The sequence below is a fragment of the Pseudomonas sp. Yb2C2 genome, assembly GCF_052112325.1.
Lineage (GTDB): Bacteria > Pseudomonadota > Gammaproteobacteria > Pseudomonadales > Pseudomonadaceae > Aquipseudomonas > Aquipseudomonas marginalis.
The window spans coordinates 57,672-115,342 of the sequence record NZ_JAVAJK010000007.1 but is presented as its reverse complement, the minus strand read 5'-3'; the positions used below and the strand labels follow the sequence as shown (position 1 = coordinate 115,342).

Annotated in this window: 49 protein-coding genes and 2 tRNA genes (2 of these 51 cut by a window edge); 24 read left to right on the top strand and 27 right to left on the bottom strand. The window is 61.4% G+C overall.

Going from position 1 to position 57,671, the window contains the following annotated elements; all coding sequences use genetic code 11:
* Together Q8X51_RS11910 and colR are read right to left on the bottom strand one after the other, a co-directional pair.
* Positions 1-1,280: the 5' portion of a sensor histidine kinase gene (locus Q8X51_RS11910; RefSeq protein WP_065925018.1), read on the bottom strand. It extends 1 nt beyond the left edge of the window; 1,280 of the gene's 1,281 nt are visible here — the first part of the coding sequence; its start codon is at positions 1,278-1,280; its stop codon straddles the left edge of the window (only 2 of its three bases are visible, at positions 1-2).
* The gene (gene colR / locus Q8X51_RS11905) at positions 1,270-1,953 is read right to left on the bottom strand and encodes a two-component system response regulator ColR (RefSeq protein ID WP_027605482.1); all 684 of its coding nucleotides are present in this window, start codon (positions 1,951-1,953) and stop codon (positions 1,270-1,272) included. The genes Q8X51_RS11910 and colR overlap by 11 nt, the downstream gene beginning before the upstream one ends.
* 201 nt (positions 1,954-2,154) lie before the next feature.
* Between colR and Q8X51_RS11900 the strand changes: the two genes are divergently transcribed.
* Both Q8X51_RS11900 and Q8X51_RS11895 read left to right on the top strand, forming a co-directional pair.
* Positions 2,155-4,104, top strand: a complete 1,950-nt coding sequence (locus tag Q8X51_RS11900) for an LTA synthase family protein (RefSeq protein ID WP_407693885.1) — start codon at positions 2,155-2,157, stop codon at positions 4,102-4,104.
* A gap of 51 nt (positions 4,105-4,155) precedes the next feature.
* Entirely contained in the window at positions 4,156-4,875 is a 720-nt protein-coding gene (locus tag Q8X51_RS11895) for a phosphatase PAP2 family protein (protein WP_407693884.1), read from the top strand.
* Between the two features lie 78 nt (positions 4,876-4,953).
* On the opposite strand, the gene groL is transcribed toward Q8X51_RS11895, so the two are convergent.
* From groL to Q8X51_RS11870, 5 genes are all read right to left on the bottom strand, one after another.
* Complete coding sequence (groL, locus tag Q8X51_RS11890; RefSeq protein WP_065925015.1) at positions 4,954-6,600, bottom strand: chaperonin GroEL; 1,647 nt, start codon at positions 6,598-6,600, stop codon at positions 4,954-4,956.
* A 50-nt stretch (positions 6,601-6,650) separates the two neighbouring features.
* Positions 6,651-6,947 carry a co-chaperone GroES gene (locus Q8X51_RS11885; RefSeq protein WP_003175874.1) on the bottom strand — a complete coding sequence of 99 codons (297 nt, stop codon included), beginning with the start codon at positions 6,945-6,947 and terminating at the stop codon, positions 6,651-6,653.
* Between the two features lie 247 nt (positions 6,948-7,194).
* Positions 7,195-7,671, bottom strand: coding sequence for an FxsA family protein (locus tag Q8X51_RS11880; RefSeq protein WP_024077215.1), 477 nt, complete (start codon positions 7,669-7,671; stop codon positions 7,195-7,197).
* 66 nt (positions 7,672-7,737) lie between these two features.
* Positions 7,738-8,469 (bottom strand): HugZ family pyridoxamine 5'-phosphate oxidase, encoded by a 732-nt coding sequence (locus tag Q8X51_RS11875; RefSeq protein WP_407693883.1) that lies wholly within the window; start codon positions 8,467-8,469, stop codon positions 7,738-7,740.
* A 94-nt stretch (positions 8,470-8,563) separates the two neighbouring features.
* Positions 8,564-9,571 carry a DUF481 domain-containing protein gene (locus Q8X51_RS11870; protein WP_027605476.1) on the bottom strand — a complete coding sequence of 336 codons (1,008 nt, stop codon included), beginning with the start codon at positions 9,569-9,571 and terminating at the stop codon, positions 8,564-8,566.
* 144 nt (positions 9,572-9,715) lie between these two features.
* On the opposite strand from Q8X51_RS11870, the gene Q8X51_RS11865 reads away from it, so the two are divergent.
* The 4 genes from Q8X51_RS11865 (at position 9,716) to Q8X51_RS11850 (ending at position 14,499) form a co-directional block, all read left to right on the top strand.
* Complete coding sequence (locus Q8X51_RS11865) at positions 9,716-10,078, top strand: MGMT family protein (RefSeq protein WP_043293512.1); 363 nt, start codon at positions 9,716-9,718, stop codon at positions 10,076-10,078.
* A 43-nt stretch (positions 10,079-10,121) separates the two neighbouring features.
* Positions 10,122-11,654: an AmpG family muropeptide MFS transporter gene (locus tag Q8X51_RS11860; RefSeq protein ID WP_065925013.1), complete on the top strand. Its 1,533-nt coding sequence runs from the start codon at positions 10,122-10,124 to the stop codon at positions 11,652-11,654.
* Positions 11,655-11,809: 155 nt separating this feature from the next.
* Positions 11,810-13,525 (top strand): proline--tRNA ligase, encoded by a 1,716-nt coding sequence (locus Q8X51_RS11855; RefSeq protein WP_407693882.1) that lies wholly within the window; start codon positions 11,810-11,812, stop codon positions 13,523-13,525.
* A gap of 20 nt (positions 13,526-13,545) precedes the next feature.
* Entirely contained in the window at positions 13,546-14,499 is a 954-nt protein-coding gene (locus Q8X51_RS11850; protein WP_065947903.1) for a hypothetical protein, read from the top strand.
* Positions 14,500-14,563: 64 nt separating this feature from the next.
* Here the strand turns inward: Q8X51_RS11850 and dinB are convergent, their stop codons facing one another.
* The gene (gene dinB, locus Q8X51_RS11845; protein ID WP_330215765.1) at positions 14,564-15,622 is read right to left on the bottom strand and encodes a DNA polymerase IV; all 1,059 of its coding nucleotides are present in this window, start codon (positions 15,620-15,622) and stop codon (positions 14,564-14,566) included.
* A gap of 283 nt (positions 15,623-15,905) precedes the next feature.
* On the opposite strand from dinB, the gene Q8X51_RS11840 reads away from it, so the two are divergent.
* The 4 genes from Q8X51_RS11840 to Q8X51_RS11825 all read left to right on the top strand — a co-directional run bounded on the left by Q8X51_RS11840 (position 15,906) and on the right by Q8X51_RS11825 (position 20,514).
* Positions 15,906-15,982, top strand: a tRNA-Met gene (locus tag Q8X51_RS11840).
* A gap of 260 nt (positions 15,983-16,242) precedes the next feature.
* Positions 16,243-16,319: transfer RNA gene (locus tag Q8X51_RS11835), tRNA-Met, on the top strand.
* Between the two features lie 266 nt (positions 16,320-16,585).
* A complete protein-coding gene (gene mprF, locus Q8X51_RS11830) occupies positions 16,586-19,228 on the top strand; it encodes a bifunctional lysylphosphatidylglycerol flippase/synthetase MprF (protein WP_065925010.1) in 2,643 nt (880 codons plus the stop codon).
* Entirely contained in the window at positions 19,228-20,514 is a 1,287-nt protein-coding gene (locus Q8X51_RS11825; protein WP_065925009.1) for a virulence factor family protein, read from the top strand. The genes mprF and Q8X51_RS11825 overlap by 1 nt, the downstream gene beginning before the upstream one ends.
* A gap of 135 nt (positions 20,515-20,649) precedes the next feature.
* Here Q8X51_RS11825 and recJ read toward each other — a convergent pair whose 3' ends face one another.
* Together recJ and Q8X51_RS11815 are read right to left on the bottom strand one after the other, a co-directional pair.
* A complete protein-coding gene (gene recJ / locus Q8X51_RS11820) occupies positions 20,650-22,359 on the bottom strand; it encodes a single-stranded-DNA-specific exonuclease RecJ (RefSeq protein WP_065924825.1) in 1,710 nt (569 codons plus the stop codon).
* A 77-nt stretch (positions 22,360-22,436) separates the two neighbouring features.
* A complete protein-coding gene (locus tag Q8X51_RS11815) occupies positions 22,437-22,979 on the bottom strand; it encodes a YaeQ family protein (protein WP_027605467.1) in 543 nt (180 codons plus the stop codon).
* Between the two features lie 148 nt (positions 22,980-23,127).
* Here Q8X51_RS11815 and Q8X51_RS11810 point away from each other — a divergent pair, with 148 nt between their 5' ends.
* Positions 23,128-24,327, top strand: coding sequence for a CaiB/BaiF CoA transferase family protein (locus Q8X51_RS11810; RefSeq protein WP_027605466.1), 1,200 nt, complete (start codon positions 23,128-23,130; stop codon positions 24,325-24,327).
* Complete coding sequence (locus tag Q8X51_RS11805) at positions 24,327-25,211, top strand: TIGR02285 family protein (RefSeq protein ID WP_065924826.1); 885 nt, start codon at positions 24,327-24,329, stop codon at positions 25,209-25,211. The genes Q8X51_RS11810 and Q8X51_RS11805 overlap by 1 nt, the downstream gene beginning before the upstream one ends.
* Before the next feature lie 170 nt (positions 25,212-25,381).
* On the opposite strand, the gene Q8X51_RS11800 is transcribed toward Q8X51_RS11805, so the two are convergent.
* Entirely contained in the window at positions 25,382-25,666 is a 285-nt protein-coding gene (locus Q8X51_RS11800; RefSeq protein ID WP_065924827.1) for a DUF3509 domain-containing protein, read from the bottom strand.
* A 311-nt stretch (positions 25,667-25,977) separates the two neighbouring features.
* Between Q8X51_RS11800 and Q8X51_RS11795 the strand changes: the two genes are divergently transcribed.
* Positions 25,978-26,199: a hypothetical protein gene (locus Q8X51_RS11795; RefSeq protein ID WP_027605463.1), complete on the top strand. Its 222-nt coding sequence runs from the start codon at positions 25,978-25,980 to the stop codon at positions 26,197-26,199.
* Between the two features lie 85 nt (positions 26,200-26,284).
* Here the strand turns inward: Q8X51_RS11795 and thrC are convergent, their stop codons facing one another.
* From thrC to ffh, 9 genes are all read right to left on the bottom strand, one after another.
* Positions 26,285-27,694, bottom strand: a complete 1,410-nt coding sequence (thrC, locus tag Q8X51_RS11790) for a threonine synthase (protein WP_407693881.1) — start codon at positions 27,692-27,694, stop codon at positions 26,285-26,287.
* Positions 27,695-27,797: 103 nt separating this feature from the next.
* Positions 27,798-29,102, bottom strand: a complete 1,305-nt coding sequence (locus Q8X51_RS11785) for a homoserine dehydrogenase (RefSeq protein WP_074847565.1) — start codon at positions 29,100-29,102, stop codon at positions 27,798-27,800.
* A 129-nt stretch (positions 29,103-29,231) separates the two neighbouring features.
* Entirely contained in the window at positions 29,232-29,963 is a 732-nt protein-coding gene (locus Q8X51_RS11780; protein ID WP_003175893.1) for a thioredoxin fold domain-containing protein, read from the bottom strand.
* A gap of 142 nt (positions 29,964-30,105) precedes the next feature.
* Complete coding sequence (xerD, locus tag Q8X51_RS11775; protein WP_065924830.1) at positions 30,106-31,002, bottom strand: site-specific tyrosine recombinase XerD; 897 nt, start codon at positions 31,000-31,002, stop codon at positions 30,106-30,108.
* Positions 31,003-31,114: 112 nt separating this feature from the next.
* Positions 31,115-31,465, bottom strand: coding sequence for a 50S ribosomal protein L19 (gene rplS, locus Q8X51_RS11770; RefSeq protein ID WP_003175895.1), 351 nt, complete (start codon positions 31,463-31,465; stop codon positions 31,115-31,117).
* A gap of 45 nt (positions 31,466-31,510) precedes the next feature.
* Complete coding sequence (trmD, locus tag Q8X51_RS11765) at positions 31,511-32,284, bottom strand: tRNA (guanosine(37)-N1)-methyltransferase TrmD (protein ID WP_173390389.1); 774 nt, start codon at positions 32,282-32,284, stop codon at positions 31,511-31,513.
* Positions 32,266-32,802 (bottom strand): ribosome maturation factor RimM, encoded by a 537-nt coding sequence (rimM, locus tag Q8X51_RS11760; RefSeq protein ID WP_053135622.1) that lies wholly within the window; start codon positions 32,800-32,802, stop codon positions 32,266-32,268. Before rimM ends, trmD begins: the two co-directional genes overlap by 19 nt.
* A 5-nt stretch (positions 32,803-32,807) precedes the next feature.
* Positions 32,808-33,059, bottom strand: a complete 252-nt coding sequence (gene rpsP, locus Q8X51_RS11755; protein ID WP_003238923.1) for a 30S ribosomal protein S16 — start codon at positions 33,057-33,059, stop codon at positions 32,808-32,810.
* Positions 33,060-33,309: 250 nt separating this feature from the next.
* Positions 33,310-34,686: a signal recognition particle protein gene (gene ffh, locus Q8X51_RS11750; RefSeq protein WP_065924831.1), complete on the bottom strand. Its 1,377-nt coding sequence runs from the start codon at positions 34,684-34,686 to the stop codon at positions 33,310-33,312.
* A 234-nt stretch (positions 34,687-34,920) separates the two neighbouring features.
* On the opposite strand from ffh, the gene Q8X51_RS11745 reads away from it, so the two are divergent.
* The 3 genes from Q8X51_RS11745 to Q8X51_RS11735 all read left to right on the top strand — a co-directional run bounded on the left by Q8X51_RS11745 (position 34,921) and on the right by Q8X51_RS11735 (position 38,652).
* On the top strand, positions 34,921-35,733 hold the full coding sequence (locus Q8X51_RS11745; protein ID WP_065924832.1) for a cytochrome C assembly family protein: 813 nt from the start codon (positions 34,921-34,923) through the stop codon (positions 35,731-35,733).
* A 12-nt stretch (positions 35,734-35,745) separates the two neighbouring features.
* Positions 35,746-36,984 (top strand): transporter associated domain-containing protein, encoded by a 1,239-nt coding sequence (locus tag Q8X51_RS11740; protein ID WP_065924833.1) that lies wholly within the window; start codon positions 35,746-35,748, stop codon positions 36,982-36,984.
* Positions 36,985-37,341: 357 nt separating this feature from the next.
* Positions 37,342-38,652 (top strand): MFS transporter, encoded by a 1,311-nt coding sequence (locus Q8X51_RS11735; RefSeq protein ID WP_065924834.1) that lies wholly within the window; start codon positions 37,342-37,344, stop codon positions 38,650-38,652.
* A 97-nt stretch (positions 38,653-38,749) separates the two neighbouring features.
* Here Q8X51_RS11735 and purT read toward each other — a convergent pair whose 3' ends face one another.
* From purT to Q8X51_RS11710, 5 genes are all read right to left on the bottom strand, one after another.
* The gene (gene purT / locus Q8X51_RS11730; protein WP_065924835.1) at positions 38,750-39,931 is read right to left on the bottom strand and encodes a formate-dependent phosphoribosylglycinamide formyltransferase; all 1,182 of its coding nucleotides are present in this window, start codon (positions 39,929-39,931) and stop codon (positions 38,750-38,752) included.
* Positions 39,932-40,000: 69 nt separating this feature from the next.
* Complete coding sequence (locus Q8X51_RS11725; protein WP_065924836.1) at positions 40,001-40,468, bottom strand: VUT family protein; 468 nt, start codon at positions 40,466-40,468, stop codon at positions 40,001-40,003.
* Between the two features lie 163 nt (positions 40,469-40,631).
* A complete protein-coding gene (locus Q8X51_RS11720; protein ID WP_065924837.1) occupies positions 40,632-40,847 on the bottom strand; it encodes a DUF1289 domain-containing protein in 216 nt (71 codons plus the stop codon).
* Entirely contained in the window at positions 40,844-41,368 is a 525-nt protein-coding gene (locus Q8X51_RS11715; RefSeq protein ID WP_065924838.1) for a gamma carbonic anhydrase family protein, read from the bottom strand. Before Q8X51_RS11715 ends, Q8X51_RS11720 begins: the two co-directional genes overlap by 4 nt.
* 35 nt (positions 41,369-41,403) lie before the next feature.
* A complete protein-coding gene (locus Q8X51_RS11710; protein ID WP_407693880.1) occupies positions 41,404-42,006 on the bottom strand; it encodes a CoA pyrophosphatase in 603 nt (200 codons plus the stop codon).
* Positions 42,007-42,152: 146 nt separating this feature from the next.
* Between Q8X51_RS11710 and Q8X51_RS11705 the strand changes: the two genes are divergently transcribed.
* The 8 genes from Q8X51_RS11705 (at position 42,153) to Q8X51_RS11670 (ending at position 56,479) form a co-directional block, all read left to right on the top strand.
* Entirely contained in the window at positions 42,153-42,704 is a 552-nt protein-coding gene (locus Q8X51_RS11705) for an NUDIX hydrolase (RefSeq protein WP_065924840.1), read from the top strand.
* 37 nt (positions 42,705-42,741) lie between these two features.
* Complete coding sequence (locus tag Q8X51_RS11700; RefSeq protein ID WP_027605448.1) at positions 42,742-43,245, top strand: L,D-transpeptidase family protein; 504 nt, start codon at positions 42,742-42,744, stop codon at positions 43,243-43,245.
* Between the two features lie 262 nt (positions 43,246-43,507).
* The gene (locus Q8X51_RS11695) at positions 43,508-44,266 is read left to right on the top strand and encodes a GntR family transcriptional regulator (protein ID WP_065947911.1); all 759 of its coding nucleotides are present in this window, start codon (positions 43,508-43,510) and stop codon (positions 44,264-44,266) included.
* Positions 44,267-44,276: 10 nt separating this feature from the next.
* Positions 44,277-45,383, top strand: a complete 1,107-nt coding sequence (nagA, locus tag Q8X51_RS11690; protein WP_407693879.1) for an N-acetylglucosamine-6-phosphate deacetylase — start codon at positions 44,277-44,279, stop codon at positions 45,381-45,383.
* Entirely contained in the window at positions 45,364-46,386 is a 1,023-nt protein-coding gene (locus Q8X51_RS11685) for an SIS domain-containing protein (RefSeq protein WP_407693878.1), read from the top strand. Before nagA ends, Q8X51_RS11685 begins: the two co-directional genes overlap by 20 nt.
* Before the next feature lie 29 nt (positions 46,387-46,415).
* Positions 46,416-48,926: a phosphoenolpyruvate--protein phosphotransferase gene (gene ptsP, locus Q8X51_RS11680; RefSeq protein WP_407693877.1), complete on the top strand. Its 2,511-nt coding sequence runs from the start codon at positions 46,416-46,418 to the stop codon at positions 48,924-48,926.
* A 27-nt stretch (positions 48,927-48,953) separates the two neighbouring features.
* The gene (gene nagE, locus Q8X51_RS11675; protein ID WP_407693876.1) at positions 48,954-50,660 is read left to right on the top strand and encodes an N-acetylglucosamine-specific PTS transporter subunit IIBC; all 1,707 of its coding nucleotides are present in this window, start codon (positions 48,954-48,956) and stop codon (positions 50,658-50,660) included.
* A gap of 80 nt (positions 50,661-50,740) precedes the next feature.
* Positions 50,741-56,479, top strand: a complete 5,739-nt coding sequence (locus tag Q8X51_RS11670; RefSeq protein ID WP_407693875.1) for a membrane-targeted effector domain-containing toxin — start codon at positions 50,741-50,743, stop codon at positions 56,477-56,479.
* A gap of 94 nt (positions 56,480-56,573) precedes the next feature.
* Here Q8X51_RS11670 and Q8X51_RS11665 read toward each other — a convergent pair whose 3' ends face one another.
* Both Q8X51_RS11665 and purL read right to left on the bottom strand, forming a co-directional pair.
* Positions 56,574-56,885, bottom strand: coding sequence for an NGG1p interacting factor NIF3 (locus Q8X51_RS11665; protein WP_065924847.1), 312 nt, complete (start codon positions 56,883-56,885; stop codon positions 56,574-56,576).
* A gap of 4 nt (positions 56,886-56,889) precedes the next feature.
* Positions 56,890-57,671 carry the 3' portion of a phosphoribosylformylglycinamidine synthase gene (purL, locus tag Q8X51_RS11660; RefSeq protein WP_407693874.1) on the bottom strand. The gene runs 3,115 nt beyond the window's last position, so the window shows 782 of its 3,897 coding nt (coding positions 3,116-3,897); the start codon falls outside the window, past its right edge; the stop codon is at positions 56,890-56,892.

The window sequence follows — 57,671 nt, the reverse complement described above, 5'->3', positions numbered from 1 at the left end:
CAGGCGTTGACCTGACTCAACTGGACATGAAAGCGACAGCCATTGGGCTCCACGGTGCTGAGGGTAACGCTCCAGCCCTGGTTCTCGCAGATGCGCTGGACCAGTGACAAACCCAACCCCAGACCCTCGCCGCGCTTCTCACTGCCGCGGACGAACGGCTCGAACATCGCTTCGCGCTTGTCTTCGGGAATGCCGACGCCGCTGTCTTCCACCACAAACCCGGTCGGCTCCAGGGTCAGCCGGATGAAGCCGCTTTCGGTGTAATGCAGGGCATTGCGCAACAGGTTGCCCATCACGGCATGCAGGAAGGTCGCGTTGTAGCGCGTATCCAGCGGGTCGCCCGGCTGGTAGATCAACTCCAGGCCCTTGTGTTCGATGGGCTCGCGCCAGATGCCGAGCAGATCATCAGCGACCTGGGACAGATTGGCCCTAGGCGACATGCTCCCGTCATCATGCTGAGCCCGGGCCAGCATCAGGAAGGTTTGCACCAGTTCGCGCATTTCTTCGCAGGCCCGGGCGATTCGCTCGACCTGGTTACGCCCACGCTGATCGATAGCCGGGTTTTCCAGCAACAGTTCGCAGGAACTGGCCAGCACCATCAAAGGCGTGCGCAGTTCGTGGCTGACATCGCTGGTGAACAACTGCTCGCGGGACAACGCCTGGCGCAGGCGCCCCAGCGTGGCGTCGAAGGCCACCGCCAGCTCACCCACTTCGTCGGCCGCGTAGTCCGGTGCCAGGGGCGGCGCCAGGCCCAGCAACTGGTCGCGGTGCCGCACCTGGCGAGCCAGGCGCACCACCGGCGCCATCACTTTACGGGCCAGCACCCAGCCGAGGAATACCGCCAGCGCCAGGCTGAGCACGAAGCCCACCAGCACCACGGCAAACAGCACGCGCTCGCGCTCTTCGAAATCGCTTTGATCCTGCAGCAGCACATAGCGCCGACCGTCGACCACTTCTACCATGGCGTGGTACGACAACGCCTCACGAAACACCTCATGAAACCCTGGTTCCAGATGCCGCAGGTCCTTGGGCAATTCAAAATCCCCGGGGCCACCGCTGAAGTAAAATAGCTGGTCGGGCTCGGGCCGGTGCCGCCAGTCCTCGACGGTGTCCATCAGCAGCAGGCGCTGCAGGTCACCGCCCAAGCCTGCCGAGATCAACTTCTCTTCCACCAGGTGCACGGTGGCGACGATGCCCATGGCGAAGGCCCCCGCCACCAACGCACTCATCAAGGCAAAGGCGATGATGATCCGCTGGGCAAGGCTTTGCTTAAACTCCATCACGGCCCTCGGCCAAGCGGTAACCCACACCATGCACGGTTTGCAGCAACGGCTTGGCGAACGGCTTATCGATCACCTGGCGCAACTGGTGGACATGGCTGCGCAGGCTGTCGCTGTCCGGGCAGTCATCGCCCCACAGCGCCTCTTCCAGCACTTCCCGACGCAATACGTGGGGGCTTTTCTGCATCAAGACCGCGAGCAGCTTCAGGCCGACCGGGTTGAGCTTGAGCAGGCGCCCTTCGCGGGTCACTTCCAGGGTATCGAGGTCGTAATTCAGATCGGCCACTTGCAGGGCGCGGCGACCGCCACCTTGGGCACGGCGCAGCACCGCTTCGATGCGTGCGGCCAGTTCCGACAGGGCAAACGGTTTGAGCAAGTAATCGTCGGCACCGGACTTGAAGCCCTGCAGCCGGTCATCCAACTGGTCGCGGGCGGTGAGCATGATCACCGGCGTGTCGCGGCGGGCGTCTTCACGCAGGCGTTTGCACAGGGTGTAGCCATCGATGCCAGGCAGCATGATGTCGAGCACGATCAAGTCGTAATGCTCGGTGGCGGCCAGGTGCAGGCCCGACAAACCGTCCTGCGCACAGTCCACGGTGTAGCCTTTTAGCCCCAGGTAGTCGGCTAGGTTGGCCAGAATATCGCGGTTGTCTTCAACCAATAGAATTCGCATGGGCAGTGTCTCCGTACGCGGTAACGGCCGTGTTGGCTCGCGCAGCTTAAGGCCAAGTGTGGCTCAGGGATAGAGCGGAAAGGCGTGCCAATATAGGTTTTCAACCGATTCAGCCTACCAACGAGTTTTTCACTATAGCTTCACAAACTGACTACAGTGTCAGGCAGAAGATCGCCCCCCATTGATATAAGGAACATGGACATGGGGTTGCTCAAGACGGCGCCAATGCGCTATTTGCTGTTGGTAACCAGTGCCTGGCTGGTTATTTTCCTGCTCACTCGTGGCGTGCTGCTCATCACCCATTTGGATGAAGTCGGCGGCAACCTGTTGCCGGTGTTTGGCGTGGGCCTGCTGTACGACCTGGGTTTCCTGGCGTATGCGGCACTGCCGCTGGGTCTGTATTTGCTGCTGTGCCCGCCCGTGCTGTGGCGCCGTCGCGGTCACCGCTGGTTCCTGCAGGCCGTGCTCACCGTCAGCCTGTTCGCCATGCTGTTTACCTCGGTGGCCGAGTGGCTGTTCTGGGATGAATTCGGCGTGCGCTTCAACTTCATTGCCGTCGATTACCTGGTGTACTCCGACGAGGTGTTGAACAACCTGCTCGAGTCCTACCCGATCGGCAAACTGCTGAGCCTGCTCGCCATGCTGGCGATTGTCTTGAGCCTGGCCTTGCGCAAGCCGTTCAATGCGGCGATGAGCGCCCCACTGCCGCCGATGCGCGGTCGCCTGGTGAATGCCCTGGCCCTGTTGGTGATTGCTGGCCTCAGCCTGCAACTGGTCAGCCAGGACAGCCCGCGAGCCCAGGGCGGCAACGCCTACAAGAACGAACTGGCCAGCAATGGTCCGTATCAGTTTTTCGCCGCATTCCGTAACAACGAACTGGATTACCCACAGTTCTACAAAACCCTGCCGACTGAGGTTATCGCCACGCAACTGCGTACAGAGCTGAGCGAACCCAACGCACGCTTTATCGGCCAGGACTCGCTGGATATCCGCCGCGCCATCACCAATCCGGGCACGCCGCGCAAACCCAATGTCGTGCTGGTGACCATCGAAAGTTTCAGCGCCAAGTACATGGGCAGCAACGGCGACGAGCGCAACCTCACGCCTAACCTGGATGCGCTGCGTAAACAGAGCCTGTATTTCAATAATTTCTATGCCACCGGCACTCGCACCGACCGTGGCCTGGAGGCGATCACCCTGGCGATTCCACCCACGCCCGGGCGCTCGATCGTCAAGCGCATCGGTCGTGAAAGCGGCTTCGCCAGCCTGGGGCAACAGCTCACGGCCGTCGGTTACGACAGCGTGTTTGTGTACGGCGGGCGCGGGTACTTCGATAACATGAACGCGTTTTTCAGCGGCAACGGTTATCGCGTCGTGGACCAGAGCAGCGTGCCCGAGTCAGAAATCTCGTTCAAGAACGCCTGGGGCATGGCTGACGAGGACCTGTATAACCAAACCCTGAAACTGGCCGACATCGACTACGCCAAGCAGCAGCCCTTTTTGCTGCAACTGATGACCACTTCCAACCACCGCCCCTACACCTACCCGGATGGGCGTATCGACATCAAATCCGGGAATGGCCGCGACGGCGCGGTGAAATACACCGACCACGCCATCGGCCAATTCCTGGAAGCCGCCCGCCAAAAACCCTGGTTCGATAACACGATCTTCATCTTCGTCGCCGACCACACCGCCGGCAGCGCAGGCAAGGAAGACCTGCCCATCACCAACTACCAGATTCCGCTGTTCATCTATGCGCCCAAGCTGATCGACGCACGGGAAAGCGCACAACTGGCCAGCCAGATCGACCTGGCGCCCACGCTGCTGGGCCTGCTCAACCTGAGCTACGAATCCACCTTCTTTGGTCGCAACCTACTGCAAGACAACCCACTGCCACCTCGGGTGGTGCTCGGCAACTACCAGCACCTGGGCCTGTTCGACGGCAAGGACCTGGCCATTCTCAGCCCACGCCTGGGCCTGCGCCGCCACGACCAGGCCCTGGGTGAGAGCCAGGAGTTGCGGGTCGGCAGCGATGACCCGTTGATCCAGCGGGCGATCACCTACTACCAGGCCGCCAGCTATGACTTCAAACAACAGTTACTGAGCTGGAGAGCGCCCAAGGAAGAGGCCCCGGCACTGAGCACGCGCTAACCAAAACGCCCCGTACAGGTCAGTACGGGACGTTTTTCACCAGGGTCCACCATGGGAACCACCCCCGCCGTCCCCGTCTCCAAACCTCTCAACCTATGGCTCTGCCTGGGCATCCCCGGCGGCGCTGCGCTCCTATTGCTGCTGCTGGAGCTGACCTCGCTGGACATGAACCTCGCCAAGCTGTTCTACAACGGCGCGGAGGGCGGCTTCATCGGGCGTTACAGTTTCTTCCTCGAAGACATCCTGCATGACCGCGCCAAACAGTTGGTCATCCTGTTCTCGGTCTTGGCGATCCTGGGATTTGCCGGCACGTTTATCCTCCGGCGGCTCAAACCCTATCGGCGTGAACTGGGCTGCCTGGTGCTGTCCCTTGGGCTGGCGACCGCGTTTGTCTCTCCGCTGAAAACCATCACCGGCGTCCAGTGCCCGTGGAGCGCCCAGGAATTCGGCGGTCAGGAAACCTACAGCAAACTGCTGAGCCCTCGCCCGCCCACCGATAAACCGGGACGCTGCTGGCCAGGCGGTCATGCCGCCACCGGGTTCGCCTTGTTCGCCCTGTTTTTTGCACTGCGTGACCGGCAGCCGCGCCTGGCGCGCTACGCATTCATCTTCGCCGTCGGCTTGGGCAGCGTTTTTTCCGTCAGCCGTATGATGCAAGGCGCGCACTTCTTTTCCCATAACGTGTGGACGGCAATTTTCTGCTGGCTGATCTGCCTGGGGCTGTATTGCCTGTTGCTGTACCGGCCATCCAAGCGCGCGGCGCCCACCTGAGCCCAAGCCGCCGCCCACAAAAAAGCCCCGCCTGCATCACTGCAGGCGGGGCTTTTTCAGTACAGGGGTAAGACTGGCTTACATCATGCCGCCCATGCCACCCATGCCGCCCATGTCTGGCATACCGCCGCCAGCCGAGCCTTCAGCCTTTGGCTTGTCAGCGATTGCAGCTTCGGTGGTCAGGATCAGACCACCGATGGAGGCTGCGGCCTGCAGCGCGGAACGAGTCACCTTGGTAGGGTCCAAGATGCCCATTTCGATCATGTCGCCATAGACGCCAGTCGCAGCGTTGTAACCGTAGTTACCTTTGCCGTTCTTGACTTCGTTGACCACAACACTTGGCTCGTCGCCGGAGTTGGCAGCGATCTGACGCAGCGGTGCTTCAACCGCACGACGCAGCACAGCGATACCGACGTTCTGGTCAGCGTTGTCGCCGGCCAGGTTGGTCAAGGCTTCCAGGGCACGGATCAGCGCGACGCCACCGCCAGGTACCACGCCTTCTTCGACGGCTGCGCGGGTTGCGTGCAGGGCGTCTTCAACGCGGGCTTTCTTCTCTTTCATTTCAACTTCGGAACCCGCGCCAACCTTGATCACTGCAACGCCGCCGGACAGCTTGGCCAGGCGCTCTTGCAGTTTTTCACGGTCGTAGTCCGAAGACGTCTCGGCAACCTGGGCACGGATCTGAGTGATGCGCGATTGGATGTCGCCGTCAACGCCAGCACCGTCAACGATGATGGTGTTTTCCTTGGAGATGGTCACGCGCTTGGCGCTACCCAGGTTTTCCAGGGTGGCGCTTTCCAGGCTCAGGCCGATCTCTTCGGAGATAACGGTACCGCCGGTCAGGACGGCAATGTCCTGCAGCATGGCCTTGCGACGGTCGCCGAAGCCTGGAGCCTTGACGGCTGCGACTTTAACGATGCCACGCATGTTGTTCACAACCAGGGTCGCCAGGGCTTCGCCTTCAACGTCTTCGGAAACGATCAGCAGTGGGCGGCCGGCTTTGGCAACGGCTTCCAGCACTGGCAGCATTTCGCGGATGTTGGAAATCTTCTTGTCGACCAGCAGGATCAGCGGGCTGTCCAGCTCGGCAACCATGGTTTCCGGCTTGTTGACGAAGTACGGGGACAGGTAGCCACGGTCGAACTGCATGCCTTCGACAACCGACAGTTCGTTTTCCAGGCCAGTGCCTTCTTCAACGGTGATCACGCCTTCTTTACCGACTTTTTCCATGGCTTCGGCAATGATGTCGCCGATGGAGCTGTCGGAGTTGGCGGAGATGGTGCCTACCTGGGCGATAGCCTTGGTGTCGGCGCAAGGCTTGGACAGGTTTTTCAGCTCAGCGACGATGGCGATGGTGGCCTTGTCGATGCCGCGCTTGAGGTCCATCGGGTTCATGCCGGCAGCAACGGCCTTGTAGCCTTCGTTGACGATCGCCTGAGCCAGAACGGTGGCGGTGGTAGTACCGTCGCCTGCGTCATCGTTGGCACGGGAGGCAACGTCTTTGACCAGCTGCGCGCCCATGTTTTCGAAACGGTCTTCCAGTTCGATTTCTTTGGCGACGGAAACGCCGTCCTTGGTGATGGTCGGAGCGCCGAAGCTCTTCTCGATGATCACGTTACGGCCTTTCGGGCCCAGGGTCGCTTTTACTGCGTCAGCCAGGATGTTGACACCGGTGAGCATTTTCTTACGGGCGGAATCGCCGAATTTAACTTCTTTAGCAGCCATGATCGATATTCCTTAAATACTTTGTAGTAACGGGAAAATGAGCGGGGAAATCAGTCTTCCAGAACGGCGAGAATCTCGTTCTCAGCCATAACCAGCAGGTCTTCGCCGTCGACTTTCACAGTGTTGCTGCCGGAGTAAGGGCCAAATACAACCTTGTCACCGACTTTAACGGCCAGCGCACGTACGTCACCGTTTTCCAGAGTCTTGCCTGGGCCTGCAGCGACGATCACACCGTGGTTGGCTTTTTCGGCAGCCGAACCTGGCAGAACGATACCGCCAGCGGTTTTCTTTTCTTCTTCGCTGCGACGGATTACGACGCGGTCGTGCAGAGGACGAAGCTTGCTCATTGTCGATCTCTCCTAATTGTGTTTTTCATCGGCCGGTATCGATACCGGCGGGTTGTATTCCGGCAGTGCCGGTCGCGGTTCGCTGGGCGAAACACGGAAGTCTGTCCGGTGTCGCCACCAGAAACCTTGCGGTGACCGTTACATAAGGGCGCATAAGCTTATTACAAGGGGCCGGCGATGATTTTTTTTGCGTCTGCCAGCCTATAAAAGCAACACGGCACCCGAAGGTGCCGTGCCAGTGAAGCGGTTATTTGCTGTCGCGGTGTTCGAACTCGCCTTCGATCACGTCGCCTTCTCGCCCCAACGGTTGGCGCGGAGCCGGGCCGCCACGGGGTTGCAGGTCGTCGGCGAACGCACGTTGGCGAATAGCGGCCTCTTCGGCGCGCTGGCGCATCTTGCCCGCCAGCAATTTGCGGGTGAACGGCAGCAGCATCACCAGGCCCACTACGTCGCTGATAAAGCCCGGCAGGATCAACAGGCCGCCCGCCAACGCCATCATCAGGCCTTCGAGCATGGTCTGGGCCGGCAGTTCGCCGCGGTTCAGGCTCTCACGGGCACGCAGCGCCGTGGCCAGGCCGGCGACGCGCAGCACCAGGACGCCGAGCATCGAGCCGAGAATGATCAGCAACAGGGCCGGGAAAAACCCGATCGCACCGCTGACTTGAACGAATACGAACAGCTCCAACACCGGGAACAGCAGAAAGAGCAATAAAAAAGGGCGCATCAAAAGGTTCCTCAACGCAAGAATGCCTTGCCAGTCCACCTTAGATGACGTCGCCGTTTCGTGAATTCAAGCTTCAGCGGCGGCTTTTTTCGGCCAGCCCTCGGCGTGGGCCAATGAAACCAGGGCTTCGCGTACTTGTGTCGGCGTGTTGCAAGACGCCGCAAACGGCAGCCAGTGCAGGGCCTGGCCGATACGCAGGTGCAGGCCTTCGCTGTCGATGCCGGCCAATTGCGCAGGCTCGAACGTCGGCAAGCCGGCCAACTCGACGTAGTGGGCAATGGCCTTGGTGTGGTCGCTGTTCATGTGCTCGATCATGCTGCGCTCGGCCTTGCCCGCGAAGGGATTGGCCAGGGTCAATTGGTCGACCCAGTGAATCGCGCCAAACCCGCCGATATAACGGTGACGCACCGGCTTGAGCACCCAGAAATCGAAATCGTGGGCCTGGTGGTAGTTGGCCGAATCGGGGAAGTAGCGGTAATAGCGCTCGGCCGCTGCTTCGATGGCGACCGGGTCCTCGAGTTTCTCGGCTTCGGCCAGGTAGGTCAGGCGCCCCACGGCCTGCACATCATCCGCTTCACGCTCGCCGACCAGCAGCGAACACTTGGGATCTTTTTGCAGGTTATGGGTGTGCTGGGCGATACGGCTGATCAGAATTAGCGGGCGGCCCTGCTCGTCGAGGCAATACGGCACGACCGAGCCGAACGGAAAGCCGGGCATGGCCTTGGACAGTGTGGAGAGAGCCCCACGGTATTCCTTGAGCAACAGCTCTCGGGCGTTCTTGGCAACCTGCGTGCTCAACGTATGACTCCTCGGGTATTCGGCCGCCCATAGCGTATGGGAATGGATCTCAACACAAGGTAATCAATCTACGCGCCGGTTGCCAGCGGCTCGATTACCAGGCGACGCCGAAGCCTGCGGTATAGCGGGTCTTGCTCAGGCTGCTTTCCGAATCGCCGCTGATCACGTCGCGCTCGGCCTTGAGGTTGAGCGACGCCCACTCGGTGACTTTATAGCGCAGGCCCATTTCCGCATCCAGGGAGTACTCGGCCGGGCCGTCGATAGGCTTGCCCACCTCGCCATTGGTGAAGAACTCAACGGTCTTGCCCACCAGGTAGCGGTTGTAGTTCCACTTCATGGCCAAGGAATAGAAGTTGTCCTTGCCGCCATCGGCGTACTCGTAATCGGTGCGGTTGACCAGCGAGCCGAGGGAGAACGCCCCCAGTTCGTCGTCCCAGAACTGGTAGCCCGGGCCGGTACCGACGGTACGTTGGCGCGCCAGGTCTTCAACCTTGTCGCGCTTGTAGGTCAGGCGCCCCTGCCAGAACCAGTGCTCGGTGATGAAGCGGTCCAGGTCATACTCCAGCGCCCAGTTGTCGGTGGTGGTGACGTCGTCCTGGAACTCGCGGTTGTACTCGCCCTGCCCGGTATGGCGCCATTGGCCATGGCGCGCGGTGGTCTTGAAGTCGATGTCGTAGTCATTGGTGTCTTTTTCGGCGCGCTTGTAGTCCAGCGCCATGTCGACATTGCCCTTCCACACCAGGTCTTCGATCACCGGCTTGGGCTTGATGATCTGCTGGATACTTGCCAGCTCGACGGTCTTGGGCGCCTCGCCATTGGCCAGCACCACCTTGCCATCGTCCGCCGCCTGCAGGGACTTGGCCTTCTCGCCGGTGTAGGCGTCCTGCTTGACCAGCAACTCCTGGTCGCTCTCCAGGGTTTTCACCTGCTTCCAGTCCACCGGGATGGCGCCGGCGTAGTCGGTCTGGATCAGCAGCTTGCCACCGTCGAAGACCTTGATCTTGCCGGTCAGGCGATCACCGTTTTTTAACCAGACGGTATCGGCCAGCAGGGGCGTGGAGGCACTGAAGACAGCGAGGCACAGCAGGGTTCTGGACAACATAAGCGGATGGGGAGCTCAAGGTTGGCGAAAAGGGGCGATTATCGTGTTAGATAGCTAGGACTGACTCAAGGATTTGTGTTGAGTTCAATTCTCAACAGCATACTTACAGACGTTTCTTACAAAAGACCGAAGATCCCAACGGATATGCCCACAGTCAATCAGCCTGCCGATGCCCCACAAACCCCCGCCGAAATGCGCCGCACCGCGCTGTACCTGACCCTGGCGCAAGTCCCCGCCGGTTGCGTGGTGAGCTACGGCGAACTGGCGCAACTGGCCGGGCTGGGACGCGCCGCGCGCTGGGTGGGTCGTACCTTGAGCCAACTTCCCGAGGGCACCACATTGCCCTGGCATCGCGTGCTGGGTGCCGGTGGTCGGATAAGTCTGCCGGTGGGCAGCGCCTCAGGCGACGAGCAACGGGCGCGCTTGCGTGACGAGGGCGTCACGGTGCGCAACAATCGCGTGGATATTCAGCGCCATGGCTGGCGCCCGGTAGAGCACAGCGGTTAGAGTGCGCGCTTTGTTTCCGTGAATCTGAGGCAGACTCCAGCCCATGCCCCGTAAAACCTGGCGCGCCGCGCTCGCCGCCTATGCCAGCCCCTCGACGTTAGTGCTGTTGTTGCTCGGCTTTGCCGCCGGCTTGCCTTACATGTTGGTGTTCTCGACGCTTTCGGTGTGGCTGCGTGAGGCCGGTGTGGCCCGCGAGACCATCGGCTATGCGAGCCTGATCGGTTTGGCGTACGCCTTCAAATGGGTCTGGTCGCCGCTGCTCGACCAATGGCGCCTGCCACTGCTCGGTAAACTCGGACGTCGTCGCTCCTGGCTGGTGCTTGCACAGTCGCTGGTGATCCTCGGATTGATCGGCATGGGCTTCTGCGACCCGCAGAAACACCTGTCCTGGCTGATCGCCATTGCCGTCGTGGTGGCCTTCGCTTCCGCCACCCAGGACATCGCGGTCGACGCCTATCGCCTGGAAATCGCCGACGACAGCCGCCAGGCCGCCCTGGCCGCCAGCTATATGTCCGGCTACCGCATCGCCGCCCTGCTGGCCACGGCCGGTGCGCTGTTCTTTGCCGAAGGCTTCGGCTCCACCGGCTTCAACTATAAGCACTCGGCCTGGACCGGCACCTATGTGCTGTTCGGCGTGCTGATGATCCCGGCGCTGCTGACCACGCTGTTCATGCGCGAACCGAATGTACCGCTGCGCACCCAGTTGCAGGCCGGGCGCTACAGCTTCGTGCATCAGTTGGTGTCGGTGTTCGTGCTGATCGTGTTGCTGGTGTCCGTACCGGCGATGTTCACCCAGCTGTTCAACACCGACTTCGCCAGCGTGCTGTTCCAGGGCGTCAGCCTGTGGGACTTGCTGATGGACGACCGCGCGTTCCTGCGCGCCATTCTCTATATCATTCTCACCACACTGTGCCTGTCGGCCATGGGCCGACGGGGCCTGGCGCCGGTGCTCACGCCGGTCAACGACTTTATCCTGCGCTACCGCTGGCAGGCATTGCTGCTGCTGGGGCTGATCGCCACCTATCGCATGTCCGACACAGTGATGGGCGTGATGGCCAACGTGTTCTACATCGACCAGGGCTTTACCAAGGATCAGATCGCCGGGGTCAGCAAGATCTTCGGCCTGATCATGACCCTGCTCGGCGCCGGCATGGGCGGCCTGCTGATCGTGCGCTTCGGCATCCTGCCGATCCTGTTTATCGGCGGCGTGACGTCGGCGGGGACCAACCTGCTGTTCGTGATGCTCGCCGACATGGGCCCCGACCTGCAGATGCTGATCTTCACCATCTCCCTGGATAACTTCAGCTCGGGCCTGGCCACGTCGGCATTCGTGGCCTACCTGTCGAGCCTGACCAACCTCAAGTTTTCCGCCACCCAATATGCGCTGCTCAGCTCGATCATGCTGTTGTTGCCTCGCCTGATCGGCGGGTATTCGGGGGTGATGGTGGAGAAGTTCGGGTACCACAACTTCTTCCTGATCACCTGCATGCTGGGCGTGCCGACATTGCTGCTGATTGCGTTGCACTGGTATCAGGAGAATCGGCGGATTCGGTTGAATCCGCCGGTAGAGGACTGATTCTGGGGGCCCTTTAAAAGCCAGACCGCGGCGCCCCCATCGCGAGCAAGCTCTGCGCCTACAGACAGCCCTGCATTCTGATGCCTGTACGGCGGCAGTTTGCGCCCGTACAATCCCAAGTCATTTCAAGTCCAAGCAACCGACAACGGCCTACCATGCGTACCAGTCAATATTTGCTCGCCACACAGAAAGAAACGCCTTCCGATGCGGTCGTGATCAGCCACCAGCTGATGCTGCGCGCCGGCATGATCCGCAAACTGGCCTCGGGCCTGTACACCTGGCTGCCCATGGGCTTGAAGGTGATGCGCAAGGTCGAAGCCATCGTTCGCGAAGAAATGAACGCCGCCGGCTCTCTCGAAGTGTTGATGCCGAGCACCCAACCGGCCGAGCTGTGGCAGGAATCCGGGCGCTGGGAAGAGTACGGCCCTGAGTTGCTGCGCTTCAAGGACCGTCATGGCCGCGACTTCTGCGCCGGCCCGACCCATGAAGAAGTGATCACCGACCTGATGCGCAACGAGTTGAGCAGCTATAAACAGCTGCCTCTGAACCTGTATCAGATCCAGACCAAATTCCGCGATGAAATCCGTCCACGCTTCGGTTTGATGCGCGGCCGTGAATTCATCATGAAGGACGCCTATTCGTTCCACGCCGACCAGGCATCGCTGCAGGCCACCTACGACCGCATGCACCAGGCCTACTGCAATGTGTTCACGCGCCTGGGCCTGAAGTTCCGGGCGGTTGAAGCGGACAATGGCTCCATCGGCGGTGCCGGCTCCCACGAATTCCACGTGCTGGCCGAGTCCGGCGAAGACGATATCGCGTTCAGCAACGGTTCCGACTACGCGGCGAACATCGAGAAAGCCGAAGCCGTGCCACGGGAAACGTCCCGTCCAGCCCCGGCTGAAGAACTGCGCCTGGTGGATACGCCAGAGACCAAGACCATCGCGGCCCTGGTGGAGAAATTCAATCTGCCGATTGAAAAGACCATCAAGACCCTGATCGTGCACGCCGAAGAAGAAGGCAAGCTGATCGCCCTGGTGATCCGTGGCGACCACGAACTCAACGAAATCAAGGCCGCCCAGCAACCTGGCGTGGCCAGCCCGCTGGTCATGGCCAGCGATGCCGAACTGCGCGACGCCATCGGCGCCGGTGCCGGTTCCCTCGGCCCGCTGAACCTGCCGCTGCCGATCATCATCGACCGCTCGGTCGAGTTGATGAGCGACTTCGGTATCGGCGCGAACATCGACGACAAGCACTACTTCGGCGTGAACTGGGAGCGTGACCTGCCGGTGCCGACCGTGGCCGACCTGCGCAACGTGGTGGCCGGCGACCCAAGCCCGGACGGCAAGGGCACCCTGGAAATCAAGCGCGGCATCGAAGTCGGGCACATCTTCCAGCTGGGCAACAAGTACAGCAAGGCGATGAAGTGCGAAGTGCTGGGCGAGAACGGCAAGCCGATTACCCTCGACATGGGCTGCTACGGCATTGGCGTTTCCCGCGTGGTTGCCGCTGCCATCGAGCAGAACAACGACGAGAAAGGCATTATCTGGAGTGACGCCCTCGCGCCTTTCCAGGTGGCCCTGGTACCACTGCGTTACGAAACCGAGCAAGTACGCGAAGCCACCGACAAACTGTATGCCGAACTGACGGCCGCTGGTTTTGAAGTGCTGCTGGATGACCGCGACAAGAAAACCAGCCCGGGCATCAAGTTCGCCGACATGGAGCTGATTGGCATCCCGCACCGGATCGTGGTCAGTGACCGCGGCCTGGCCGATGGCAATCTGGAATACAAGAGCCGGACCGAATCCGAAGCCCAACCCTTGCCGGTGGCTGACGTGCTGTCTTTCCTCCAGGCGCGTATTCGTCGCTGAAAACCAGATCAAGAGACGTCATGTTCAAGCGAAACACCAGAGCCCTGGGGGGCGCCGCCTTGTGCGGCGCCCTGCTGGTCAGCGGCTGCGCCAATCAGATGTCGCAACGCAGTGAGCACGAGGAGCGGGTCGAGCGTAAGTTGCTCGACCACAGCCTGCAGATCGATGTAGGCGAACCCAAAGTGCTGGAACTGCCGCAACGCCGGGTTCGCATTCACGAGCAAAAGACCTTTGAGGTCACCGAATTCGAAGTTACCCGTCGTTACGATCGCTACACGCCTTACCAGCCCTGGCGCAAACTCTATGAGATGCCCCTGGGTGCACTGGCTTTGGTCGCGGGTGCGGGCGCCAACGTGGCGAACATCTTCGCCCTCGGTAACCTGCCGACCAGCATGACCCACGACTGGCTGACCTACGGCGTGGACGGTCTCAACCCGTTCATGAACGTGCAATCCCATGGGCGCGCGCAACAGAACCTGGCGGGTATCGATGAAGTCCAGCGCGACAAACGCGTGGAGTATTCGAGCCTGCCCTGGAGCGAGCGCCCGGTCCAGGTCACCGCCGGCAAACAGACCCATGAGCTGACCACCGACCGCAACGGCGTGCTGCGCCTGAACCTGTTGGACAGCCCGTTTGCCGAGCAGGACCTGAACCGCGTCACGACCTTGAAGATCAGCGTGGAAGATGGCCAGGACGACGTGCACTCGGACTCGACCCTGGCGATCAGCAGCACCCTGCGCGGCAAGTTGCTGGAAGCCCACGGCCTGATCTACGACGACCTGGAAGACGATGAAGTCAGCCAGTGGGTGCACCGGGTCAAGCGCCTGTCGGAGCTGGGCCTGGAGGAAGAAGCCAGCGAACTGGAACAAAGCCTGATCGAACTGACCCGCAATGATCCCGAGTTGCAGCAGGAATTCCTGCAGGCGTTGACCAAGGATGCGGGGCGGTTGGTGGCGGATCCCGGAGCACGCTGAGGCTTCGAAAACGCTGCAGATCCAAATGTGGGGGCTTGCTTCCTCCCACATTTTTTCCCGGCTTCTACCAGAAGAACTCTAACTGTTCGTTCCCGCCACTCAGGTCCAGCAACCGCACCCCAATCCCCAACAACCGCACCGGTTTCCCACCGCGATTGAACGCCTGGGTCATCAACTGTTGATAACTCTCCAGATCCCGCGCCGCGCCCGCCTGCTCCAACGTTGTCTGGGTAAAGTCATGAAACTTCACCTTAACGAACGGCTTGCCCGCCTTGTAGCTGCTGTCGATACGCGCCATGCGCCCTGCCAGGGTCTCCATCAGTTCGGGCAGTTTCGCCAGGCAGCTTGAGAGATCCGGCAGGTCCACATCGTAGGTATTTTCCACACTGATGGACTGCCGCCGGCTGTCGTTCTGCACCACACGTTCATCTATCCCACGGGCCAGGCTCCACAAGCGCTCGCCAAAGCTGCCGAACTCACGTACCAGCGCCAGCTTGTTCCATTCGCGCAATTGCAGGCAGTCTTCGATGCCCAGGCGCGCCAGCTTGTCTGCCGTCACCTTGCCCACGCCGTGCAACTTGCTTACCCGCAGCTGGGAGACAAAGTCCTCGACCTGATCCGGGGTGATGACAAACAGGCCGTTGGGCTTTTTCCAATCGCTGGCGATCTTGGCCAAGAACTTGTTCGGCGCCACGCCGGCGGACACGGTGATGTGCAATTGGTTGGAGACCCGGCGCCGAATGTCCTGGGCGATGCGCGTGGCGCTGCCGCCAAAGTGCGGGCTATCGGAGACATCCAGGTAGGCCTCGTCCAGCGACAGGGGCTCGATCAAGTCGGTGTAGTCGCGAAAGATCGTCTGGATTTCCTTCGACGCCTCCTTATAGGCATCCATGCGCGGCTTGACGATGGTCAGGTCCGGGCAGAGCTTCAGGGCATGTCGCGACGACATGGCGGAACGCACCCCATACGCCCGCGCTTCGTAGTTGCATGTAGCGATCACACCCCTTCGATCTGCCGACCCACCTACTGCCAGGGGCTTTTGCGCCAGGCTCGGGTCATCGCGCATCTCAATGGCGGCGTAGAAGCAATCACAGTCAACGTGGATGATTTTGCGCTGCGTCATAAGTAGAAAGGCGGGTTTAATCCAACGGGTGGCCAGTATCGCATCCACCCCTGTATATAGCACCAGTAGTTTGAATCTTCCGATTGAGTGGTAGGAAATTTCCTAGATGAATTTATTTTCTCAATCGAAATTAGCCTTCCAATAGAGCTGAAACCCTTGGCCCTACTGGCCCGCACGCCTCAAATGGCCCCGCATGGAGACCTAACCGATTGAACCACAAGCGCTTTTCTTCGATTCACAGGTTGACACACTCGTGATCCTCTGTAGAATGCCGACACACAGACGCGGGATGGAGCAGTCTGGTAGCTCGTCGGGCTCATAACCCGAAGGTCGTCGGTTCAAATCCGGCTCCCGCAACCAAACATCAAAAAAGGCTACTCGAAAGAGTGGCCTTTTTTGTTGTGGCTGTCCCGTCCTGGGCTGCGAAGCAGCCCCACACAAGATAGTGTGCACTTCACCACGGACTGCTCCGCAGCCCGGCGCGGGGCAAGCCCGCTCACTACAAAAAGCGTTTTCAATCGCGAACTTAGGTTACATGTCAGCTATTTCACACTTATTTGACCCATCGGCTCATTAACGGTTGACACCTCGCCATCTGGCTGTAGAATGCCGCCCACAGACGCGGGATGGAGCAGTCTGGTAGCTCGTCGGGCTCATAACCCGAAGGTCGTCGGTTCAAATCCGGCTCCCGCAACCAAACATCAAAAAAGGCTACTCGAAAGAGTGGCCTTTTTTGTATCCGATGAAAAAGTTCTTCTGAAACAATGGCATGGCATCTTTCATGAAACCGTACACGGTTTGTAGAGTCCATCTCATTGCACGCTATGCTTACGCCTCTACGACCAATGGCCGCAGTCGCCGCCCCCGGTGATCCGCGTTAATATTTGTAATTATTTTGTCCATAGGGATTGGTAACTTGGCTGGATACCTCCATCCTGTCGCGCACAATCCACGAGGTGATTGATGCGCGCCAACTCGTCTGAACCACAAGACACCGTCACAGCAGAACAACCTATCGCCCCCACCCGCTTGCGCTGGCTGGATCTGTTGAGCAAATACCGGCAACCCATCGGGCTGGCCGTGACCTTGTTGCTGTTCGCAATCGCCCTGATCGCCTGTCGGCACCTGCTATTGGAGCTGGACCTCTACGCCCTCCACGACTCGATCCTGGAAGTCCCCAAACCCGCATTGCTCGGTGCGTTCGCCGCCGCCGTCGCCGGGTTTGTCATTCTGCTGGGCTATGAGTTTTCCGGCGCACGCTATGCCGGGGTGAACCTGCCGGCCAAGACCTTGGCCCTTGGCGGCTTTACTGCCTTTGCGATCGGCAATGCCATTGGCCTGTCGATGCTCTCGGGCGGCTCGGTACGCTACCGTTTATATGCACGCCATGGCATCGGGGCTTCGGAAGTCGCCCACATGACCGTGTTCGCCAGCCTGGCACTGGGCTGCGCCCTGCCCCCGCTGGCAGCATTGGCCACGCTGAGCAACTTGCCGGCAGCGTCGACCTACCTGCATTTGCCACAAACGGTGCTCGGCGGCGTTGCCGGCGCAGTGCTGTTGCTGTCGGCCATGTTGTGCATCGGCATCTATCGCCGCCGCCTGCCGGAACAACCCTACCCGGACAACCTGCTGGTAAAAGCCGGGCGTCGGACCCTGCGTCTGCCCGGTCGCCGCCTGACATTCCTGCAACTGATCATCACCGCACTGGACGTTGCCGCTGCCGCCACCGTCCTTTATATGCTGCTGCCGGAAGCACCGCCTTTCGGCCCGTTCCTGCTCGTGTACCTGCTGGCGCTGGCCGCTGGTGTGCTCAGCCATGTGCCAGGGGGCGTGGGCGTATTTGAAGCCATCCTGCTCGCCGCATTCGCCGACAAGCTCGGTGCCGCGCCATTGGCTGCCGCCCTGCTGCTGTACCGCATGATCTACGTGGTCCTGCCGCTGCTGATCGCCTGCGTATTCCTGCTGGTCAACGAAGCGCAGCGCCTGTTCCAGACTCAGCAAAGCCTGCGGGTAGCCTCGGGTTTGGCGGCGCCGGTGCTGGCCGTACTGGTTTTTTTGTCCGGCGTGGTCCTGCTGTTTTCCGGCGCCACGCCAGAAATCGACTCACGCCTGGAAAACATCGGCTTCCTGATCCCCCACCGCCTGATTGACGCCTCGCACTTCGGTGCCAGCCTGATCGGCGTGCTGTGCCTGTTGCTGGCCCAGGGCCTGCGTCGACGCCTGTCGGCTGCGTGGATGCTGACCATGGTGCTGCTGCTGGTGGGCGCCCTGCTCTCGCTGCTCAAGGGGTTCGATTGGGAAGAAGCCAGCCTGATGACCATGACGGCGATACTGCTGGCGATCTTCCGCCGCTCGTTCTATCGCGCCAGCCGCCTGACCGAGCTGCCTTTCTCACCGCTGTATCTGGTGGCCAGCGTCTGTGTGCTGGGGGCTTCTATCTGGCTGCTGCTGTTCGCGTATCAAGATGTACCGTACAGCCATCAACTGTGGTGGCAGTTCACCCTCGATGCCAATGCCCCGCGCGGCCTGCGCTCGCTGCTGGGCGCCGCCGTGCTGCTGGTCATCGTCTCGCTGACCTGGCTGCTGCGCACCGCACGCCCGGTGATCCACCTGCCGACACCCGAGGAACTGGAACGCGCCAGCAAGATCCTGATGGCATCGTCGCAACCCGACGGCGGCCTGGCGCTGACCGGCGACAAGGCGCTGCTGTTCCACCCGAATGACGAAGCGTTCCTGATGTATGCCCGTCGCGGCCGCAGCCTGGTGGCCTTGTATGACCCGATCGGTCCGACCCAGCCCCGTGCCGAAATGATCTGGCAGTTCCGCGACCTGTGCGACATCCATCATGCGCGCCCGGTGTTCTATCAGGTACGCGCCGAGAACCTGCCCTATTACATGGACATCGGCCTCACCGCGATCAAGCTGGGCGAGGAAGCCCGCGTCGACCTGAAACGCTTTGACCTGGAAGCCAAGGGCAAAGAGATGAAGGACCTGCGCTACACCTGGAACCGTGGCACCCGGGACGGCCTGTCCCTGGAGATCTTTGAACCCGGCACGGCACCGATGGATGAATTAAAAGTCATCTCGGACGCCTGGCTTACCGGTAAGAATGTGCGGGAAAAAGGCTTTTCCCTCGGACGCTTCAGCGACGACTACCTCAAGCACTTTCGTATCGCGATCATTCGCTTCGAAGGCCGCCCGGTGGCCTTCGCCAACCTGCTCGAGACCTACAACCACGACCTGGCCAGTCTCGACCTGATGCGCGCCCACCCGGATGCGCCCAAGTTGACCATGGAATTCATGATGGTCGGCCTGATTCAACACTATAAGAGTCACGGCTACGCCCGCTTCAGCCTCGGCATGGTGCCATTGTCGGGCCTGCAACCGCGACGCGGCGCGCCGCTGACCCAGCGCCTGGGCTCGATGGTGTTCCGTCGCGGCGAGCAACTGTATAACTTCCAAGGCTTGCGCCGCTTCAAAGACAAGTTCCAGCCTGACTGGGAACCCCGTTACATGGCCGTGCCCGCAGGACTTGACCCGCTGGTGGCACTGGCCGATACCGCCGCCCTGATCGCGGGCGGCTTGACTGGATTGGTGAAACGCTGATGATTCGACGCTCCTGGCGGTATGTATTGGCCTTTGTAGTGCTGCTCGCCCTGGTCCTGGGTGGCGGCTTTTGGTTCTGGAACCGCCCTGCCCCGCAGCCGACCCTGGAGCAACTGCCCCAGGCCGACGGCTCGGTGATGACCCGCGTGACCCCGGCCGGCACCCCGAAAGCCCGCGTCGCGGTGGCGGTGATGGCTGACGAAACACTGACCGATAGCCAGTTGATTACCCTGAGCCAGGGCGGCAAGGCGCAGATCGTCCAGGTGATCCTGCCAAAGGATGACTGCAAGCTCCAGGAACAAGCGCTGCAAAGCGCCCTGGGCCAGCTCAAGGGCCCCGCGACCCTGGTCAGCGGCATCGGCCCTGGCGCCGCCCTCGCCTGGCGCTGGCTGGCCACTCAGAGCGACGACAAGGCCAACGCCATCTCCGTCGGCTTCGCGTTGGTGCAGGAAGGGTGCAAGGACCCACTGCCGAAAACCGCCGCACACGGTAATTGGCTGGTGGCCTGGAACGACAACCCTGACGATGAAAGCGCCAGTTTCGTACGTGACACCCCGCGCGCCACTACCAGTATCAGCGACTACGACATTCACTATCCGCAAGTGCTGAACAACGAACTGCGCAAGCAACTGGTGGGTTCGGACAACGGCGGCCTGGCGATTCCCGTGGTGGAAGTGCCGGCTGGCCAGGCCAAGGACACCGTGACGTTGTTCCTTTCCGGTGATGGCGGCTGGCGTGACCTCGACCGCGACGTGGCCGGCGAAATGGCCAAGATCGGTTACCCGGTGGTCGGCATCGACACCCTGCGCTACTACTGGCAGCACAAGACCCCGGAACAAAGCGCCAAGGACCTCACCGAGCTGATGCAGCACTACCGGCAGAAGTGGGGCACCAAGCGCTTTGTACTGACCGGTTACTCGTTCGGTGCCGACGTACTGCCGGCGATCTACAACCGCCTGCCGGAAAACGAACAACAGCGTGTGGACGTCATCATCCTGCTGGCCTTCGCCCGCACCGGCAGCTTTGAAATCGAAGTGGAAGGCTGGCTGGGCAACGCCGGCAAAGAAGCCGCGACCGGCCCGGAAATGGCCAAGCTGCCGGCTGACAAGGTGGTGTGCATCTACGGTGCCGAAGAAGTCGACGAGAGTGGCTGCACCGACAAGACCGCCGTGGGCGAGGCGGTGAAACTGCCGGGCGGGCATCACTTCGATGAGAACTATCCGGCACTGGCCAAGCGGTTGGTGGATATCATCGTCAAGCACCAGGCCAAGGACAAAGCCAACTAATCTAAGGCTGTAGGCGATAAAAAATGTGGGAGGGGGCTTGCCCCCGATGACGGTGGGTCAGCTAGAGGTAAGCTGACTGAAACACCGCTATCGGGGCAAGCCCCCTCCCACAGTTGTTTGTGGTGTCAGTGAGATTTAACGCGGTTCGATATGCGCGATCATCAATTGCACGGTTTCATTGCCACGAAACTCGTTCACATCCAGCTTGTAGGCCAACTCCACCCAACGCACGGTCGGGTTCGGCCAGACTTCCCGGTCGACGCCGAAGGCAATGCCATCGAGCTTCACCGACCCGCATTCGCTCTTGAGCACCACTTTCAGGTGCCGCTCCCCTACTACCCGCTGCTCGACCAGTTGGAACACGCCATGGAACAACGGCTCGGGAAAGTGCTGCCCCCACGGCCCGGCGTGGCGCAATGCGCGCGCCAGTTCCAGGTGAAACTCTTCCACCGCCAGGGTGCCATCGGACAGCAGGCGCCCGGTGAGGTCTTCTTCGCGCAGCTGCCGACGCACTTCGGCGTCAAAGGCCTCGGCAAACAGTGGGAAGTTTTCCTCGGGCAAGGTCAACCCCGCCGCCATGGCGTGGCCGCCATATTTGCTGATCAGGTTGGGGTGCTGGCTCGCGACCACCGCCAGGGCATCGCGGATGTGGAAGCCTTGCACAGAGCGTCCTGAGCCCTTGAGCAGCCCATCGCCTGCATCGGCGAAGGCAATGGTGGGGCGGAAGTACCGCTCCTTCATGCGCGACGCAAGAATGCCGATCACACCTTGGTGCCAGTCCGGATCAAACAGGCACAAGCCGTAGGGCATTGAGTCCACCGGCAAGTCCTTGAGCTGAGCCAGGGCTTCGCGCTGCATGCCCTGCTCGATGGATTTGCGGTCCTGGTTCATGCCGTCCAGTTGTGCGGCCATTTCCCGTGCCGCGGCGAAATCCGTGGTGAGCAGGCATTCGATGCCCAGGCTCATATCGTCCAGGCGCCCGGCGGCGTTCAAGCGTGGCCCGAGGATAAAGCCGAGGTCGGTGGAGGTGATGCGCGCTGCATCCCGCTTGGCCACTTCGAGGATCGCCTTGATCCCCGGCCGTGCGCGACCGGCACGAATACGCTCCAGGCCCTGATGCACGAGGATGCGATTATTGGCGTCCAGGGGAACCACGTCGGCGACGCTGCCCAGGGCGACCAGGTCGAGCAGCTCGCCAATGTTGGGTTGAGGCTTGTTTTCATACCAGCCCAAACTGCGCAAACGCGCGCGCAGGGCCATCAGTACGTAGAAGATCACGCCCACGCCGGCCAGGGCCTTGCTCGGGAACTCACAGCCCGGCTGGTTCGGGTTGACGATGGCATCCGCCGCCGGCAGCTCATCACCAGGCAAGTGGTGATCGGTCACCAATACCTGCAACCCCGCCGCTTTCGCCGCCGCCACGCCTTCGACACTGGAGATGCCATTGTCCACGGTGATCAGCAACTGCGGCTCGCGCTGCAGGGCCACAGCGACGATTTCCGGGGTCAGCCCATAGCCGTATTCGAAGCGGTTGGGCACCAGGTAATCGACATGGGCCGCACCGAGCAAACGCAGGCCCAGGGTACCTACGGTGCTGGCGGTGGCACCATCGGCGTCGAAGTCACCGACGATGAGGATGCGCTGGCGCTGCTCTAATGCCGTCACCAGCAAGTCCACCGCCGCGTCGATGCCCTTGAGCTGCTGATAGGGAATCAATCGCGCCAGGCTCTTGTCCAGCTCGGCCTCGGACTGCACGCCACGAGCGGCGTAGAGACGGGTCAATAGCGGTGGCAATTCACCCAGGAAGGGCAAGACGGCGGGCAACGGGCGGGGATCGATGCGCATGGGACGTTGGGGAGTTCTCTGTAGGGGGATTTTAGCTGCAAGCTTCAAGCTTGTAGCTTGAGGCTTGCAGCTCCAATTCAACCGCGTTCGCCGACCAGCCATTGCAGTTGCACTTCGTGCTGGCCACGGTCGTCGGTGACGAAGATCGTGCCTTCACTGATCATCACGTCCCACTTGATCACGCGGGGCATATCCTTGGCCAGAACCTCCAGAATCTCCTGGGGCACTGCTGCGATGTGGACATTCTTCAGGGTGTTCGCCACCGGCACCACTTTGCCTTCCCAAACACGCAAGCTGCCGTATGCCAGCAGGCTGGTGCGCTCGGTGCGGCGCGAGCACCAGGTCAGGCGGTCGGCATCCGGCTGGCCGACTTCGATCCAATGCAAAACCCGATCATCCAGGCTTTTTTCCCACAGGGCTGGCTCGTCTACATCTGACAGGCCACGACCGAACGCCAACTGTTCGTTGTAAAAAAGGGCGTAGGCCAGCAGACGCACGGTCATGCGTTCTTCAGTTTCCGAGGGGTGGCGAGCGATGGTCTGCTTGACGCTCTCGTACACCGAACGGTCGAGGTCGGTGAGGTTGAGTTCGAATTTGTAGGTCGTGGACGGCTGGGCCATGAACGGGCTTCTAGAGACAGGGAAAGGCGGCCAGTCTAACCGATGGCGAGGCCATTCAACGAATCCTGCGCTGCATCATCCTTATCCCTGGCCTGCTCGCCTATGTTAAAAGGCTTCACATCACCGTTCTGCGCAGACAAGGATCCCCATGTCGTTTAATGCCAAACCGCTTGCCGGCCTGAAAGTCATCGAACTCGGCACCCTGATCGCCGGGCCCTTCGCCTCACGCATTTGTGCTGAATTCGGTGCCGAGGTGGTCAAGGTCGAATCCCCGGACGGCGGCGACCCGTTGCGCAAATGGCGCAAGCTGTATGAAGGCACCTCGTTATGGTGGTTTGTGCAGGCGCGCAACAAAAAGTCCCTGACGTTGAACCTCAAGCACCCGGACGGGCTGGCGATTCTCAAGCAACTGCTGGCAGACGCCGACATCCTGATCGAAAACTTCCGTCCCGGCGTACTGGAGAAGCTTGGCCTGAGCTGGGAAACCCTGCATGGGCTGAATCCGAAACTGGTGATGGTGCGCCTCTCGGGTTTTGGCCAGACCGGGCCGATGAAAGACCAGCCCGGGTTTGGCGCAGTGGGCGAGTCCATGGGCGGGCTGCGCTATATCACCGGTTTCGAAGATCGCCCGCCGGTGCGCACCGGAATCTCCATTGGTGACTCCATCGCCGCGCTGTGGGCGGTCATCGGCGCCTTGATGGCGCTGCGTCATCGCGAGGTTAACGGCGGTGTGGGCCAGGTGGTCGATGTGGCGCTGTATGAAGCCATCTTCGCCATGATGGAAAGCATGATCCCCGAGTTCGACGTATTCGGGTTTATTCGCGAACGTACCGGCAACATCATGCCCGGCATCACGCCGTCGTCGATCCACACCAGCGCGGACGGCAAGCACGTACAGATCGGTGCCAACGGCGATGCCATCTTCAAACGCTTCATGAGTGCCATCGGCCGGGAAGACCTGGCAAACGATCCACAACTGGCCAGCAATGACGGGCGCGATAGCCGTCGCGATGAACTCTATGGCGTGATTGATCGCTGGGTGAACTCGCTGCCGCTGGAGCAGGTGGTGGAGCAACTCAACAAGGCTGAAGTGCCCGCCAGCCGTATCTACAGCGCCGAGGACATGCTGGGCGACCCGCAATTCCTCGCGCGCGAGATGTTCCTCAAGGCCCGGCTTCCCGGCGGCAAGGACTTCAAGATGCCGGGCATCGTGCCCAAGCTGTCGGACACACCGGGCAGTTGCGAATGGGTGGGGCCGCAACTGGGTGAACACAACGGCGTGGTGTTGGGCGAGCTGGGATACGACGCCGCCGCCATTGTCCGCCTGCGTGAGCAAGGTGCAATCTGATGCCCCACGGCTGCAAACACTGGCTCATTGCGCTGTACCTGGCCGCCATGCTGGCCGGCGGCTGGCCCGTACCGGCGAGCGCAGAGGGCACGTTGATCTGGTTATTGCGCGACTTGCCGCCGCTGACCATCTTCGAAGGGCCAGGCAAAGGCCAGGGTGCCCTGGACCAGTTGCTGCCGATACTGATCGGACACTTGCCGGAATATCGCCACCAGGTAATGCACGTCAATCGCGCGCGCGGCATGCAGATGCTGCGCGAACCCACGCTCACCTGCGATCCATCCTTGCTGTGGACGGCCGAGCGGGCCAGGTACATCGTATTTTCCAGGCAGGCGTTTGTGGTCGCCAGTAATGGCATCACGATCCGACGCAGCCAGCAGGGCGCCCTGGCGGCGTTTATCGTAGACGGCCAATTTGACCTGCAGGCCTTCTTCGACGCCCCTAAGGCAAGGGTAGGCGCGATCGCGGAACGCAGCTACGGCGCCGTTATCGATGAGCGACTGAAACAGGCCGACACACACAAACTGGCACTGCACTACGGCAACGATGCCCTTGGCAGCTTGCTGCAGATGCAGCGCCTGGGCCGGCTGGAGGCAGTGCTGGGCTATTGGCCGGAAATCCGCTACCACGCGATGCAACAGGGGATCGCAGCCGACGACCTCAGCTTCTACCCCATCAAGGGCACAGCGCCTTACCAGCGCACGCATATCGGCTGCTCGGATACACCTGAGGGGCGCGAAGCCATGGAACGGATCAACCGGGTTCTGCCCAGCCTCCCGCTGGCACAAGTACAACAGTCCTATGCCGCCTGGCTGGACCCTGTCATGCGTGAACATTACCTGCGAGACAACCCGAGCTTTTTCCAGGACTCGCCGGCGCCGTGACAAATCCCAGGCAAAAAGAAACCCCGAAGAGTGGGGAGACACTTCGGGGTTAAACGTGGCCTACAAAGACCAGTACAACAAGGCACAAACACCGGAGCACAATGTTTGCTCTTGCTGTTACGAAATCTGACCGGCCATGACGTGGGAAGTTTCCATCTATAAACAATTCTTCATGCAACGGCAGCGCTGCGGGTCTGGGCGGCGTTGCGCAAGGCCGCGATGACCGAGGGTTCCAGGCGTCCTTCAGCGATCTTGAGATCACGCAGCAGGCAATCCACCACATCCACCAATAGGCGCTTATCGAGCAATTGCGCCCGGTCGACTTCACGCTCGACCATGATCGCACCGGCGGGGTTCTTCACGGTTACCAGGCACTCTTCCTGCACACCTGCGGTGGTCAACGTCACCTGATAAGGGCTCAGTGCCTCTTCGAGCAATAGGCTGATACTTTCCATCTCGATCACCACTCAATAGTTCGCAAACATTCTTGTAAACGGGAGCTGCATCTATCCTAAGTGACTGGTTGTGACGTAGGAAAGTTCGCTTTTTCGTTTATGCGGGGTTGTCGGGGGATGACGTTTCCAGCATGCGCTTGCAACATGACAGGCAAAAAACGGCGGCACATAAATGCTTACGCAATGGGCTGCTGTTTTGGGCTTCCCCTGCCGCGCAGGCCATGGGTGAATCCTATACTCGATGAGCGCTGATCACAGTGCCACGTGGGTAAAGCGTATGCCAAAGGCCCTTATTGCGAAGGAGGAATGCGATGGTGGAAAACGATGAGCGACTGGCGACGATGGAGAAAATGCATGCCGATGTAAGGCGCATTTACGCAGAAATATCACGCATGCAGGCTGAGCAAGACAAGCTCAGATCGGAATCCCTGAAAATAAACTGTGAAACTTTCTGGTACCCCATGGGCGTAGCAATGGCCGTGGTCGCAACGATTGCTTCGATTACTGGAGTAGCGATTAAGTTGCTCTTGTAAACGGCACGCTGTCGGGCCTGCCAGAAACAAAAAACGCCGCTGACCCAAGGAAGGGAAAGCGGCGTTTTTGTCTTGGTGACCTGCCTTACAAAGGCTTGCCACGATTGCCATGCTGGCTGACAAACGCCTGCATCGCCTTCAAGTCATTCGGCAGCACCGTGCAACGCTCTTCACGCTCGAACAGGTCGGTCAGGTGCACCGGCAGTTCCAGCGCCTTGCCGACACCCGCCTTCTCCACCGCTTCCGGGAATTTCACTGGATGGGCGGTGCCGAGGATCACCATCGGGATATCCAGGCTACGACGGCATTCGCGGGCGGCCTTCACCCCAATGGCGGTGTGCGGGTCGAGCAGCTCGCCGGTCTGGACGTAGACCTCGGCGATGGTTTCACAGGTCTGCGCGTCGTCCACGGCCAGGGAGTCGAACAGCTTGCGGGTTTCGGTCCAGCGCTCTTCATCAACGCTGAAACCGCCGCCGCTCTTGAAGGTGTCCATCAAGCCGGCAATGGCTGCGCCGTTGCGACCGTGCATGTCGAACAGCAGGCGTTCGAAGTTCGACGACACCATGATGTCCATGGACGGCGACAAGGTGGCGTGCAGGGTTTCCTTGACGTATTGGTTGCCGCTCATGAAGCGGTGCAGGATGTCGTTACGGTTGGTGGCGACGATCAACTGGTTGACCGGCAGGCCCATGTTACGGGCCAGGTAGCCGGCGAAGATGTCGCCGAAATTGCCGGTCGGCACCGAGAACGACACCGAGCGCGCCGGGCCACCCAACTGCAGCGAGGCGTGGAAGTAGTAGACGATCTGGGCCATGATCCGCGCCCAGTTGATCGAGTTCACCGCCACCAGGCGTGTGCCTTTGAGGAAGTCCTGGTCGGCGAAGCTGTTCTTGACCATTTCCTGGCAGTCGTCGAAGTTGCCTTCGATGGCGATGTTATGGATGTTCTCGCCGAAGATGGTGGTCATCTGGCGGCGCTGTACTTCCGAGACACGCTTGTGCGGGTGCAGGATGAAGATGTCGACGTTTTCGCAGTGCTTGCAGCCTTCGATGGCGGCCGAACCGGTATCACCCGAGGTGGCGCCGATGATCACCACGCGCTCGCCGCGCTTCTCCAGCACGTAGTCCAGCAGGCGACCCAGCAGTTGCAGGGCGAAGTCTTTGAACGCCAGGGTCGGGCCATGGAACAGCTCGAGCACCCATTCGTTGCTGTTGAGCTGGCGCAGAGGCGCGATGGCGCTGTGGGAAAACACGCCGTAGGTCTCTTCCAGAATCTTTTTGAAATCCACATCGGGGATGCTGCCGGTGACGAACGGGCGCATCACCCGGAACGCCAGCTCGTGGTACGGCAGGCCGGCCCACGAAGCGATTTCTTCCTGGGTAAAGCGTGGCAGGTTTTCCGGCACGTACAGGCCGCCGTCAGTGGCAAGGCCTGCCAGCAAGACGTCTTCGAAATTCAGGGCCGGTGCCTGGCCGCGGGTGCTGATGTAGCGCATAAAAGCAAACCTTTGGTTTGAGCTTCAAGCTTCAAGCTACAAGCGGCAAGTTAAAGCTGATCGGCTTTTACTTGCAGCTTGCAGCCAATAGCTTGCAGCTGGATTAATTCAAATGTTCGACGCGAATCCGTACTACCGGCCCAACCACACCCTGGAGAGCTTCCAGGGACTGGATGGCATCGTTGATGTGCTGCTCGAGCACCCGGTGGGTCAGCAGGATCATCGGCACCTGGCCGTTCTGCTCCTCGACTTCCTTCTGCATGATCGACTCGATGTTGATACCGCGCTCCGACAGGATGCTGGCCACCTGGGCCAACACGCCCGGGTGATCCTTGGCCTGGATGCGCAGGTAGTAGGCGCTTTCGCATGCCTCGATCGGCAGGATCGGGTGGGCCGACAGCGAATCCGGCTGGAAGGCCAGGTGCGGCACGCGGTTTTCCGGGTCGCTGGTCATGGCGCGAACCACGTCCACCAGGTCGGCGATCACCGACGAAGCGGTCGGTTCCATGCCGGCGCCGGCACCGTAGAACAGGGTGGAGCCGGCGGCATCACCGTTGACCATCACGGCGTTCATCACGCCATTGACGTTGGCGATCAGGCGGTCAGCCGGGATCAGCGTCGGGTGCACACGCAACTCGATTCCCGCCGGGGTGCTGCGCGCGACACCGAGGTGCTTGATGCGGTAGCCCAGGGCTTCGGCGTAGTTCACGTCGGCAGTGGTCAGCTTGGTGATGCCTTCGGTGTAGGCCTTGTCGAACTGCAGCGGGATACCAAAGGCGATGGACGCCAGGATGGTCAGCTTGTGCGCCGCGTCGATGCCTTCCACGTCGAATGTCGGGTCGGCTTCGGCATACCCCAGGGCCTGGGCTTCGGCCAGTACGTCTTCGAAGGTACGGCCCTTCTCGCGCATTTCGGTGAGGATGAAGTTACCGGTGCCGTTGATGATGCCGGCCACCCAGTTGATGCGGTTGGCGGACAGGCCTTCACGGATCGCCTTGATCACCGGGATACCGCCGGCAACCGCGGCTTCGAACGCCACGATCACGCCTTTCTCGCGGGCCTTGGCGAAGATCTCGTTGCCGTGTACGGCGATCAGCGCCTTGTTGGCGGTGACCACGTGCTTGCCGTTTTCGATCGCCTTGAGCACCAGCTCGCGAGCCACGGTGTAACCGCCCACCAGCTCGATGACGATATCGATTTCAGGGTTGGTGGCCACGGCGAAGACATCGTTGGTAATCGCAATACCGGTCGTTTGGAACTGAGGCTTTGGCGAACGCGTGGCAATTTGCGCCACTTCAATCCCACGCCCTGCACGGCGGGAAATTTCTTCAGCATTACGCTGAAGTACGTTGAAGGTGCCGCCACCGACGGTCCCTAACCCACAGATGCCTACTTTGACCGGTTTCACTGAAGAACTCCCCATGAAACGGCCGACGCTAGGTCGGCCGTGAAAAACAGCCGCACAACTGCGGCTTTCAATTAATGGCCCGCCGACTTATCCACGGGCCAGCATCGTCAAAGGTTCGACAATGCTGGTTTATTTGGCACTCAGCGCCAGTTTGGCAACTTGTGGTGCCGGCTGGTAGCCCGGAATCACCTGGCCGTCAGCTAAAACGATGGCCGGTGTGCCGTTTACGCCGATGGACTGGCCCAGGGCGAACTGCTTGGAAACCGGGTTGGCACATTTGGCCGCCTTGATTTCCTTGCCATCGACCATCTTGTCCATGGCCGCTTTCTTGTCGGCCGAGCACCATACGGCCTGCAACTGCTCGTCGCCTGGCGAACCCAGGCCCTGGCGCGGGAACGCTACGTAGCGGACTTCCACACCCAGCTTGTTCAGCGCAGGCACTTCGGCATGCAACTTGTGGCAGTACGGGCAGGTGGTGTCGGTGAACACGGTGATATGGGTCTTGGTCTCGCCGATGGCCGGGTAAACCACGGTTTCAGCCACCGGGATGCCGTTGATCAGCTTGGACACGCCCAGGCGCTCGGCTTTCTCGGTCAGGTTGACCGGCTTGCCGTCCTTGAGCTGGAACAGGTAGCCCTGGACGATGTACTGACCGTCTGCACTGGCGTACAGCACGCGGCTGCCCTTGAGCTTGACTTCATACAGGCCGGCCATGGGGCTGGCACTGATGCTTTCGATCGGGGTGTCGAGTTGCAGGTTGGCCAGGCTCTTGCGGATGGTCTGCTCGGCAGCGTCATCGGCGACGGCAAAGGTGGAAACCAACGCAATGGCTGCGGCGGCAATAATCTGGGTCAAGCGCATGGAAACTCCTGAAGGCAGATGCAGGGACGGGTGCAGGCGCGCCAATACGGAAACACGGGTGCGGGCGGTCCCCTTTGCTAACCGGCAAAGCCTACCACAGTTGGGCCGCAGGGCAGCCCGTGGAGGAATAAATTGGCGCTTTTCAGCCTCGCGGGTGGTGCTTGGCATGCATATCCTGCAAGCGCGCACGCGCCACATGGGTGTAGATCTGGGTGGTGGATAAGTCGCTGTGCCCGAGCAGCATTTGCACCACGCGCAAATCCGCACCGTGGTTGAGCAAATGGGTGGCGAATGCATGGCGCAAAGTGTGGGGCGACAGGCTCTTGCCGATCCCCGCGACCTTGGCCTGGTGTTTGATGCGATGCCAGAACGTCTGGCGGGTCATCTGTTCGCCGCGTTGGCTGGGAAACAGCACATCGCTGGGCCGCCCGCCAAGCAGCTCGCTACGGGCATCGCGCATGTAGCGCTCGACCCACACAATCGCTTCCTCCCCCATCGGCACCAGCCGCTCCTTGCTGCCCTTGCCCATTACCCGCAGCACCCCCTGGCGCAGATTGACTTGCTCCAGAGTCAGGCTGATCAGCTCCGTGACCCGCAGGCCACAGGCATACAACACTTCCAGCATGGCGCGGTCACGCTGGCCGATGGCTTCGCTGAGGTCGGGCGCAGCGAGCAAGGCATCGACGTCGGCTTCCGACAGGGATTTGGGCAAGGGCCTGCCCAGTTGCGGCATATCGATTTGCAGGGTCGGATCGAGGGTAATCAGTTTCTCCCTGAGCAAATAGCGATAAAAGCCACGCACACCGGAGAGAAATCGTGCAGTGGAACGGGGTTTGTAGTTCTGCTCCAGACGCCAGGCCAGGTGATCGAGGATCAGCTCGCGGCCGGCATTGATCAGTTCCAGGTGTTTCTCCTGCAGCCAGCCGTTGAACAGCGCCAGGTCGCTGCGGTAGGCCTGGCGGGTGTTATCTGACAGGCCTTTTTCCAGCCATAGGGCATCGAGGAAACGGTCGATCAGGGGGTGGTCGATGGCGGGCATAGGGACTCGAACAGAAAAATGGCGGAATCAGGTAGATCCTATCCCGGACCTCAAATCGCGGGCACAAAAAAGCAGCCCGTAGGCTGCTTTTTTCTGCATCGGGAAGCTGGACTTAAGCCAGTTTTTCCTTGATGCGAGCTGCTTTACCGGACAGGTCACGCAGGTAGTACAGCTTGGCTTTACGTACGTCACCGCGACGCTTGACGGCCATGCTGTCGATTTGCGGGCTGTAGGTCTGGAAAGTACGCTCTACGCCAACACCGTTGGAGATTTTACGAACAGTGAAAGCACTGTTCACACCACGGTTACGCTTGGCGATTACCACGCCTTCGAACGCTTGCAGACGCGAACGGTCGCCTTCCTTCACTTTCACCTGGACGACAATAGTGTCGCCCGGGGCAAAGGTAGGGATCTCTTTGGTCATCTGCTCTGCTTCGAGTGCAAGGATGATTTTGTTAGTCATGCTGTGCTCCTAAGGTAAGTCAATGGACCTACCATCGATACGTTGTTAACTATCGTCCCGCGCGAGGATGTATTCCTCGAGCAGCTTCTTCTCTTCTCCAGAAAGCGAGCGGCTTTCCAGAAGATCGGCGCGTCGTTCATAGGTCCGACCAAGGGACTGCTGTAAACGCCAACGCCGGATGTGTGCGTGATTGCCACTTAGCAATACGTCGGGAACACGCTGATCCGCATACACCTCCGGTCGGGTGTAGTGCGGGCAATCCAGCAAACCATCCGTGAAGGAATCTTCCTCCGCGGAGTCCGCATGCCCTAAAGCTCCAGGCAGCAGTCGTGTAACCGCATCTATCAGGACCATCGCCGGCAGCTCACCGCCAGACAGGACATAGTCCCCAATCGACCACTCTTCATCGACATGAGCCTCAATAAAGCGCTCGTCAATGCCTTCATAGCGACCGGCAATCAGGATCAGTGCTTCCTCATTCGCCAGTTCGCGGACCCCAGCCTGTTTCAGCTGGCGGCCTTGAGGGGACAGGTAAATAACCTTCGCCTTCTCCCCGGCGGCTGCCTTGGCCTGAGCCAACGCGTCTTCCAGGGGCTTGATCTTCATCACCATGCCCGGGCCACCGCCAAATGGGCGATCGTCCACAGTGTGATGTCGATCCGTCGTGTAGTCTCGCGGGTTCCAACAGGTGAGCTGCAACAGCCCCTGTTTCACCGCCCGACTGGTGATGCCGTACTCGCTGATGGCGGAGAACATCTCGGGAAACAAACTGATCACTTCAATGCGCAAATTAGCCACGCTTAGAAGTCCGCGTCCCATTCCACCTTCATCTCGCCTGCGGCCAGGTCGACAGCCAACACGCATTGCTCCGTATAGGGCAACAGGCGTTCGCGATCATCCAGGCTGCCAGCGCAAGGCTTGACCACCATTACATCATTGGCGCCGGTTTCCAGAAGATGATCGATTTTCCCGAACAATTGCCCGAGTTGATCGATGACCTTCAGACCTTCCAGCTGGTACCAGTAGTACTCGCCGTCGGTCAATTCAGGGAACAGGTTGCGCGGCACGCAGATCTCATAACCGGCCAGAAGACGAGCTTCTTCACGATCATCAAGACCCTTGAGCTTTGCGACCAGGAACTTATCGCTCCCGCGCCCACTGACCAGCTCGACCTGTTTCACACTACCTTCGCGCTTGAGCGTCCAGGTCTTGTACTGCAACAGGTTTTCAGTCGGATCAGTAAAGGAATACACCTTCACTTCGCCGCGAACGCCATGAACAGAATAAATCTTGCCGATAACGATCAAATCATCAGCAACAGCTGGCGTCGCGTTCATATTGCTCAGGCTGCGGCCTTAGCCGAGTCCTTCAACAACTTGGCAACACGCTCAGACGGTTGTGCACCAACGCTCAGCCAGTAGGCTACGCGCTCTTGGTTCACGGACAGGCGGACTTCTTGACCACGAGCGATCGGGTTGAAGAAGCCAACTTGTTCCTTGTGAGAGCCGTCACGTGGGTTACGGCTGTCAGTTACGGTCAAGTGGTAAAACGGGCGCTTTTTGGAGCCGCCAAGGGCAAGACGGATTGTTAGCATGTGAACATCGTTCCTGTAGTCGGTGCTGCAAATCTAAATGCACAGCGGGCATAGGTGCCCGAAAGGCCGCATATTCTAAGGAATATCCGGACTTTTGCAAATGTCTTTTTCTGGCGCCTATCAGCGGGCCATTCAGATCTGCTAGAGAGCCGTCGGTTAAAACGGCAGGTCAGCCCCCGCCAACGGCGGGTTTGCTGGAGATCCCACATCCCTGTGGGTCGGAGCAGGAGTGAACTCCCGCTCGAATACTTTACATTTTCGGCATGCCGCCGCCGGGCAACATACCGCCCATGCCGCGCATCATCTTGGCCATTCCGCCCTTGGCGGAGAATTTCTTCATCATCTTCTGCATCTGCTTGTGCTGCTTGATCAAGCGCCCGATGTCCTGCACCTGGGTGCCGGAACCCATGGCGATCCGACGCTTGCGCGAACCGCTGATCAGCTCAGGGTCGCGGCGCTCGGCCGGGGTCATGGAGTTGATGATGGCTTCCATCTGCTTGAACTGCTTCTCTGCCGCGCCCTGGGCATTGCCCATTTGCGCCAGGTTCACACCGCCGATGTTCGGCAGCTTGTCCATCAGGCCGCCAAGGCCGCCCATGCTCTTCATTTGTTGCAGTTGGTCGCGGAAGTCTTCGAGGTCGAAGCCCTTGCCCTTCTTCAACTTTTTAGCAAGCTTATCGGCTTTGTCCTTGTCGAGCGTCGCTTCAGCCTGTTCGATCAGGCTGAGCACGTCGCCCATGCCGAGGATACGCGAGGCGATACGCTCAGGGTGGAACGGTTCGAGCGCTTCGCTCTTCTCGCCCATACCGATGAACTTGATCGGCTTGCCGGTGATGGCACGCACCGACAGCGCGGCACCGCCACGGGCGTCGCCGTCGACCTTGGTGAGGATCACGCCGGTCAGCGGCAGCGCATCACCAAAGGCCTTGGCGGTATTGGCCGCATCCTGGCCGGTCATGGCGTCGACCACGAACAGCGTCTCGACCGGGTTGATCGCGGCATGCAGCGCCTTGATCTCGCCCATCATCTCTTCATCGATGTGCAGGCGACCGGCGGTATCGACGATGACCACGTCGATGAACTTGAGCCTTGCTTCTTTAATAGCGGCGTTGGCGATGTCGACCGGCTTCTGGCTCAGGTCGGACGGGAAGAAGGTCACGCCCACTTCGCCCGCGAGCATTTCCAGCTGCTTGATGGCCGCCGGACGGTACACGTCGGCCGATACCACCATCACGGACTTCTTCTTGCGCTCTTTAAGGAAGCGCGCCAGCTTGCCGGCGGTGGTGGTCTTGCCCGCACCTTGCAGGCCGGCCATCAACACGACGGCCGGTGGCACGGCACTGAGGTTCAAATCTTCGTTAGCCGCACCCATCAGGCTTTCGAGTTCGGCCTGGACGATCTTCACAAAGGCCTGGCCCGGCGTCAGGCTGCGGGACACTTCAGTGCCCACTGCGCGCTCTTTGACCGAGTTGACGAAGTCCTTCACCACTGGCAAGGCCACGTCGGCTTCCAGCAACGCCATGCGCACTTCGCGCAGGGTGTCTTTAATATTGTCCTCGGTCAGCTTGGCCTTGCCGGTTACATGGCGCAGCGTCTGCGAGAGACGGTCAGTCAAGTTTTCAAACATGCGCGATCCTTTCAGGCCCTAATCATCGAAATGCATTGGTAGACCGAGGTAATGGCAGCCCAGGCTGTGGTAAATCGCTATTAAACACAGCGCTCGGCGAGCCTGCGGCGTGGGCAGATCGCGGATTATAGCGAAGACTGCGTCCATGCACACCCGCTGTCTGGTCCGGGAGTCTTTCGTGGAACGCAGGTGTATGCCAAACTCAGCGCCTTTCGGGCTTGTCTATCAGGATTTATGGTCCCCTTGTCACCCAGTTTGCTACCCAGCCTCGCCGCCGCACTCCTTTATGCCGCTGCGACCCTCTATCAGGGCACTCGTCTTGCCCAAGGCACCAAGGCGGACAAACGCCTGCTGGTCGGCCTGGGCGTCCTCGCCCTGCTGGCCCACGCCGCGAGCCTGTTCACCCACCTGATGACCCCGGTGGGCCTGGGCCTGGACTTTTTCAGCGCCGCCAGCCTGATCGCTGCAGCAGTCATCGCGCTGACATTGCTGGCCTGCTACCGGATCCCCGTCGAGAACCTGCTGGTCCTGCTCTTTCCCCTGGGCGTGCTGACGGTGCTGCTGGCGCAGTTCGCCCCCACCGGCACCGTACAGGTGATTGACGAAGAGCCCGGCATCCTCGCGCATATCCTGTTGTCGATCCTGGCCTATGGCATGTTCACCATCGCGGTGTTCCAGGCCCTGCTCCTGCTGTTGCAGGACCACCAACTCAAGCACAAGCACCCTTCCGGCCTGATCAAGAACTTCCCACCGCTGCAAACCATGGAAAGCCTGCTGTTCGGTTTCCTGTGGGCCGGCTGGACCCTGCTTTCGCTGTCGCTGATCTCCGGCTGGCTGTTCGTCGAAAACCTGTTTGCCCAGCACCTGGTGCACAAGACCCTGCTGGCCTGCCTGGCCTGGATCGTGTTCAGCGTGCTGCTGTGGGGCCGCAACCGCCTCGGCTGGCGTGGGCATAAAGCGATCCGCTGGACCCTGGCCGGTTTCTGCCTGCTGATGCTGGCCTATTTCGGCAGCAAGCTGGTTCGCGAATACATCCTGCATATCTGACGGGCAGCAATCATGGACAACTTGCCCCTGGGGCCGATGCTCGCGGTAATCGCCTTGCTGGTGTTATGGGCCGGGCTGTTTACCGCCATCGAAGCCGCACAACAGCACCTGCTGGCCCTGCGCCCCGGCACTCGCCAGGGAGACAAAGCGGCCGCCCGCCTGAATTTCCCGCGTCACAGCCTGATCCTGTGCAACAGCCTGTGTCGCGCCGCCGTGGTGATTCTCTGCACCCTGCTGGCGATCTATGCTTGGGCACAGAACGGCCCTTGGCTCGGCTGGCTGATGTCCTGTGCACTCCTGCTGGTGCTGGCCGACTACCTGCCGCGCGCCCTGGCCACCCGTTATCCGCAAGCGATCCTGGGCTTTGGCAATACGCTGCTGGGCGTACCGCTGAAAATCCTCTATCCCCTGGCCTGGCTGCTCAACGGCATCAGCCTGCTGTTATTGCGCCCGTTTGCGCGCAAATCCGGGGTGGTTAAAAAGAGCGATGAACCGCTACCCGACCACGATGACGAACCCGAGCCTGATGCCGACGCCGACCGCACCCCCGGCATGCCTGGCATCCACGCGCTGGACAACATCACGGTCAATGACATCCTGGTGCCACGCAGTGAAGTGGACGGCATCAACCTCGACGACTCGATTGAAGACATCATCGAACAACTGCGCACGTCCCCGCGCACCCGCCTGCCGGTGTTCCACAGTGATATCAACCAGGTCCAGGCCGTGCTCAATACCCGCCAGGTCCAGCACCTGCTGCCCGATGCCAGCCTGACCAAGGACGCATTGCTCGCCGCCTGCCACGAACCCTACTTCGTCCCGGAAAGCACCCCACTGCAACTGCAACTGCTGAACTTCCACAAACAGCAGCGGCGCCTGGGCATGGTCGTGGATGAGTACGGCGAAGTGCTGGGCATCGTCACCCTGGAAGACATCCTCGAAGAAATCGTCGGTGAATTCGAAAGTGAGCAAAGCACCGACAACCCGCACATCGAAGCCCAGACCGACGGCCGCTACATCATTGATGGCGCCGCCTCGATCCGCGAACTGAACAAGAGCCTGGGCTGGCACCTGCCCAGCGACGGCCCAAAGACCCTCAACGGCCTGGTGACCGAAGCGCTGGAAACCATTCCGGATTGCGCGGTGTGCCTTAAGATCGGGCGCTATCGCCTGGAAATCCTCGAGACCGAAGACAACCGCGTAGCGAAAGTGCTGATCTGGCACACCAGCCGAGTGCCTGTCGCCGCGTAGCTCTCCTGACAAACCAAAATCCAATGTGGGAGGGGGCTTGCTCCCGATAGCGGTGTGCCATTCACTGCATTCGGGGACTGACCCACTGCCATCGGGAGCAAGCCCCCTCCCACATTTGGATTTGCAGCGTGTCAGCCCCTTGTTGGATCCACACACCCCTTCCTATAATCCCTGCGGCTTACCCAAGCCCCGCCCGACCGCGTGCTACCCGCACTCCGCGCGTCCAGGCTCCGCTGCATCGTGTCTGACCGGTGTTCGCTCCCATCCCGAGCCGCCCCGCGCACTACCCTGATCCAAGGGGGTTCGACCCAATAATAATCCGCGTCCAAACGCGCAACGACTGTCAGGGATAACTCAATGAGCACCACCTATAACGAGGCTGCGACCGCCGCCCCGACCAACTCGACTGCACGAGTCGCCACCGCGAGCATCGTCGGCACCGCCATCGAGTTCTACGACTTCTATATTTACGCCACCGCCGCAGCCCTGGTGATCGGCCCGGTGTTCTTCCCGCAGACCTCCGGCACTGCGCAGATGCTGGCGTCATTCCTGACCTTTGGCATCGCCTTTATCGCGCGTCCGCTGGGCTCGGCGTTGTTCGGCCACTTTGGCGACCGTATCGGCCGAAAATCCACGCTGGTGGCCTCGTTGCTGCTGATGGGCGTGTGCACCACGCTGATCGGTTTGCTGCCCGGCTATGACAGCATCGGGGCCTGGGCGCCGATCCTGTTGTGCGTGCTGCGTTTCGGCCAGGGCCTTGGGTTGGGCGGGGAATGGGGCGGCGCCGCCTTGCTGGCCACCGAGAACGCGCCCAAAGGCAAACGCGCCTGGTTCGGCATGTTTCCGCAACTGGGCCCCTCCATCGGGTTCCTGGCCGCCAACGGCCTGTTCCTGATCCTGGCCATGAGCCTCAACGACGAGCAGTTCCGCAGTTGGGGCTGGCGTATTCCGTTCATCCTCAGCGCGGCGCTGGTGATGGTCGGCCTGTATGCACGCTTGAAACTGCACGAAACTCCGGTGTTCGCCAACGCCGTGGCCAAGGAAAAGCCGGTGAAAGTGCCGCTGGTGGAGTTATTCAGCCAGCATTGGCTGCCGGTGCTGCTGGGCGCCGCGTCGATGGTGGTGTGTTACGCGCTGTTTTACATCACCACTGCGTTTTCCCTGAGCTACGGCGTGTCGACCTTGGGCTACAGCCGCGAGACATTCCTTGGGCTGCTGTGCTTTGCCGTATTGTTCATGGGCCTTGCCACGCCTTTGGCCGCCTTGGCCAGTGATCGCTACGGACGCAGGCCGGTGCTGATCGTCGGCGCAATCCTGGCGATCCTGTCCGGCTTCACCATGGAGCCCCTGCTGACCCACGGTTCGACCTGGGCCGTGGCATTGTTCCTGGCGCTGGAGCTGTTCCTGATGGGCGTAACCTTCGCGCCGATGGGCGCCATGCTGCCGGAACTGTTCCCGACCCGCGTGCGTTATACCGGTGCTTCGGCAGCGTATAACCTGGGTGGGATTGTGGGCGCTTCGGCTGCACCGTTCTTCGCGACCAAGCTGGTGGCGATGGGTGGGCTGAGTTATGTCGGTGGGTATGTGTCGGCGGCAGCGTTGCTCAGCTTGATTGCTGTGCTGTGCCTGAAAGAGACGCGGGATAACGATTTGAACAAGGTCGTCTGATAAACAGCTATCGGGAGCAAGCCCCCTCCCACATTTTGACCGCATTTCTACTGGAACAATGCGATCAAAATGTGGAAGGGGGCTTGCTCCCGATGCTTTAAAGCTCTACCACAACCGCCTGGGAAGCACGGGTCGCCTTGGCCCGAGCCGCTTCAATCGATTCATCCCGCGCCAACGCCACGCCCATGCGGCGCTGGCCATTCACTTCTGGCTTACCAAACAGACGCAACGCCGTGTCCGGCTCGCTCAGTGCAGCGCCGAGGTTGGCAAACGCGGTCTGGGTCGACTGCCCTTCCACCAGAATCACCGCCGACGCCGAAGGCCCGAACTGACGGATCAACGGGATTGGCAAGCCCAGGATGGCACGCGCATGCAGGGCAAACTGCGACAGGTCCTGGGAAATCAACGTCACCAAACCCGTGTCGTGCGGGCGTGGCGACACTTCGCTGAACCACACCTGATCACCCTTGATGAACAGTTCCACGCCAAACAGACCACGGCCACCCAAGGCTTCGGTCACGGCTTTGGCGACGCGCTCGGACTCTGCCAGCGCAACCGGGCTCATGGCCTGTGGCTGCCAGGATTCCTGATAGTCGCCTTTCTCCTGACGGTGGCCGACCGGCGCGCAGAAGGTGGTGCCGCCGATGTGGCGCACGGTCAGCAGGGTGATTTCGTAGTCGAAGTCGATAAAACCTTCGATGATCACTCGGCCCTTGCCTGCACGTCCGCCTTCCTGGGCGTAATCCCAGGCTTTGCGCACGTCGTCAGCGCTGCGCAGCAGGCTCTGGCCCTTGCCCGACGAACTCATCACCGGCTTGACCACGCAGGGGAAACCCAGGTCCTGGACGGCCTTGCTGTAGTCCTCGAAGGTGTCGGCGAAATGGTACGGCGAGGTCGGCAGGTCCAGTTCTTCGGCGGCCAGGCGACGGATGCCTTCACGGTTCATGGTCAGCGACGTGGCGCGCGCAGTCGGGATCACGGTGAAGCCTTCGGCTTCCAGCTCAACCAGCGTCGCGGTGGCGATGGCTTCGATTTCCGGCACGATGAAGTGCGGTTTTTCCGCTTCGATCACCGCACGCAGGGCGGCGCCGTCGAGCATGTTGATCACATGGCTGCGATGGGCAACCTGCATGGCCGGCGCATTGGCGTAGCGATCCACGGCAATCACTTCAACGCCCAGGCGTTGCAGTTCAATCACCACTTCCTTGCCCAGCTCACCGCAGCCACACAGCAAAACGCGGGTCGCGGTTGGCGACAATGGAGTTCCGATTCGGGTCATCTCAGGTCCTCAGGGGAGCGGATCATGGGGAGAAAGGCCGGCATTTTACATGAACTGTAAAAATTGGCCTCAGTTGGCGACGGCCCGCTTGCGGATGCGCCAGGCCATGATCAGCCACACCGCCGTGACCCCGGCGAACTTCGACGCCAAGGCGGTGCCCACCACGGCAGGGGTGAGCGCACCGATCAGGCCGAAGAAGATAAAGGTATCAAGGGGAATGCTGAGCGCCGAACTTATCCACAGGCGGTCGTGGAGCGGGCGCTTGGTGATGCTGAACACCAGCCAGTCAATGCATTCCGACACCGCGAATGCCGTGGCGCTGGCCAGGGCGATGGACGGGTCCGAAGTGATATACGACAACACCAGCGCCGCCAGCATGGCGATGATCGCCCCATGGCCGAAGCGGGTTTGCACCATGTCGCGCAGAATAAACACCAGGCCGCCCCAGGCCGACCAGATGACGTCCAGGTGCGGGGCAGTGGAGAAGGCGAAGTTGATCAGCACGACGCTGCTTATGTAGGCGATCAGGAAGAGCATGGGGCGAGGGACCTGTGAACAAGGGGCACAGGGTACTTCACATTTTGAAATATGTCGTCTGGGAGGGCCTCATCGGGGGCAAGCCCCCTCCCACATGTTGACCGCATTCTTACAGATCAAACGCGGTCAAGTGTGGGAGGGGGCTTGCCCCGATGGCGGTCTATCAGGCACCGGATTTCCCAGAAACCATAAACACCAACCCACTCGCCACCGCCCGCTCATGGCACAACCCCAACACCACCCGGCGCTCGGCGTTGTCCATGCGGCTCCAACGCGTAATCTCATCCACGGTGCGCTGGCAGCCGGTGCAGATATCGTCATCGTCCAGCGCACAAATGCTCACGCACGGCGAGGCGACGGGGCGTTCAATCGGGTTCATTCTTCCTGCTCAACCAGGTCCCGCGCGTAACGCTGGGCGTTATGCACATAGTGCGCGGCGCTGGCTTCCAGCATCCGCTTCTGTGCGTCGGTCAACTCACGCACGACTTTGCCCGGCGAGCCCATCACCAGGGAGCCATCGGGAATTTCCTTGCCTTCGCCGATCAACGCGTTGGCGCCGATGATGCAGTGCTTGCCGATCTTGGCGCCGTTGAGGATCACCGCGTTGATACCGATCAGGCTGTAATCGTCGACCGTGCAGCCATGCAGCATGGCGTTATGGCCGATGGTCACGCCGGTGCCCAGGGTCAGCGGGTAGCCCATATCGGTGTGCATCACGCTGCCGTCCTGGACGTTGCTGTTCTTGCCGATCAGGATCAGCTCGTTGTCGCCACGCAGCACCGCGTTGAACCAGACGTTGGCGCCCTCCTCCAGCTTGACCTTGCCCACCAGCGTGGCATTCGGCGCCACCCAGCTGTGTGGATGGGTCTCGACGCGGGCATCGCCCAGGCGGTATTTCATGCTGTTCCCTCACGGCTGGCCGTTCAAACGACGGCTTAGGTATTGATGAAGCTCTTGGGCGGCTGGTGCAGGCTTATCTGGGCGTCGTCATAAAGCAGATTGATCAACTCGACGATCATGATTGCCGTCAGGCCCCAGATCTTGTATTCGCCGAAGCGATAACTGGGCACGTACCAACTGCGACCCTGGTAATCGATTCGGTGGGTATGTTCGCGTGGATCCTGTCGGAAAAAGTCCAGGGGAACGCTGAAGACGGCAGCGATTTCAGCATCGTTGGCCAGGTACTCGACGTAGTCGGGGATCACCCCCACATAGGGCGTGACCCGGATGCCGTGCAGGGAGATCAGCGGGCTCAGCGGGCCGATGACTTCCACCAGGCCGGGGGGCAGGCCGATTTCTTCTTCGGCTTCACGCAGGGCGGTGAAGATCAGGTCCGGGTCTTCGGGGTCGCGGCGCCCGCCGGGAAAGGCCACTTCGCCACCATGGGTCGACAGGCCGCTGGCGCGCAGGGTCAGGATCAGCTCAGGTTCGTAACTGCGGGTAATCGGCACCAGCACCGCGGCCTCGGGGAAACGCCCGTCGGTTTCCAGCGTGTGGGGGGTGTGATTGCTTACCCGGCGAAGTAGCTCGTCCAGCATGAGTCATCTCGGTCTGTTGGCTACCTTGCATCATGCACCAAAGCGTGCGGGTGCCCAACCCCAAAACCCGGCAGGTGTCGCTAAACGACAACTTGCAGGCCCCCGCCCGCCACGCCAAGATAGGCGCACTTTCCAGGAACCCCAGCATGAATTTCTGTAGCCAGTGCGGTAAACCGGTGACCCAACGCATTCCCGAAGGCGACGGGCGCCTGCGTTTTGTGTGTGATCACTGCTCCACCATCCACTATCAGAACCCCAATATCGTCGCCGGTACCGTGCCAGTGTGGGGCGATAAAGTGCTGCTGTGCCGTCGTGCCATCGAGCCGCGCCTGGGTTACTGGACCCTGCCCGCCGGTTTTATGGAAAACGGCGAGACCGTCGAACAGGCCGCCACGCGCGAAACCCTGGAGGAAGCCTGCGCCCGCGTGCGCAACCTGGCGATCTATACGCTGATCGACGTGCCGCATATCAGCCAGGTGCATATCTTCTACCGCGCCGAACTGGTCGACCTGGACTTCGCCGCCGGCCCCGAAAGCCTCGAAGTGCAGCTGTTCGACGAGGCGGACATCCCTTGGTCCGAGCTGGCTTTCCGCACGGTCGGGCGTACCCTAGAATACTTTTTCGCCGACCGCCGCCAGCAGTCCTTCCCGGTGCGCAGCGAAGCCGTGCCACCTCTTTCTTCAAAGCCCGCCCAATAACCATTCGGCAGCTCGTCGCCACAGGGATACCGTTTTAATGCGTTGGTTGCTTGCTCTGATCTGCCTGTCGTTCGCCACGCTTTCGCCGGCCTCTACCGTGGAAACCCTGGGCGGCAAGACGGTCGAAAAAGTCCTGGTGCTCAAGTCCGCCCACCAATTGCAGTTGATCAACGACGGCAAGCCCCTCAAGACCTATCGGATTTCCCTGGGCAAAAACCCCAAGGGCCACAAGCTGATCGAGGGCGACCGCCGCACCCCGGAAGGCCTGTACTGGATCGACTGGCGCAAGACCAGCGACCGCTACTACCTGTCCATGCACATCTCCTACCCGAATATCAGCGATGCCGCCCGCGCCCGCCGCGAAGGGGTGAAGCCCGGCAGCATGATCATGATCCACGGCACGCCCGACACCGAAGAGTACCCGGAGCAGTGGTTCCACACCCTGGACTGGACAGACGGCTGCATCGGTATGCGCAACGTCGACATGCGCGAAGTCTGGAACCTGGTCAAGGACGGCACGCTGATCGAGATCCGCCCGTAAATCTTCGACCGTTCGTAATTTAATTAAAAATATTTCCCTCCCCCTCCCACGCCTGCCGGTGAATACCAGTTCACCGCGCGGGCTGCGCACTTCTGCGCGCGATAAAGACCTCTCTAATACCACTTGATACCGGGCACCATTAAGGCGCCCTGAAACCGGTACTCGCACCGTTTTGGCAGCATTGACATGGTATTTAAGTGGTATTAGCTTCCGGCCAATACCGGGCGACAACACTCCAATAACCGCATCGGAAACCTCATAGATGAACCCCATCCTGACGCTGCGTCCCGACGACAAACAATCCACGCCGCTGTACCTGCAATTGGCCCGCAACCTGGAAGCGGCGATCCATGCCGGCCAGTGGAAATCCGAACAGGCCCTGCCCTCGGAGCGCGCCCTCAGCGAACAGCTGAGCATTTCGCGGGTGACCGCCCGTAAAGCGCTGGAAGTGTTGTTCGCCCAAGGCCTGATCCGCCGCAGCCAGGGTTCCGGCACCTTTATCACGCCACGCCTGGAACAGCCGCTGTCGCGCTTGTCGGGGTTCAGCGAGATGTTGCGCCTCAAAGGCTTCGTGCCCAGCTCCCAATGGCTGGAGCGCGACATCACGCCGCCGACCCACGAAGAGCTGATACGCCTGTGCCTGTCGCCCACCGACAAAGTGGCGCGCCTCAAACGCCTGCGCAAAGCCGATGACACAGTGATGGCCATCGAGATGACCGCCATGCCCGCCTCGGTGCTGCCGCAGCCGCAAGCCATCGGCAATTCGTTGTACGAATACCTCGAAAGCATCGGCAAGCCCATCGTGCGCGCCCTGCAACACATCCAGGCGATCAATGCTTCGGACGAGTTCGCCAGACTGGTGGGCATCGCCCCCGGCACCGCCATGCTGTTGATGACTCGCGTGGGCTACACCGCCGACAACACGCCGATCGAAATCACCGACACCTACTGCCGCAACGACTACTACGACTTCGTCGCAGAACTGCGCCGCTACGACTTTGCCGCCGAGTTGCGGCCTTAGAGAACTGCCCATGTCCGAAGACAATATCCTCACGCCCCACGGCTGGATGCGCGGCCGCCTGGTGCACCAGCACGGCAAGGTCATCGCCATCGAGGGCGAACCTTGCGACCCGGCTGAAAACGACTTGCCCTACCTGCTGCCGGGTTTTATCGACCTGCACGTCCACGGCGGCGGCGGTAAAGACATCATGGAAGGCGCCGACGCTTTCGAGACCATCACCCGCACCCATGTGCGTTTTGGTACGACGTCGCTGTTGGCCACCACCATGACCGCGCCGGTGGATGAAATCTCCAGCGTGCTCGGCCAACTCGGCGGCTTTTGCGAGCAACGTCCTAGCGGCAGCGCCCGCGTACTCGGCGTGCACTTGGAAGGCCCTTACATCAACCCAGGCAAACTCGGCGCCCAACCCAACTTCGCCCACACCGCGCTGATGGCGGAAGTGGAAACCTACCTGCGCCTGGCGCCGATCCGCGTGATCACCATCGCGCCGGAAATCGCCGGCCACGATGCGTTGATCCGCACCCTCAGCGAACGCGGCGTGCGCATGCAGATCGGCCACACCCTGGGCAGCTATGAAGAAGGCGTCGCCGCCCTCGCCGCCGGCGCCACCAGCTTTACCCATTTGTACAACGCCATGAGCCCGTTGCATCACCGTGAGCCGGGCATCGTCGGCGCCGCGCTGGCCCACGCCAAGTACGCAGAATTGATTCCGGACCTGCTGCATGTGCACCCCGGTGCCATGCGCGTAGCCCTGCGGGCGATCCCGTGCCTGTATTGCGTCACCGATTCCACCGCCGCCGCCGGCATGCCCGATGGCGAATACAAGCTGGGCAGCCACACCGTGACCAAATGCCTGGGCGGTGTACGCCTGGCCGACGGCACCCTGGCCGGCAGTACGCTGACCATGGACCAGGCGCTGCGCAACCTGGTGAAGATCGGCCTGCCGATCAGCGAAGCCTCACAACGCCTGTCGCAATTTCCTGCGGATTACCTGGGCCTGGAAGAACGCGGCCGCCTGCAACCGGGCAGCTTTGCCGACTGCGTACGCCTGGACCGCTCCCTGCACCTCACCGACGTCATGGTCGAAGGAGAAACCATTGTCTTCAAAAATGCTTGAAGAGGCCTTGGCCTCCGCTGACGCCGTCGCGGCACAACTGCAACGCCTGGGCCCACTGCTGGAAGAAGTCGCCGGCCGCCTGCGCCGCCAGCCGCCGCAGGTGGCGATGACCATTGCGCGGGGCAGCTCGGACCACGCCGCCAGCTACTTCGCCTACCTGGCCATGCAGCATGTCGGCATCCCGGTGGCGTCGTTGCCGATGTCGGTGGTGACCTTGTTGCAAGCACCCATGAAAGTCAGCGGCCAGGTAGCGTTCGGTTTCTCCCAGTCGGGGCAAAGCCCGGACCTGGTCAACAGCTTGCGCCTGCTGCGCAAGCGTGGCGCCTTGAGCATCTCGCTGGTCAACGCCGAAGACTCGCCGCTGGAAGCCGCCTGCGAATTCCATGTACCCCTGTGCGCCGGGCCGGAACTCAGCGTGGCCGCGACCAAGAGCTTTATCGCCACCCTCAGCGCCAGCGCGCTGTTGATCGGCCACTGGAACCAGGAGCCCGACTTGCTGCAAGCCTGCCAGGCCCTGCCCGAAGACCTGCGTGAAGCCGCCGGGCAGGACTGGACGCCCGCCATCGAGGCGCTGCGCGGCTGCCAGCAACTGATGGTGATCGGCCGTGGCGCCGGGTTTGCCATCGCCCAGGAAGCCGCGCTCAAGCTCAAGGAAACCTCGGCGATCCAGGCCGAAGCCTTCAGCAGCGCTGAGGTGCGCCACGGGCCGATGGCCTTGATCGGCGCGGACTACCCGCTGCTGGTCTTCGCACCACGGGGTGCCGAGCAAGCCGGCTTGTTGAGCCTGGCCGCCGATATGCGCCAACGCGGTGCCCGCGTGCTGCTCGCAGCACCGGACGATATCGCCGAACGCGACCTGACCCTGAGCCGCGCCGACCACCCGAGCCTGGACCCGATCCTGGCGATCATGAGTTTCTACGTAATGGCCGCCGGCCTGGCGGTTGCCCGCGGCATGGACCCGGACCAGCCGCGCCACCTGAGCAAAGTTACCCGCACTCACTGAGTCGCGCTTTCCTGATGAGTACCGTGCCCATGCCCAACAACAATAATGAACTGACCCTCAACGCCCCCCTCAGCGGGCCGTTACTGGCCCTGGGCAACGTGCCTGACGACGTGTTCGCCAGCGGCGCCCTGGGCGACGGCATGGCGATCGACCCGCTCAACGATTGCCTGCATGCGCCGTGCGATGGCGTGGTCATCCACGTCGCCCGCACCGGCCACGCCTTGACGATACGCGCCGACAACGGCGCCGAAGTGTTGCTGCACATCGGCGTCGACACGGTCGAATTGAACGGCGAAGGGTTTGCCCTGCTGGTCAAGGAAGGCGCCCGGGTCAGCAATGGCCAGGCGCTGGTGCGCTTTGACCTGGACCGTATCGCCCGCCAGTGCAAAAGCCTGGTCAGCCTGATCATCCTCACCAATGGCGAACATTTTGAACTGCGCCCGCTGGCCGCGAAAACCGTCAAGCAGGGCGACCCCTTGGTGCAGGTTGTGCCGCGTGCGAACGCAGCGCAGCAAACGGCTGTGGATTACGCCGTCGCCGAAGCCAGCGCCAGCGTGCACGTGACGCACCGTGGCGGCCTGCACGCACGACCGGCGGCGTTGATTCGCAAGACCGCCCAGGGTTTCAGCAGCCAGGCGCAGGTGCACTTCGGCGCCAGGTCGGCCGCCTGCGACAGCCTGATCGGTCTGATGGGGCTGGGCATTGGCGAAGGCGACGAGGTGCGCGTGACCTGTCGCGGCAAGGACGCCGAAGCCGCGCTGCAGGCGCTGGTCGCGGCCTTGTCCGCCGCCGTCAAGGCTGAACCCCACGCACCGGTCGTCGCCATGCCGCGCCGGACAACCACGGAAGTTGATGTGTTGCAGGGCGTGTGCGCGGCACCGGGACTGGTCTGCGGGCCGTTGTTTCGGCTGGCGGGTATCGAGTTGCCGTCGGACCCCGGCCATCACGTCACTGACGAACAACTGCAACGCCTGGACGCAGCCCTGGAGCAGGTGCGCGGTGAAATCCGCAGCACCCTGGACCAGGCTCGCCAACGCAAGGCCGTCGAAGAAGAAGAGATCTTCGCCGCCCACCTGGCCCTGCTCGAAGACCCCGCCCTGCTGGACGCCGCCACCGAAGCTATCGAACACGGCAGCGCCGCCACCCATGCCTGGCGTGATGCGATCCAGGCGCAGTGCGCGGTATTGCTGGCCCTGGGCAAGCCGCTGTTCGCCGAACGCGCCAACGACCTGCGCGACCTGCAACAACGGGTCCTGCGCGCACTGTTGGGTGAAGCCTGGCATTTCGAATTGCCTGCGGGAGCGATTGTCAGCGCCCATGAACTGACCCCTTCGGATTTGCTGCAACTGAGCGCGCAACAGGCTGCCGGGATCTGCATGGCCGAAGGTGGCGCCACGTCCCATGTCGCCATCCTGGCGCGGGGCAAAGGCTTGCCATGTGTCGTCGCGTTGGGCACTGAGGTGCTCGATGTGCCGCACGGCCAGCGCGTGGTGCTCGACGCCGGCAACGGCCGCCTGGAACTGGCCCCCAGCGAGGCGCGTCATGCCGAAGTCCACCGGATCCGCGACGCGCAGATACTGCGTCGCCGGCAGCAACAGGCCCAGGCCCAACAACCGGCGCAAACCCGCGATGGCGTGAACATCGAAGTGGCCGCCAATGTCGCCTCCAGCGCCGAGGCCCAGGTGGCCTTTGAAAATGGCGCTGACGGTGTCGGCCTGCTGCGCACCGAATTCCTCTTCGTCGACCGCCGCACGGCGCCGGATGAACAGGAGCAGCGCCAAGCCTATCAAGCTGTGATGGATGCTATGGGCGACAAGTCGGTGATCATCCGCACCATCGATGTGGGCGGCGACAAACAACTCGACTACCTGCCGCTGCCCGTCGAGGCCAACCCGGTCTTGGGCCTGCGCGGTATTCGCCTGGCGCAGGTACGCCCGCAGCTGCTGGATCAGCAACTGCGTGCGCTGCTGCAAGTGTGCCCCTTGGAGCGCTGCCGCATCCTGCTGCCGATGGTCAGCGAAGTCGACGAACTGCTGCACATTCGCCAACGCCTGGATCAATTGTGCGCCGAGCTGGAACTGACCCAGCGCCCGGAGCTGGGGGTGATGATCGAAGTGCCCGCCGCCGCGCTGATGGCCGAGCAGTTGGCCGAGCACGCGGACTTCTTATCCATCGGCACCAATGACCTGTCCCAGTACACCCTGGCCATGGACCGCGACCACGCCGGCCTGGCTGCGCGGGTCGATGCGCTGCATCCGGCATTGCTGCGGCTGATCGCCCAGACCTGCGCCGGCGCGGCCAGGCATGGCCGCTGGGTCGGTGTCTGCGGGGCCTTGGCCAGCGACCCGCTGGCCACGCCGGTACTGGTCGGCCTGGGGGTCAGCGAGCTGTCGGTCAGCCCGCCGCAGATCGGCGAAATCAAGGACCGCGTCCGCCACCTGGACGCGGCGCAATGCCGGCAACTGAGCCTCGGCCTGCTCGACCTGAGCAGCGCCAGGGCGGTTCGCCAAGCCTGTCAACACCACTGGCCGCTGAGCTGACAACAACAAGAAAAAAGGAGACACGCCATGTACCAACACTTTATTGAAGGCCTGCAACGCCTGGGCCGTGCGCTGATGCTGCCGATCGCGATCTTGCCGATCGCCGGTCTCTTGCTGCGCCTGGGCGACACCGACTTGCTCAACATCGCGGTGATGCACGATGCCGGGCAGGCGATCTTCGCCAACCTGGCGCTGATCTTCGCCATCGGTATTGCCGTGGGTTTTGCCCGTGACAATAACGGCACCGCTGGCCTGGCCGGGGCAATTGGTTACCTGGTGATGATCTCCACGCTCAAGGTGATGGACACTACCATCAACATGGGCATGCTCGCCGGTATCGCCAGCGGCTTGATGGCCGGTGCGCTGTATAACCGCTTCAAGGACATCAAGCTGCCGGAGTACCTGGCGTTCTTCGGCGGGCGGCGGTTTGTGCCGATTGTCACCGGGTTTTCAGCGGTGGCGCTGGGGGTGATTTTTGGCTTGATCTGGCCGCCTATCCAGCACGGGATCAACAGCTTCGGCGTATTGCTGATGGAAAGCGGCAGCCTCGGCGCGTTCGTGTTTGGCGTGTTCAACCGCCTGCTGATCGTCACCGGCCTGCACCATATCCTCAACAACATGGCGTGGTTTGTGTTCGGCAGTTTCACCGACCCGCTGACCGGTGCGGTGGTCACTGGCGACCTGACCCGCTACTTCGCCGGCGACCCCAAGGGCGGCCAGTTCATGACGGGGATGTTCCCGGTGATGCTGTTCGGCCTGCCCGCTGCCTGCCTGGCGATGTACCGCAACGCCCTGCCGGAGCGGCGCAAAGTCATGGGCGGGATCTTCCTGTCGATGGCGCTGACCTCCTTCCTGACCGGCGTGACCGAACCCATCGAATTCGCGTTCATGTTCCTCGCGCCGTTCCTTTACCTGCTGCACGCGCTGCTCACAGGCCTGTCGATGGCCGTCACCAATTTGCTGAACATCCACCTGGGCTTTACCTTCTCCGGTGGGTTTATCGACATGGTGCTGGGCTGGGGCAAGTCCACCAATGGCTGGCTGATGGTGCCGGTGGGCCTGGCCTATGCCGTGATCTACTACAGCGTGTTCAGCTACTGCATCCGTCGCTTCAACCTCAAGACACCGGGCCGGGAAGATATCCAGGCCGCCCCGACCGAAGTCATGACCGACCATCAACGGGCCAGCGCCTACATCCGTGCGCTGGGCGGCGCTGACAACCTGCTGAGTGTCGGCGCGTGCACCACACGCCTGCGCCTGGACATGGTCGATCGCAACAAGGCCGTGGATGCAGAGCTCAAAGCCCTGGGCGCGATGGCCGTGGTGCGCCCCGGTAACGGCGGCAGCTTGCAGGTGGTGGTGGGCCCACTGGCGGACAGCATTGCCGACGAGATTCGCTTGGCCATGCCCACGTCCGGCCAGCCATCGTCGCCCTCGGCCCCCGCTCAACCCGAGGCCGGCGCTGTCACCCCGCCACACGCCGAACACTGGCTGAATGCACTGGGCGGTGCGCGTAATGTGTTGCAGTTGGAGTGCGTGGCCATGAGCCGCATTCGCTTGAAGCTGGCTGATGACCACGCGCTGTCCGAGCAGCAGCTCACAGCCCTGGGTTGCCAGGGAATCCGCCAGCTCGACGACGGCATCTGGCACTTGCTGGTGGGTGAATCGGCCCAGGGCTTGAGCAGCGCACTCAAGGCCCTGGCCAACCGTGATCCGGTGCACACCAGCGCCTGACATCGCGACTTATCTACCGCCTTGCCAACGGTGCAGCGCTCCATGCTGAGGTTCCTATCATCAGCATGGAGAGCGCGCCTGTGAACACACCATCCCAGGCCTTTGAAGGCATCGAAAGCAACCTCAATCAGATCGGTCATCACCTGCTCAATGTCGAAGCACCGCTGTTGCCAGAACACAAATCCTCAGCCGAACAGGCCTATCTGGAAAAAACCAACGCAATCCTGGCGAGCTACCGGCAGCAGTTCCTGCACAAGAGCCGAACGCTTTACCAATCGCTGAAACAGCGTGACCTGCCCCAACAACTGGTCACGCTCAAGGCCACACTCAACACCCATCTGGAACACCTCGACCGCTACGAGCAGATCGACGGAAAACCGCGTAAATCCTTCATGACCTTTGAAGCCGGTTTCACTGCCCTTGCCAACGAAACCGCCCTGAGCGCCCAGGACCGTCTGCTGCACCCGCAACAACAGGCCATGCTGGAGCGTGTGCCGCTGGGCAGCACACTGCGGCCTGGTTTCTATGCGTTGACCCTGGACTATCAAGCACAAACCATCGAACTGGCCGGGGCCTTTGTCCTGACCGAACGCACCAGCCCGGTCGTCACCGACCTTTCCTCCATGCCGGCCGTGGGCGAAGTGATGCTGTTCACCCCCACGCGCGGGATTGAAACCTTTGGCTCCCTGCCTCAACTGAACGCGCATTTGCAGCGCGGCATGGATGACGCCGCGCAACGCCGCGACTTCATGCACCTGCTGCCGGTGCGCTACCACCACATCAGCCCCGGCGCGATCTGGCCGCTGGCACTGACGCCCATCAATGACCGGCCGCTGTTCGAACACACCTACAACGCCCTGATCGATAAGCGCAACGCAGACATTGACCATGCCCTGAGCCTGGTGAACAACCCCGAGCAGGCCGTGGACACGCTGATCAGCGCACTGGACCACGCCATCGTCGCGTCCCTGCCCGACCTGGCCGCACGCCTGGCGTGGCGTGCCCAGCGCGTGCTGGAGCGCTACCTGCGCCAGAGCGCCCCGGACTGGTACCGGAGCGCCAGCGAAACCCGCCGGGCCGAATTGGCCAGGCACCTGGCAGACTACAACACCGCCCGCCAACACCTGCTTGAACTGCTGGGCCCGGTCACCACGCCTGCAACACTGGCCCGCTATCAACTGCTGGAGCGGCTGAGCGAAGACCTGGATATCCACGACCTGGAACCGGAACGCCTGGTGATCAATACCCGTCGCTACGTCTCCCCCATCGGCGAGTACGAACACGACCGCAACCTGATCGACCTGACCCTGCGCGGACTGCACGAAGGTGACGAGCAGACGGGCTCGGACTTCCTGAAAAAAACCACGCTCACCTATCAAGAGGCGCCACTGCCAGAGGCATACAAGGACCTCACCGTGACCTGGCTGGTACAGACGCTTAGCACCCTGCAACCGCGCCTCGACTTCGCCGCTGCGCAACAACAGATGCATGCAAAACCCGAAACCAGCCTCGCGATCGAACAGATGCTCGACCAAAGGATCAACGCGCTGGCCTATACCGCCGTGCTCGAGGGCCATCTCAGTGAAGACGACTTCCAATTGGTGCAGACCCTGCGCCAAGGCACCGACGCCCGCCTGAGCGCCGCAACCCTGTCTCTGCATGAGGCCCAGTTGCAGGATATGTGGGTGCTGCGCCAGAGCGACGGCAACGGCAAGGTCATACGCCTGCTGCTGTGTACCCCTGAGGCACCTGGGCGGCAGCAATTCCAGGCATTCGACGATGAGGTTGCCTGCCAGCAGCACATCCTTGGCTGGAGCCTGGACAACGGTTCGAAACAACCGCCCGGCACCCTCACCGATTACCTGATCACGCGGGTCGCCTTGCGCTTTCGTGCAGCGATGAAGCAGGTCTTGACTGGCCTGAGTTTCAAGCCTCATGCCGAGGAATACAAAGAGGTCCGCTTTGGCAACATCGGCAACCATGCTCATTGCCTCAAGGCCATGTCGGCCCATGTGCTGGCGACACGGGTCGACGACTATGCCTTCAGCACACCGGACTGGTACCGCTCCACCAGTAACGCCAACCGCCAGAAGCTTTTGAAACTGGCTGACGACGCCGAGGGTGCACTGCATGCCTACAACGCCTTTGCGCTGTCCGATGCGCACTTCCCCAGCTTCCCCAGCTTTGTGCATAAGCAGGCAAAAAAGCGCCTGAACGAGCTGCTGGGACGTCACCAGAACGATGTCGACCCCGATACCGTCTGGGCCTTCTCGCCGCCGGCACTGCTCGGCGCCTGGACGCCGAAACCGCTGACCTACACCCAGCTGTACCGTGACGGCTACGCGGACGGCGTGGGTTTTCTCGATGAAAAGTTTTCGCGGGCGGCCCGCTTCAAAGGTCCCAACGGCATTGACCTGAGCCCGCTGACCGCAGAAAAGGTCGCCCGCTCGGTCACCGGTGTGTGGATCGGCCAGCGCTACATCAACGAGGTCAGGGCCCGCCTATTGAATGTCGGCAGCGCGGATTACGAGTTGCGGCGCAATGCAACCCTGAGCATCACCCAACGCCAGATGCAGAACGCTGCCTTGGAGTGCCGCCTGCAAGGGCATATCGCCGGGGTCGATTGGGAGTGGCTTGAACGCAGTATCGCCAGCATGAGCAGTACCGCCACCGACCAGCGCGGCACCTATGCCATCCATCGACTGCTGGTCGACGGGGAGTGGGTCATCGACACCTTCCTGTTCAGCCACAGCGGCTTCCCGACGTTGCTCTACACCCCCAACGCACCGGATGGCATCAGCTTTCGCGAGGCCCGGCAGTTCAATTACCTGCTGAAAAAAATTCCCGGCATGGTCGGCTATTTGACCCTGCGGGTAGGGGCCCAGTCGCAGACACGAGTACGGACTTTCCTGGAAAACGCCAAGGCGCAGTTACCCGAGGACCTGAACAAGACCTCCGTCAGCCTTGCGCGCTACGACGCCACCCGCGTGCCCCTGCCGGACCTGCGCCAAGCGCTTTACAACATGAAGCTGCAGCGCAAGATCGACGATGTTGAAGGCACCACGGTCAATCGACTCAAGATGATCACCGGTATTCTGTGGACCTGCGTGGAGTGGGTCACTGCGATTGCCACCGCGCCCTTCCCCGTCCTCAGCCTGAGCCTGAGCCTGAGCCTGGGCATGCTGCTGGCGTTCAAGGACGGCATGCTGGCCTTGCACGCTTACCAGCAGGGCGATACCGGCGCCGCACTGGAGCACTTGATCGGCTACATGCTCAACAGTGCCGGCGCCGCATTCACCGATCTGCGCCCGGCCCTAGTGTCCCTCAGGCAGCTTGCCCGACCCGCCGTGAGCCCGATCGCCAGGCGCACTGCCGTCCCCAGCGAAGCCTTGAAACTTGTCCAGCCTCTGCAACCCAAGCCCTTGGCCCTGGAAGACATGCAAGCGGTACTCTTCGATGGCCAAGCGCTGTGGGCGAAGAAAACCCCGGACCCCATCGGCCGCTACCTGCTCTACCGACTGGACCCGGCCAGTGGCAAACTGGTCTCCACCACACGCGTGGCAGCCCCGGATGCGCAAGGCGTCTGGAGCCGCACCGGGATCACCGGCGGCGCACCTAAATATGAAAAACTGCCCGACACACCGGAGCCGCTCAAGCCCTATGAAATACCGGTGAAGTACGCGAGCAAACTGGAACTGGCGATCAATCCGGATGTGCGGGCCAGCATCGTGCAGCGGACTGAATGGGAGTTCGGCTCGCGGGAGGGCGCGCTGGGGCACGTCGCCAGCGAGTTGCACTCCCTGCGCACCACTTATTTGCAACAGGCCGAACGCTTGACGAGTGACGCCGAAGAGTTCTTCAAACACCTTGATCCGTTGCCGGCCCGCGCCGACGTCCCGGCCATCGACGCCGACGCCTCATTTACGCAACTACTGGCCAGCGATGCCTTGGCCGCAAACCGGCACTTGGTCATCGGCGCGGCACCAGGCTCCATCGCCAGTAAAGAACTCCTGATAACGCAAATGGACAGCTTGCTGAGCAAAGGCTTCAAGTACCTGTACATCGAGCACCTGCCTGCCGATTTATTCCGCACAAAACTGCAGAAGCTCAACACCGGTAAATCCTGGCAGCACATCGAACGCCACCTGAAGACGATTGACCAGGCGTTTGGCTTCGCCGAAGACGCCGAGTATTCGTTTGTCGCCCTGGTGCGCCAGGCGCAAAAAAAGGGCTTGAAACTCAGAGCCCTCGACGCCTCGACCTCGTATCAACTGGAGGATGCCCTGCAAATGGGCGACACACCGGCGACGACGCCGCGGGATAACGCGGCCAGGAACTTCTATTCCCACAAGACCATCGAGACCGACGCCATCGACGAGCCCGACGCTCGCTGGATCGCGTTAGTGGATTCCTCGCGCCTGCGTACCTTCGATAAAACGCCGGGCCTGGCCGACTTGCACGACGCGGTGGCCTTGCGGGTGGACGATGTCGGCCCAGGCCAGCCGGTGGGCATCTGGATCGACGAGCCGGGCGCCATCGTCGGCGATCCACTGGCCCACGCTGACTACCGGCTGACCCTTCACACAGCCTATGCGGCGCCCGAGCCGGTAACGCCATCCGGTGCTGCGTCAGTCGCTGTCGCCAACCACTTCAGCGACTACGACATCGCGCCGCCGTTGCGCGCCAGCATCGCTCAACAGGCTACTACGCGATATGGGCTCAATACACGTTACTACTCGACGGCCCCCGATCATCGCGAAGCACTCCAGGCGTTCCAGAACACCAGGGAACGCCTGAGCACCGAGGCACAAACCTATATGGCCAGCCACGTGCCGCCCACCAGGCCCGACCCTTCGGTTCTGGGCTCGCCGAAAACCCCAGAGGCGCTGCTGGAAAGCATCCGTCACAGCGAGTTCACCGGACTGGTGATCGGTGAAGGGCACCGGGCGGAGTCCAGCAAACGGTTGTTGCGCGAGCACATGGGGCACCTCAAGGCGCAGGGGTTCAAGTCCCTGTACGTAGAACACCTGATGACCGATTTGCATCAGGCAGAGCTGGATGCCTTCCTGCGCACCCAACACCTGCCGGACACCCTCAAGCGTTACCTGAACTATCTGGACCAGGGGCAAATGCGCGGCTACAAAGGCCGCGATACGTACACGGAAGTCATCCAGGCAGCCGGCAAGCATGGCTTGCGCGTCCGCGCCCTGGACTGCGCCGCCAGTTATCACCTCAAAGGGCTGGGTGGGGACATGTCTGTAACGCGCAACCAAATATTCAGCTACTTCGCCTCAAATGTGATCAAGGCCGACCAGGCGGCGCATGGGCCACACAAGTGGGTCGCGTTCATCGGCAGCACTCACACCAACAACAACCTGGGGGTGCCCGGACTGGCGGAACTGCAAGGTGCCGTCAGCCTGCATGTCAGGGACACGCCCCCCGCGTTGGCGCGAAACATTCGCCCCGGCACCTGGGAGACATTTTCCGAAGGCATAGACCTTGATGCCAGGGCCTTGCGTAGCGACTTAGTTCTGGAGGCCGGTGTGGAAGGCTTAACGGCGCCAGCGCCGTTCGTTCCGGTCGACCGGTCTCGGCTGAAAAGACCCGGCCATTTCCTGATCGAACGCCCAACACCGGCGCAGAACAATGTGCTGCACCGTTCGCGCACCGGGGAAATTGTGTCGACGCCCATCAAGGTCAATGCTGACGGCCTGTATTACGTCGACCGCTGGGAACCGATGCAGGGCAAGCGCTTCAGCTACGAAAGCACCTTGATCAGTGCACTGCGGGTGGAAGTCGGGCTGACCCCCGCGCCCTGAGTCGTTGAAGGCCTGGCCCTGATTGCATGACAGCCAACAAAAAACCCGCTGGCCAAACTGGCCCAGCGGGTTTCTTGTTTTAACAGCCAGCCGATCAGAAATCTGCCAACTGCCACACTTCATACGCCGGTGTCTCGTAGGGGTGGCTGAGCTTCAAGGCCGCGACAACCGCCTTGACCCACTCATCGGCCACCACCAACTCGACCTTCCACTCTTCAACCACTTCAACCTGGCCAACCTGCCCGATAAACGGCTGGCTGCCGTCCAACGCGCGAAACTGGCCCTGGCCCAGCACTTGCCAGGCGCAGCGGTCGTAGTCGCCGATGCGTCCGCCGCCAGCAGCGAAGACGGCGGTTTTCACCGTCTCCACATGGCTGTCGGGCACGAAGAAGGCGAGCTTGTACACGGTCTTAGTTCACCCACACGCGGGCGTTGCGGAACATGCGCATCCAGGCACCGTCTTCGTTCCATTCTTCCGGGCGCCAGGAGTTCTGCACGGCGCGGAACACGCGCTCCGGGTGCGGCATCATGATGGTCACGCGACCGTCGCGGCTGGTGAGGCCGGTGATCCCGCGCGGCGAGCCGTTCGGGTTGGCCGGGTAGCTTTCGGTGACCTTGCCGTGGTTGTCGACGAAACGCATGGCCACGCAGCCGGACAGATCGGCCTCGAGCAACGCCTCTTCGCTTTCGAACTCGGCATGGCCTTCACCGTGGGCGATGGCGATTGGCATGCGCGAACCGGCCATGCCCTGCAGGAAGATCGAGTTGGATTCCTGCACCTGCACCATGGCGACGCGGGCTTCGAACTGCTCGGAACGGTTACGCACGAAGTGCGGCCAGAACTCGCTGCCCGGGATCAGCTCGTGGAGGTTGGACATCATCTGGCAACCGTTGCACACACCCAGGGTGAAGCTGTCGTTGCGCTCGAAGAAACCTTGGAACGCGTCGCGGGCACGGCTGTTGAACAGCGCCGACTTGGCCCAGCCTTCACCGGCACCCAGTACGTCGCCGTAGGAGAAACCACCGCAGGCCACCAGGCCCTTGAACTCATTGAGGTCAACGCGACCGGCGAGGATGTCGCTCATGTGCACGTCGATCGCATTGAAGCCGGCGCGGTCGAATGCAGCCGCCATTTCCACCTGGCCGTTGACGCCCTGCTCACGCAGCACGGCAACCTGTGGGCGGATGCCTT

Bases quoted from the DNA above. Each gene is read 5' to 3' on its own strand.
- colR (WP_027605482.1), bottom strand. From the start codon at position 1,953: ATGCGAATTCTATTGGTTGAAGACAACCGCGATATTCTGGCCAACCTA.
- Q8X51_RS11900 (WP_407693885.1), top strand. From the start codon at position 2,155: ATGGGGTTGCTCAAGACGGCGCCAATGCGCTATTTGCTGTTGGTAACC.
- Q8X51_RS11895 (WP_407693884.1), top strand. From the start codon at position 4,156: ATGGGAACCACCCCCGCCGTCCCCGTCTCCAAACCTCTCAACCTATGG.
- groL (WP_065925015.1), bottom strand. From the start codon at position 6,600: ATGGCTGCTAAAGAAGTTAAATTCGGCGATTCCGCCCGTAAGAAAATG.
- Q8X51_RS11885 (WP_003175874.1), bottom strand. From the start codon at position 6,947: ATGAGCAAGCTTCGTCCTCTGCACGACCGCGTCGTAATCCGTCGCAGC.
- Q8X51_RS11880 (WP_024077215.1), bottom strand. From the start codon at position 7,671: ATGCGCCCTTTTTTATTGCTCTTTCTGCTGTTCCCGGTGTTGGAGCTG.
- Q8X51_RS11870 (WP_027605476.1), bottom strand. From the start codon at position 9,571: ATGTTGTCCAGAACCCTGCTGTGCCTCGCTGTCTTCAGTGCCTCCACG.
- Q8X51_RS11865 (WP_043293512.1), top strand. From the start codon at position 9,716: ATGCCCACAGTCAATCAGCCTGCCGATGCCCCACAAACCCCCGCCGAA.
- Q8X51_RS11860 (WP_065925013.1), top strand. From the start codon at position 10,122: ATGCCCCGTAAAACCTGGCGCGCCGCGCTCGCCGCCTATGCCAGCCCC.
- Q8X51_RS11855 (WP_407693882.1), top strand. From the start codon at position 11,810: ATGCGTACCAGTCAATATTTGCTCGCCACACAGAAAGAAACGCCTTCC.
- Q8X51_RS11850 (WP_065947903.1), top strand. From the start codon at position 13,546: ATGTTCAAGCGAAACACCAGAGCCCTGGGGGGCGCCGCCTTGTGCGGC.
- dinB (WP_330215765.1), bottom strand. From the start codon at position 15,622: ATGACGCAGCGCAAAATCATCCACGTTGACTGTGATTGCTTCTACGCC.
- mprF (WP_065925010.1), top strand. From the start codon at position 16,586: ATGCGCGCCAACTCGTCTGAACCACAAGACACCGTCACAGCAGAACAA.
- Q8X51_RS11825 (WP_065925009.1), top strand. From the start codon at position 19,228: ATGATTCGACGCTCCTGGCGGTATGTATTGGCCTTTGTAGTGCTGCTC.
- recJ (WP_065924825.1), bottom strand. From the start codon at position 22,359: ATGCGCATCGATCCCCGCCCGTTGCCCGCCGTCTTGCCCTTCCTGGGT.
- Q8X51_RS11815 (WP_027605467.1), bottom strand. From the start codon at position 22,979: ATGGCCCAGCCGTCCACGACCTACAAATTCGAACTCAACCTCACCGAC.
- Q8X51_RS11810 (WP_027605466.1), top strand. From the start codon at position 23,128: ATGTCGTTTAATGCCAAACCGCTTGCCGGCCTGAAAGTCATCGAACTC.
- Q8X51_RS11805 (WP_065924826.1), top strand. From the start codon at position 24,327: ATGCCCCACGGCTGCAAACACTGGCTCATTGCGCTGTACCTGGCCGCC.
- Q8X51_RS11800 (WP_065924827.1), bottom strand. From the start codon at position 25,666: ATGGAAAGTATCAGCCTATTGCTCGAAGAGGCACTGAGCCCTTATCAG.
- Q8X51_RS11795 (WP_027605463.1), top strand. From the start codon at position 25,978: ATGGTGGAAAACGATGAGCGACTGGCGACGATGGAGAAAATGCATGCC.
- thrC (WP_407693881.1), bottom strand. From the start codon at position 27,694: ATGCGCTACATCAGCACCCGCGGCCAGGCACCGGCCCTGAATTTCGAA.
- Q8X51_RS11780 (WP_003175893.1), bottom strand. From the start codon at position 29,963: ATGCGCTTGACCCAGATTATTGCCGCCGCAGCCATTGCGTTGGTTTCC.
- xerD (WP_065924830.1), bottom strand. From the start codon at position 31,002: ATGCCCGCCATCGACCACCCCCTGATCGACCGTTTCCTCGATGCCCTA.
- rplS (WP_003175895.1), bottom strand. From the start codon at position 31,465: ATGACTAACAAAATCATCCTTGCACTCGAAGCAGAGCAGATGACCAAA.
- trmD (WP_173390389.1), bottom strand. From the start codon at position 32,284: ATGGGACGCGGACTTCTAAGCGTGGCTAATTTGCGCATTGAAGTGATC.
- rimM (WP_053135622.1), bottom strand. From the start codon at position 32,802: ATGAACGCGACGCCAGCTGTTGCTGATGATTTGATCGTTATCGGCAAG.
- rpsP (WP_003238923.1), bottom strand. From the start codon at position 33,059: ATGCTAACAATCCGTCTTGCCCTTGGCGGCTCCAAAAAGCGCCCGTTT.
- ffh (WP_065924831.1), bottom strand. From the start codon at position 34,686: ATGTTTGAAAACTTGACTGACCGTCTCTCGCAGACGCTGCGCCATGTA.
- Q8X51_RS11745 (WP_065924832.1), top strand. From the start codon at position 34,921: ATGGTCCCCTTGTCACCCAGTTTGCTACCCAGCCTCGCCGCCGCACTC.
- Q8X51_RS11740 (WP_065924833.1), top strand. From the start codon at position 35,746: ATGGACAACTTGCCCCTGGGGCCGATGCTCGCGGTAATCGCCTTGCTG.
- Q8X51_RS11735 (WP_065924834.1), top strand. From the start codon at position 37,342: ATGAGCACCACCTATAACGAGGCTGCGACCGCCGCCCCGACCAACTCG.
- purT (WP_065924835.1), bottom strand. From the start codon at position 39,931: ATGACCCGAATCGGAACTCCATTGTCGCCAACCGCGACCCGCGTTTTG.
- Q8X51_RS11725 (WP_065924836.1), bottom strand. From the start codon at position 40,468: ATGCTCTTCCTGATCGCCTACATAAGCAGCGTCGTGCTGATCAACTTC.
- Q8X51_RS11720 (WP_065924837.1), bottom strand. From the start codon at position 40,847: ATGAACCCGATTGAACGCCCCGTCGCCTCGCCGTGCGTGAGCATTTGT.
- Q8X51_RS11715 (WP_065924838.1), bottom strand. From the start codon at position 41,368: ATGAAATACCGCCTGGGCGATGCCCGCGTCGAGACCCATCCACACAGC.
- Q8X51_RS11710 (WP_407693880.1), bottom strand. From the start codon at position 42,006: ATGCTGGACGAGCTACTTCGCCGGGTAAGCAATCACACCCCCCACACG.
- Q8X51_RS11705 (WP_065924840.1), top strand. From the start codon at position 42,153: ATGAATTTCTGTAGCCAGTGCGGTAAACCGGTGACCCAACGCATTCCC.
- Q8X51_RS11700 (WP_027605448.1), top strand. From the start codon at position 42,742: ATGCGTTGGTTGCTTGCTCTGATCTGCCTGTCGTTCGCCACGCTTTCG.
- Q8X51_RS11695 (WP_065947911.1), top strand. From the start codon at position 43,508: ATGAACCCCATCCTGACGCTGCGTCCCGACGACAAACAATCCACGCCG.
- nagA (WP_407693879.1), top strand. From the start codon at position 44,277: ATGTCCGAAGACAATATCCTCACGCCCCACGGCTGGATGCGCGGCCGC.
- ptsP (WP_407693877.1), top strand. From the start codon at position 46,416: ATGCCCAACAACAATAATGAACTGACCCTCAACGCCCCCCTCAGCGGG.
- nagE (WP_407693876.1), top strand. From the start codon at position 48,954: ATGTACCAACACTTTATTGAAGGCCTGCAACGCCTGGGCCGTGCGCTG.